The organism is Variovorax sp. RO1 (genome assembly GCF_002849325.1).
Taxonomy (GTDB): Bacteria; Pseudomonadota; Gammaproteobacteria; order Burkholderiales; family Burkholderiaceae_C; genus Variovorax.
In genome coordinates this window covers 1,847,273-1,903,647 of the sequence record NZ_PKMT01000001.1, presented here as the reverse complement: position 1 = coordinate 1,903,647, position 56,375 = coordinate 1,847,273, and the positions used below count along the sequence as shown (strand labels likewise).

The following is a 56,375-nucleotide window of genomic DNA, read 5'->3' as shown; positions in this document are numbered from 1 at the left end:
GTTTCATTCCCACGCTCACGCTGCTGGGCTATGCGCTGGGCATCCTGCTGCTGGCGCCGCTGGGCGACCGCTTCGACCGGCGCCGCATCGTGCTGATCAAGGCGACGGCACTGTGCGCCGCGCTGCTGGTGGCCGGCGCCGCACCGTCGATCGGCGTGCTGCTCGCGGCCAGCCTGGCGATCGGGCTGGCGGCCACCATGGCGCAGGACATCGTGCCCGCCGCCGCCACGCTGGCGCCCGACGCCACGCGCGGCAAGACGGTCGGCACGGTGATGACGGGGTTGCTGCTGGGCATCCTGCTGTCGCGCGTGGTGAGCGGCTTCGTGGCCGAGCACTTCGGCTGGCGCGCGATGTTCATCGCGGCCGCGGCCAGCATCGCGCTCATCGGCGCCGCGGCCTGGCGCGGGCTGCCGCGCTTCCGGCCGACCACGCACCTGGCCTACGGCGCACTGCTCGGCTCACTGGGCACGCTGTGGTCGCGCCACGGCACGCTGCGCCGTGCGGCGCTGGCCCAGGCGCTGCTGGCCGTGGGCTTCAGCGCGTTCTGGTCGACGCTGGCGGTGATGCTGCACGGCGCGCCCTTCCACCTGGGCAGCGCGGCTGCCGGCGCCTTCGGCCTGGCCGGCGCGGCGGGCGCACTGGCGGCGCCGCTGGCCGGGCGGCTCGCCGACCGGCGCGGGCCCGAACTGGTGACGCGCCTGGGCGCGGGGCTGACGGTGGTGTCGTTCGCGGCCATGGGGCTGGCCCCTCTGATGGCGCCGCATGCGCAGCTGTGGCTGCTCGCACTCGCCGCGGTTGGTTTCGACCTGGGCATGCAGGCGACGTTGATCGCGCACCAGACGATCGTCTACGGCATCGAGCCCGGCGCGCGCAGCCGGCTCAATGCGGTGCTGTTCACCGGCATGTTCATCGGCATGGCGACCGGCTCGGCGCTGGGTGCGCTGGCGCTCGCCTCCTGGGGCTGGGCCGGCGTGACGGTGCTGGCGACCGCCACGGCCGCCGCCGCGCTGGCGGTGCGGCTCTGGCCGCGCAAGGCAACGGCCACGTAGCCCCACCCACAGCGGGACCGCGCCCGCTCCCCAGTCCGGTGCACCCGGACTGGCACGCCGTTTGCATAACCTGACCACTTGCTCTGATTGATTGGTCAAATTCATGCAACCGCGCGTCGCCTGCTCCCTTTCGATGGAAACCAGCGCCCCCGTGCACCCGGCGGGGGCGCTTTTCACGTGAACGGCATGAACGGCGTGAACGGCATGAATGCGCCCGTGCTGCTGGACCACGCACGGCTGCCGCGCTGGTTGCTGCCCGCCGACTGGCCGCAGCGCCACGGCGTACCCGAACTCGCACGCATCGCCATCGAGGCCGGCCGCGTCCGCTCGGTGCAGCCCGCGACGGACACCGGCACGCCCGCGTCCGGCTGGGACCTCGCCGGCACGCTCGCCCTCCCCGCCTTCGTCGACGCGCACACGCACCTGGACAAGGCGTTCACGCTGCCGCGCATGCAAAAGGTGCAGCCCGGCCTGCTCGGCGCGATCGACGCGATGCTGGCCGACCGCGTGCGCTGGACGCCCGCCGATGTGCGCGAGCGCGCATCGCGCGGCCTGCAGTGGGCCTGGGAATGCGGCACGTCCCATGTGCGCACGCACGTCGACTGGTGGGAGCCCGACGCGCTGCCCATGGCCTGGCCCGTGATGGCCGAGCTGGCGCAGGAATGGGCCGGCCGGGTGCGGCTGGAGCAGGTCGCGCTCATCAAGCTGCCGCTGTTCGAAGACGCGGCGCAGGCCCTGCGCCTGGCGCAACAGGTGAAGGCCACCGGGCCCCACGCGCTGCTCGGCGGCTTCGTGCACTCCAGCAACTGGAGCGAGAACGCGCTGCGCAACCTGCTGGTGTCGGCCCAAGCCTGCGACCTCGACATCGACCTGCACGTGGACGAAGAACTCAACGCCTCCGCCGTCGGCCTGCAGACCACCGCGCACCTCCTGCGCGAGATCGGCTACGAAGGCCGCGTGGTCTGCGGCCACCTCTGCGCGTTGGCGGCCCAGCCCGAGGCGCAGGCCTTCGCCACGCTGGACGCCGTGGCGCGCGCGCCGATCACCGTGGTGTCGCTGCCCGCCACCAACCTGCTGCTGCAGGACGCCGTCACCGGGCGCACGCCGCGCCAGCGCGGCATCACGCTGGTCAAGGAAGCGCAGGCGCGCGGCATTCCGCTGCTGTTCGCGAGCGACAACGTGCAAGACCCGTTCTGCCGGCTCGGCAGCTTCGACCCCGTCGAGGCGCTGGGCACGGCCGCGTTGGCGGCCCAGCTCGATGAGCCCTTCGACACCTGGTCGCAGGCGCTGTGCCGTGCCGACTGGTTGCGGCGCGAACCTGCGCCCGCTCGGCCCACGCTGGTCGGCATGCCGGCCGACCTCGTGCTCTTCACCGAGGCCGACCGCTTCGGCTGGCCTTCGCGCACCGCATCGCGCGTGGTGCTGCGCGACGGTCGCGTCGCGCGCGGCGACGTGCCTGCCGCATGGCGCACCGCCGCCCCCGCCATCGCCTGACCTCACCCAACAACCCCAAGGACCTTCCATGCTCCACGGCTACATCCCGCCCCACCGCTTCCTGCCTTACCTGAGCTGGACCGAAATCGCCGCGCTGCCCGAGCGCGAAGACACCGTCATCGTGCTGCCGTGCGGCGCGATCGAGCAGCACGGCCCGCACCTGCCGTGCTCGGTCGACAGCGTCATCGCGTCCGGCGTGATGGGCAAGGCACTCGAAAAATTGCCGGCCGAGGTGCGCGCCTTTGCGCTGCCACCGATCACCTACGGCAAGTCGGAGGAGCACCTGCACTTTCCCGGCACGATGACGCTCACGGGCACGACGCTGCTGTCGACCGTGATCGAAATCGGCGAGTCGGTGTACCGCTCGGGCTTTCGCAAACTGCTGTTCGCCAACGGGCACGGCGGCCAGCCGCAGGTGCTGGAGATGGCGGCGCGCGAACTGCGCCTGCGCCATGGCGACTTCGTGATCGTGCCGCACGGCGTGTCGCGCCTGCCCAGCGCGGCGAGCCAACAGGTCAGCGAGCAGGAAAAGAAGCTCGCGATGCACGCGGGCCATTCCGAGACCGCGCTGATGCTCGCGCTGGCCCCCGACACCGTGCACATGGAACGCGCGGTGGCCAACTTTCCGCCGCCCTTCCCGATCAAGCTGCTGTCGGCCGACGGCCGCCCCGCCTGCGCCTGGACCGCGCGCGACTTCGGCCCCAGCGGCGTGATCGGCGACCCCACCAGCGCCACGCGCGAACAGGGCCTGGCGATCCTGGACACGCTCTCGGACAGCTGGGCGCAGGCGCTGACCGAGCTGTACGCGCTGCGCTGGATCGTGCGCGAAGAAGCCACCTGGGAGCGCGGCCACCAGCAGGGCTTCATTCAACAGTCGTTCGAGCCCGCCTGAGCCGCGCCCGCAGCGGTCCATCTTTTTTCAACCCGTTCTTCCACCCGCCTTCAAGAGGTTCCCACCATGCGCTCCTTCGCTCTTTCCCTGGCCGGCGCCGCCGCGCTCGCCCTGTCCGCTGCCGCACCGGCCCAGGCCCAGGACAAGTTCACGTACATGACCAACTGGTATGCGCAGGCCGAGCACGGCGGCTTCTATCAGGCGGTCGCGCAGGGCATCTACAAGAAGCATGGCTTGGACGTGACCCTCAAGATGGGCGGCCCGCAGGTCAACATCACGCAGATGATGGCCGCGGGCCAGGCCGACTGCATCATGGGATCGAGCGACATCCAGATGATGCAGGTGCGCGAAGGCGGTGTACCGGTGGTCAACGTGGCGGCCTTCTTCCAGAAAGACCCGCAGGTGCTGATCGCGCACGACGACGTCAAGAAGTTCGAAGACCTGAAGGGCAAGACGCTGCTCATCGGCGCGCAGGCCAACCGCGGCTACTGGCCCTGGCTCAAGGCCCGCTTCGGCCTGAAGGACGAACAGACGCGCCCCTACACCTTCAACATCCAGCCCTTCGTGGCCGACGCGAACACCGCGCAGCAGGGCTACCTGACCTCCGAGCCCTACGCGATCCAGAAGGCCGGCGTGAAGAGCACCGTGCTCATGTTCAGCGACCACGGCTATCCCTCGTACGCCGTCACCGTGTCGTGCATGGACAAGACGGTGAAGGAGCGCAGCAAGCAGGTCGCCGCCTTCGTGAAGGCCTCGGCCGAAGGCTGGAAGAGCTACCTGGCCGATCCGGCACCGGCCAACGCGCTGATCAAGAAAGACAACCCCAACATGACCGACGACCAGCTGGCCTATAGCGTGGCCAAGCTGAAGGAGATGGGCATGGTCACGGGCGGCGACGCGGCCAAGCTCGGCATCGGCGTGATCACCGATGCGCGCGCCAAGGCGAGCTACGACTTCCTGGTCGCCTCCAAGCTGCTCGACCCCGCCAAGGTCGACCTGGCCAAGACCTACACGACCGAGTTCGTGAAAGACGCCAAGGTCTTGCCCTGAATCTCGCCGCGCCATGAACCGCATCGAACCCCACACCCTCGCGCCGCCGGTGGCGCCCGCCGTGCCCGCGGTGGAAATCCTCTCGGCCGAGAAGACCTACCCCAACGGCACGCAGGCGCTGCTGCCGGTGGACCTGTCGATTGCCGAGGGCGAGTTCGTCACGCTGCTCGGCCCCTCGGGCTGCGGCAAGAGCACGCTGCTCAAGATGGTGGCGGGGATGCTCGAGCCCAGCGACGGCCGCTTGCTGGTGTGGCGCAAGCCCGTGAGCCAGCTGCATGACAGCACGCGAAAGATGTCGTTCGTGTTCCAGTCGGCCACGCTGATGCCCTGGGCCAGCGTGCAGACCAACGTGCGCCTTCCGCTGGACCTGGCCGGCGTGCCGCGCAAGGAAGCCGATGCGCGCGTGGCGGAGTCGCTCGCGCTGGTGGGCTTGGAAAAGTTTGCCGACGCCTTGCCGCGTGCGCTGTCGGGCGGCATGCAGATGCGCGTGTCGATTGCGCGCGGCCTTGTCACGCAGCCCGACCTGCTGCTGATGGACGAGCCCTTCGGTGCGCTCGACGAGATCACGCGCCACAAGCTCGACGCCGACCTGCTCGACCTGTGGCGCAAGAAGAAGCTCACGGTGATCTTCGTGACGCACTCGATCCACGAGGCGGTGTTCCTGTCGAGCCGCGTGGTGATGATGGCCGCGCGGCCGGGTCGCGTGGTCGAGCAGTTCCAGATCGACGAACCCTACCCACGCAAGGCCGACTTCATGGTCACGCCCGGGTTCGCGCGCTACGCGAAGCAGTTGCAGGACAGCCTGCTGCGCGCCAGCACCACCGAAGAAGAGGCCGCGCCATGAAGACAGCGACGAAACCCGCGACGCCCCTGCTGAGCCAGCCGCGCGTGCAGCGCGTGCTCTACCCCGTGCTCATCGGCGTGGTACTGGTGGCGCTGTGGCAGTGGATGGTGGTGGCGATGGAGCTGCCGCCCTACCTCGTGCCCTCGCCCTATCTCATGATGCAGACGCTGGTGACCGACTGGGCACCGCTGGGCAGCGCGCTGCTGGTCACGCTGAAGATCACGGTGCTGTCGTTCGCACTGGCCACGGTGGCGGGCGTGCTGATCTCGTTCCTGTTCGTGCAGAGCAAGCGCATCGAGACCGCGCTCTTTCCGTATGCGGTGCTGCTGCAGGTCACGCCGATCGTGGCCGTGGCGCCGCTGATCATCATCTGGGTGAAGAACCCGGTGGCGGCCATGACGGTGTGCGCGGCGCTGGTGGCGCTGTTTCCCATCATCAGCAACACCACGCTGGGCCTGCGCAGCATCGACCCCGACCTGCAGAGCTACTTCAAGCTGAACCGCGCCACGCGCTGGCAGCAGCTGGTGCGGCTGCGCATTCCGAGCGCGCTGCCGTACTTTTTTGGCGGGCTGCGCATCTCCAGCGGCCTCGCGCTGATCGGCGCGGTGGTGGCGGAGTTTGTCGCGGGCACGGGCGGCTCGGGTGCGGGGCTGGCCTACCAGATCCTGCAGGCGGGCTTCCAGCTGAACATTCCGCGCATGTTCGCGGCCCTGCTGCTCATCTCTCTTACCGGCGTCGCGCTCTTCGTGCTGATGGCCTGGCTCACCAAGGTGGCGCTGGGCTCGTGGCATGCGAGCGAACTTTCCCAGGATTGACATTGACCATGAACGCTCCCGCTTCCACCATCGAACAACTGCTGCTCGAACTCCCCGACCTCGACTGGATCACCGACGAGGGCCGCGTCACGCGCTTGTCGCAAGACTTCTCTTGGTTCAGCCCGGTGCTCACGCGCCAGCTGAAAGACAAGCGCGCCGACGTCGTGGTTCGCCCGCGCACCGAGGACGAAATCCGCGCCGTGGTCGGCGCCTGCGCACGCCGCAGCGTGCCCATCACCATCCGCGGCAGCGGCACCGGCAACTACGGCCAGACCACGCCGCTCGCGGGCGGCGTGGTACTCGACATGACCGGCCACAACGCCTGCCTGTGGGTGCAGCCCGGCGTGGCGCGCGCGCAGGCCGGCATCCGCCTGGGCGAACTCGAGAAGCAGACCAAGCCCACCGGCCAGGAGCTGCGCTGCGTGCCGTCCACCTACCGCAGCGCGACCTTGGGGGGCCTCTTCGGCGGCGGCTTCGGCGGCGTGGGCTCGATCAACTACGGGCCGTTGAGCGCGCCGGGCAACGTGATCGGCATCCGCGCGATGACCATCGAGGCCGAGCCGCAGGTGGTCGAACTGCGCGGCCCCGACGCCATGCGCATGCACCACCTGTGGGGCACCAACGGCCTTGTGCTCGAGCTGGAGATCGCGCTGGCGCCCGCCCACCCGTGGCTCGAAACGCTGGTGACCTTCGACAGCTTCGAGCACGCGCTGAACTTCGCCGACAAGCTCGCGAACGCGCCGGGCATCATCAAGCGTGGCGTGACCTTCTTCGCCGCGCCGGTCGCCGACCACCTCGCGCAGCTGGCCGCGCACCTGCCCAAGGGCTGCCACACCGTGCTGTCGCTGGTGGCCGAGTCGAACGAGCCCGCGATGATGCTGCTGGTGGAAGCGCATGGGGGCACCGTCGGTTACCGCAAGACCGCGGCCGAGGTGCAGAAGAGCAACCGCACGCTGATGGAGTTCACCTGGAACCACACGACGCTGCACGCGCTGAAGATCGACCCGACGCTGACCTACCTGCAGAGCGGCTTCATCCCCGGCAAACATGTCGAGCAGATCATCGAGATGGAAAAGCTGCTGGGCAGCGAGGTCCTGATGCACGTCGAGTTCCTGCGCAACGTGGCGGGCCTCCTGACCTGCAGCGGGCTGCAGCTGGTGCGCTTCAGCACCGAGGCGCGGCTCAACGAAATCATCGACATCCACCGCGCCCACCAGGTGCACATCAACAACCCGCACGTGAACATCGTGGAAGACGGCAAGGCCGGTGGGCCGCTGCCACCCGAAGTGATCGAGGTGAAGAAGCGCTTCGATCCGATGGGGCTGCTCAACCCGGGCAAGCTGCGGGACTGGCCGGTGCCTGTCGCGGGTTGAGGCCCATCAGCTGGCGGGACGGGCCTCGCTACCGATCAGTGCGCAGCGTCCATGCGCAACCGGTACGCCACGCCATCGCGGCCCGGGTCGGCGCCGCCGTGCAGGCCATCGGCCTGTGCCTGCACGCCGTGCACCCAGCCGATGGTGTAGTTGTACGGGTTGCGGCCAATGGCGTAGCCCTGGGCTTCCAGCGCGCGCGTGGTGGACCGCGGAATGCGGTTGCACACGTCGATGGAATTGCTGGTGGACGAGAAGCGCGGCGCCGACACGGCCGCCTGCATTTCCATGCCGTGGTCGATCACGTTGAGCAGCACCTGCAGCACGCCCATGGCGATCTGCGTGCCGCCGGGGGCGCCGAGCACCACGTCGAGTTCGCCGTCCTTGAAGGTCATGGTGGGGCATGACGAGGTGAAGCGGCTCTTGCCCGGCTGGATGCTGCCCGCGCGGCCCGGGCGCGGGTCGAACACGCCCATGCAGCCGTTGTAGAGGAAGCCCATGCCCGGGGTGATGATGCCCGAGGGCATGGCCAGCGAGTGGGTCAGGGAGACGGCGTTGCCGTCGGCGTCGACCACGCTCAGGTGCGTGGTGTCGCGCGGCACGGGCGCGCCGGGGTTCACGCGCGCCACGTTGAAGCGATGGCCCGCGCGGATCTGCCCGGCCACATCGCGGGCCATGTCCTTGGACAGCAACTGATCGAGCGGCACGTCGAAGAACTTCGGGTCGCCGATGCAGCGGTCCTTGTCGATCGTCGCCTTCTTCATGGCCTCGCACACCGTCTGCAGGTAGGCGGGGCTGTTGTGCGCCAGGCCTGCCAGATCGAAGTGCTCGAGGATGTTGAGCATCTCCAGCAGCATGGCGCCGCCGCCCGGGGGCTGGTTGGTGGTGATGGTGCGGTCGCGGTAGCGGCCCACCAGCGGCGCGTTGCGCTGCACCTGATAGCGGGCCAGGTCGTCATGCGTGATCAGCGCGCCCAGCGACTGCAGGTGCGTCACCATCTTGTGCGCCAGGTCGCCCTGGTAGAACGGGCGCGCGCCCTCTTCGGCAATCTGGCGCAGCACGGCGGCCATGCCTTCGTTGCGCAGCGGCGCACCGATGGGCTGGGGGCGGCCGTCGGGGCGGCAGTACAGCTCGCGGCTGTCTTCGCAGTACTGCAGGCGCTCCAGGTTGCCGACGCGGCCCATGGTGGGCTCATCGATCCAGAAGGCATGCATGCCGGGGCGCACGAAGTAGCCGTCCGCGGCCCAGCGGATGGCGGGCTCCACCACCTGCCGCCACGGCAGTCGGCCGTGCGCCTGGTGCATGGCCTCCAGGCCCTTGAGCGTGGCCGGCGTACCGATGGACTGGGGGCCGATGTCGTTGACGCGGCCCTTGAGGATGAAACCGAAGCCGTCCTTCGTCTCACCCTCCAGCAGGTGCGCCCACATGTCTTCCCTGACCGCCAGCGGCGCGGGCGAGTGGAAGTCGAAATACTCATGCACCTGCGCGCCGGGCAGGTACACGGCGGCGGTGCCAAAACCTGCGATGCCGCACATCAGCGGATCGACCACCGTCTGCGCCAGCGCGGTGGCCACGGCGGCATCCACCGCGTTGCCGCCTGCGCGCAGGATGTCGATGCCCGATTCGGCGGCCTCCGGCTGCGGGCAGACCACCATTGCTTCTTTTTTCATGACTTGTGCTGACGAACCCCTTGCTGCGTCGTCGACACAACAAGGGGTGAGGATGGGAAGAAAAGGGAGCGGCGCTTGCGCGGATCGCCGGCTTACTTGGCGCTGAGGTTCAGCGCCCCGAGCGTGGGACCCCAGGCCTTGGTGTCACGCGCCGCCGTTTCCATGACCAGCGCAGAAGGACCCGACATGGCAATCACGCCCATGCTCTTGAGCTTGGCCTGCACGTCGGGACTCTTGTGGAAGGCGGCAGTCGCCTTGTTGAGTTTTTCCACGATGTCGGGCGGCGTGCCGGCGCGTGCCACCACGGCACTCCAGCCCATGTTGTCGAAGCCCTTCACGCCCAGCTCGCCCAGCGTGGGCACGTCGGGCAGCTCGGGGGTGCGCTGCGGCGACAACACGGCCAGTGGATTGAGCTTGTGGTTCTTGATGTGGGGCAGCGCCGTGCCATACACCGGTGCCATCACTTCGGTCTGCCCGCCGATGGTGGCCAGGATGCCGTCGGCCTCGCCCTTGTAAGGGATGTGGGTCATCGAAATGCCCAGGGCATTGCTCACCAACTCGACAGCGAGATGGGTGGAGTTGCCCAGGCCGGCGGACGCGAAGTTCAGCTTGCCGGGCGCCGCCTTGGCTTTGTCCGTCAGGTCCTTGAGCGTCTTGATGCCCGTGGCCGGATTGGCCGACAGCACGAACGGCACCGTGGTCAGCATGGTCACGCCCACAAAATCCTTCTCGGGGTTGTAGGGCAGCGGCTTGTAGGTGAACTGGTTGAGCACCATCAGCGACACGCTGCCCAACAGCAGCGTGTAGCCATCGGCGGGCGCATTCAGCACGGTCTGTGCAGCAATGATGCCGCCCGCGCCGGGCTTGTTCTCCACCACGATGGTGGCGCCGATGGCCCTGCCAGCGTGCTCGGCCCACAGGCGCGCGATCGTGTCGCTGCTGCCGCCCGGCGCCTGCGATACGACCAGGCGCACAGGCCGGCTGGGGTAGGAGGCTTGCGCGTACACGGAGGTGGCCGTGGTGACCGTGACGGCCGCAACCGCGACACCCATCAGGATCTTGTAGACGTTCGTGATTGCTTCAGGCACAGGAATTCCTCTGAGGGTCTGATATAAAAGATGAAGTAATTTTCATGACAACGCTGCCATCCACCTAGTGAAAATGCAAAATGGAACCATGAAGGTTTACTCATGATCGAGCGTTCAGAAGGCCTCTCCTGGGCCCGGGGCATCAAGGTCCGGCATCTGGAATCCTTTCTGGTGCTGGACGAGGCGGGCACGCTGACCGAAGCGGCGGCGCGGCTGCACATGACGCAATCGGCCATGTCGCACTGGCTGGCAGAACTCGAACGCGTGGCGGGCACGCCGCTGGTGGTGCGCGGACGCAAGGTGCAGCTGACGCCCGCGGGGCATCTGCTCAAGCGGCTGGCCATCACCGTGCTGGGCGACATTGTCCGCACCGGCCGCGAGATGCATGCGGTGGCCGCGGGACGCGTGCCGCGTCTGAACGTAGGCAGCGTCTGGGCCGGCATCGCCGGCGGCCTGCCCGAAGCCGTGACCGCATTCCAGCAGCGCCATGCCGATGTGGCCGTGTCCATTCACGACGGGCTGTTCGACGATCTGCTCAAGGGCCTGGACACGCGTGCCATGGATGCCGTGATCGGCGTTCTGGATGCCAGGGCGCACCAGCCGCAGCTGGCGCATCACGTGCTCTTCGACGACCAGGTGAGCATCGTCATCGGCCAGGGCAGCAAGCACTGGAAAAGCAACCAGCCGCTGGGCTTTGCCGACGTGCTGCGCGAGCAATGGGTGATGCCGCCCCTTGGCACGCTCACCCGCATCCAGATGGATGCCTACCTCATCGAGCAACAGGCATCGTGGCTGGTGCCCAAGGCAGAAACCGCCTCGCTGGCCATGATGCAGGCCCTGCTGCACAAGGGCGACTATGTCGGCGTGTGTGCGGAATCCATGGCGGACTACATGGCCTCGCTGGGGCTGTTCCGGAAGATCGCCACTGATTCGAACATCCGCTTCGGTCCCATCACCGTGGTGTGGAACCGCGAGCACGTCTCGGCCACGCTCATGGACTTCATTGACTGCCTGAAGGCGCATGCGCGAGGCTTGCCTGCCGCACACGTGCAGGAGGCGCCCGGCGCTTAGCGGCCCGCGAAGGCAAGTGCCTCAGTTCGATTCGGAAGCCTCGTAGACCACCACTGCCGCGGCCAGGTCCTCCAAGGCGGTGCCTACGGCCTTGAAGACGGTTCGCCCATCACGATCGGCGCGTCCCTGAATCCTGCCCGCGGCCAGGTCGGCCAACTCCCCCACCACATCGTCGGCAGCGAACACGCCGCGCGACATCGGCCCGAGCAGTTCGCCACTCTTTTGCAGCGCTTCTTGCGTATCGACAAACAGACGTGCGCCCGCAAAGCAGGCATCGTCGGCTTCGCGCATCTGCGGCGTGAAGCTGCCGATCAGGTCGAGGTGGCTGCGAGGCCGCAGCCACGCGCCCTGCACCACCGGCTGCGTGGCGAGCGTGGCACAGCTCACGATGTCGACGTCGTTCACCGCCTTGGCGAGGTCGGGCGCAACGGCCGCCTCGATGTTCTGCGCGCACAGCCGCGCAGCGAGTGCCTTGGCCGCAGATTCGTCGCGGTCCCACACCACCACGCGCTCGAGGGGACGCACGGCACGGTAGGCCTCGGGAATCAGACTGCCGACACGCCCGCAGCCGACGACCAGCAGGCTGCGCGCATCGGTAGGCGCGAGGTAGGACGCGGCCAGGGCCGATGCGGCAGCGGTGCGGCGCGACGTGATCTCGTTGCCGTCGATCTGCGCCAGCGGCTCGCCCGTGCTGGCGTCGTACAGCACATAGGTCGAGAACAGCCCAGGCAGGCCGCGCCGCGCGTTGTCCGGGAAGATGGTCACCGTCTTGATGCCCAGGTAGCGGTCGTGCTGCCACGCCGGCATGACCAGCACGGTGCGGGGCGAGGCGTCCGCCCCGGCCTGGAGCGAATGCGTGTGCCGCAAAGGCACCTCGCAGCCAGCGATGAACATCTCCCGCAGGGCCGGGATCAGGCGGTCGAAGGGCAATGCACGGCGGGTGCTTTCGGTATCGATGATTTTCATGGGGTCGCGGATGGAATCAGGTGGATGAAAGTGCCGGCCGTCAGGCCTCGAGCACCACGTCTTCGAGCGGGACGGCCTGGCAGGCAAGGCACACGGCCGGGTCTTCCGGTTCGCTGCCGTGCAGATGGCGCACCTTGCCGCTCAGCAGGCGCACGGCGCAGCTCTCGCACTGGCCCACACGGCAGCCGCTGGCCATCTGCACGCCGAGCGATTCGCCAAAGGTCAGCAACGTGCCCTGCCGGGGCGTCCACGTCGCGGGGGCGTGGCCCGAGCGCGCGAAGCTGACGGTGAAGCACTGGTCGCCGTCGGTGGGTGGCGTGGTGGGCGAGCGGAACACCTCGCTGAAGATGTCGAAGCGCGGAACGCCCCGCGCCACCAGTCCGGTGGTCACCGCGTCCATCATGGCCGGCGGTCCGCACAGGTAGAAACGGGCGCGCTGCGCGATCAACGCGTCGTCCACCACGCTCGCGTCGATGAAGCGGTCCGACTGGTAGTCGATGCCCTGACGTTCCTGCGGCTGTGGTGCGTTGTAGTGGTCGACGACCTGCAACTGCGGCAGACGCGCGCGGTGCTGCGCGATGCGCTCGCGAAACGCGTGGGTCGCGCCGTTCTGGTTGGCGTAGTAGAGCCAGATGGCCGGCCTCTGCGCGCCGTCGGGCAGCGATTCAAGCAGGCTGATGAAGGGCGTGATGCCGATGCCTCCCGCGAAGAAGACCAGCGGTTGCGGCGAATGGCGCGGCAGCACGAAGCCGCCGGACGGCGCCCGCAGCGCGAGGGTGTCGCCGACCTTCAGCGCGCGATGCAGATGGCTCGACACGCGCCCCTCGTGCGGCGTGCCGTCGGCCGAGCGGCCGCGCTGGTGGCGCACGGCCACGCTGTAGCTGCGCCGGCCCGGCACCTCGGCCGCGCCTGTGAGCGAGTAGGCACGCGTGACCTGCGTGCCGTCGTCCAGATGCAATTGCATCTCGACGTGCTGACCGGGTCGGTAGTCGGGCAGTTCGCCGCCGTCGACCGCTTCGAAGTGGATGCCCAGCACACCGTCGGCCTCGGACCGCAGCGCGCTGATGCGGAAGGGGCGGTAGCCGGACCACTTGCGCTGCCGCATCTCTGTCGCCGGGTCGCGTTCGATGTCGCAGAGAAAGGAGCGATGCGGCACCGAGCCGCTCACTGGATCGCAGCTGTCAGCGGATATCAGCGCGTTGAAGTTGCTGCCCAATGCGCCTTCGATTGGCAGGCCGTCGCGGTCGAGCTCGGGGCAGCTCTGCCACCAGCCGAACTCGGCCACGATGACGTCGTCGGCCAGCTGAGGCGTGACGCGTGCGACGAAGCGGGCCTCGCCCACGCGCGTGCGGATGCGCATCCAGTCACCGTCCACGATGCCTTTGGCGGCCGCCAGCGCGGGGCTCAGTTCGGCCACCGGATCGGGCGCGCGCTTGCGCAGCGAGGCCAGGCTGCGGTGCTGGCTGTGGCAATAGAAGCCGTTCTTGGCCGAACTCAGCACATAGGGAAAGCGGCCCTGGCGCGTGGCCTTCGCATCGCGCGGCGTGTCGGCCGGTTCGACGAAGGTGGCGACCGGCGGCTGGCCGTGGCGCAGCAGGGTTTCGGAATAGAGCTCGACGCGGCGCGTCGGGGTGTCGAAGCCACGCACGCCGGTGGGCGTGGCGCGGGCGTACTTCTGCTCGCTCGCGTCGATGGCGCAGGCCATGCCTTCGGGCCGGGCGCGCAACTGGTCGACCGTGAGGCCGAGCGGCTCGAGCATGTGGTTCCATCCCGCGTCGAGGCTGCCGCCGAAGAAGCCGTCGCCCATGCCCAGTCGAACGGCCAGGTCGAACAGCACGTCGTTGTCGGATCGCGATTCACCGCGTGGCGTCACCATGCGCTGGCGCAACTGCACCCAGCCGGCGGCGCGGTCGTCGATCTCGAAGCCGATGCGCAGGCCTTCGCGCTCCCAGGGCGTATTGACCGGCAGCAGGATGTCGGCGTACCGGGCGGCGGGTGTTTCGAACAGATCGCAGTGCACGTGGAATTCGAGCTGCGACAGTGCCTGGTGCGCGAGCGCGGTGTCGGCCTGCGACACGGGCAGGTTGGTGCCGAAGGCCATCATCGCGCGCACCTTGTAGGGCTCGCCTTCGAGCATCGCGCGGTAGGTGTCGCGCGCCGTCACCCACCCGTGTGCGGGAGGGCCGATCGGGCGCTCCGCCAGGCCGAGGGCCTTGGCGCGCTGCGTGTCAGGCAGCAGGGAGAGCGCGTTGACGGCGTTGACGCGCGGGCCGACGCGAACGCGGTTCGCGCCGATGCGGTCGAAGCTGCCGCACAGCGCATACAACGTGGCGACCGCGCGCTCGGCTTGCGTCGCGTTGGTGTGCTGGCCGATGCCAGTCCAGGCGTGGTAGGCCACGCGGCGGCAGGTGCCAAAAAGCTCAGCGACCGCGCGCAACGAAGCTTGCGCAACGCCGGTGATGCGCTCGACATTCGGCGGCGTGTAGGCGGCGCAGCCCTGGGCCAGCAGTTCGAAGGCTGGCGCGCACGACAGGCGATGTGCGCCCACGTCGATCTCGACCGCACCGCGCAGGCGGAAGTGGGCGGCATCCTGGTCGTGCGCCGCCTGCTCGGTGTCATAGGGCACCGCGCAGGCGAGTGCGTCGTTCCACGCCATGAAGCGGTTGCCCTGGGCTTCGGGCCACAGGTCCTGCTCGCGCAGGAAGTGTCCGTTGTCGCCGCGCACCAGCAACGGGGCATTGGTCCACGCGCGCACGAAGCCTTCGTCGAAGCGCGCGTCCGCGATCAGCAGGTGGACCAGCCCCAGCGCCAGTGCCGCATCGGTGCCGGGCCGCACGGGCAGCCAGGTGTCGGCCTGCCGCGCGAGCGCGGTGGGGCGCGGATCGATCACCACCATCTTCGCGCCGTTCGCGCGGCCTCGGCCGATGGCATTGGCCTGTGCCAGCCAGGTGTTCGCGGGGTTGTGACCCCACAGCACGATCAGGTCGGCCTGCGCGTAGTCGGCCGCGGGCATGCCGCAACCGAAGGTGAAGGCGTGCGCGAAGTCCTTGTGCCAGTTGCAGACCTCGGTCGCATAGCAGATGTTGGGGCTGCCGAAAAGGCGCACGAAGCGCTCGATCCAGTCGATGCTGTCCGTCAATGACGTGCCGCTGGGCGTGGTCACGGCGAACACCACCGACTCGGCGCCGCTCTCGGCCTTGATGGCGCCCAGGCGCTGCGCGGTCTCGGCCAGTGCCTCGTCCCAGCCGATGCGCACCCAGCCCGGGTCCGCGTCGGTCTTGGGCCGGGTGCGGCGCATCGGGTAGCGCAGCCGGTGCGGACTGTGCACCAGTTCGGGCGCGGCCTTGCCCTTCATGCACATCGCCTGGCCGGTGGGGTGCGAGGCGTCGGGCCGTACCGACACCAGCATGCCGCCCTGCACCTCGTTGAGCGTGCCGCAGCGCGAACGGCAGAGCGTGCAGTAGCCCTGTTTGGTTTGCGTGGGCGCCGTCGTCGTCATCACTTGCATGCGAAATCTGGGCGGCTCAAGGCATCACCGGCGCGACATAGCTCAGCGTGCGCCCGAAGGCCCAGAGCATGAAGAGCACCAGCGGCGCATGCACCAGCAACTGCAGGAAGGTAAAGCCCACGATGTCGCGCGCCTTCAGCGACAGCACGCCCAGCAGCGGCAGCATCCAGAACGGGTTGATCAGGTTGGGCAGCGCCTCGGCCGCGTTGTAGACCTGCACGGCCCAGCCCAGATGCACCTTCAGGTCGTTGGCCGCCTGCATGACATAGGGCGCCTCGATGATCCACTTGCCCCCACCCGAGGGAATGAAGAAGCCCAGCACGGCGGAATACGCGCCCATCACCACGGCGAAGCTGTCGACGCTGGAAATGCTCACGAACAGGTGCGCGATGCGGTCCGACAGCGTGATGCCGCCGTCGCCTTTTGCTGCGGTCAACATGGCTGCGATGGCACCGTACAGCGGGAACTGGATGATCACGCCCGCCGTCGACGGCACCGCACGCGACACCGCGTCCAGAAAGCTGCGCGGGCGCCAGTGCAGCAGCAGCCCGATCATGAGGAACAGCAGGTTGTAGGTGTTGAGGCCCGAGATCGCGATCAGCGGGCTCTTGGCCATGAACTCCTGCGCCAGCCAGCCGAAGCCCAGCGCGCACAGGAGCAGCGTGAGCAGCGGGCTGCGCTCGAACCACTCGCCGGGGCGGCGCTCGGCGGGCTCGGAGGCAGCGGGCTTGGCTTCCGTGAGGTCCACGCCCAGGTCTTGCGCCGTGACCGCGTGCTTCGCGTCCGGCGCCGACCACAGTGCGATGGCCACCGACACGACCATCAGCACCAGCGCCATGGCGACCGACTGCCACAGGAAGATGGTCTGGCTGAACGGGATCACGCCGGTGATGTCGAGAATGCTCTTGGGCAGGCTGCTGGCGTTGGCCTGCAGCTGCGCCGCCGACGAACTGAGCCCCAACGCCCAGGTTGCGCCCATGCCGAGGTAGGCCGCCGCGCCGCCGGCGCGGTAATCCATGCGCAGGTCGAGCCGGCCGGCCAGCGCGCGCACATAGAGCGCGCTGAAGATCAGCGAAATGCCCCAGTTGAAGAGCGACAGGATCATGCTGATCGCCGCCACGTACGCGATGGCCTGGCGCCCCGACACGGGCAGTGCGGCCAGCTTTCGGATGAGTCGCGCGGCCGGCGGCGAGGTCGCCACCACGTAGCCGCCGATGGCCACCAGCGCCATCTGCATCGTGAAAACAATGAGGCTCCAGAAGCCGTCGCCGAAAGACTTGGCCACCGCCTGCGGGCTCGATCCGTTCAGCAGCGCGGCACCCGCGACCACCACCACGGCGATGGCCGCGAACACGAAGGCGTCGGGAAACCAGCGTTCGGCCCAGGCGGTGAAGCGCAGGCCCAGGCGGCTCAACAGCCCGGCATCGGCAGAGGCCTCGTGGGGTACCGGAGGATGGGCGCCGGGGCCGGCGGAAGTGTGTGATGTCGATGGCATGGGGGTCTCCTGCTGCTACTGCTTCTGGAACGGTGGGCGTCCTCGTCACACGCCTGACATGGCGTGCTGCCCGGATGTTAGGAATTGCCATCGACAATTCATAATCTCTATTTTCAATAGAGCGATATAGGATTCGTCTATGTCGATAACGATCAAGCAGCTGCAACACTTCGTGGCTGCGGCGCACACGGGCCAGGTGTCCCGCGCAGCCCAGCGCTGCTATGTGAGCCAGCCGTCGCTGACCACGTCGCTCAAGAACCTGGAGAGCACTCTGAAGGTGCAGCTCTTTACGCGGCACTCCGACGGGCTGCGGCTCACGGTGCAGGGCGAAGGCTTTCTTCGGCACGCGGAGCACATGCTGCACACGCTCGAGGCGGCGGTGGAGGAAACGCGCAACTCGGTGTCGGCGGTCGAGGGGCGGGTGCAGATCGCCATCACCGACACCGTGTCCGAATACATGCTGCCGAAGATCATCGGCGCGATGCGCAGGCAACTGCCGCTGGTCGAGTTCGAGCCCGTGGAGCGCAACCGGCTCGAGATCGAGAACGGCCTGCGCAGCGGCGAATTCGACCTGGCCGTGGTCCTGGTGTCGAACCTCTCGCGCGCGCCGGACATCCGGCGCGAGAACCTGCTGAAGTCGGAACGCCGCCTGTGGACGTCGTTCGACCATCCGCTGGTGACACAGAAGTCGGTGTCGCTGCGCGAGATCGCGCAGATGCCCTTCGTGCTGCTGGACATGGACGAGCACGTGGACACCGTGAGCCGCTACTGGAGCGCGATGAAGCTCAAGCCCAAGGTCGTGTTCCGCACCAAATCGATCGAGGCCGTGCGCAGCCTCGTTGCACAGAACGTGGGCGTGACCATCTTGTCGGACCTGGTGTTTCGCCCGTGGTCGCACGATGGCGGGCGCATCCGCCGGACGGTGGTGTCGAGCGCGGTGCCCTCGATGGACCTGGGACTGGCCTACCGGCGCGGAGCCGTTCTGTCGGAGGCCACGGCAGCCTCTGCGAGCACCTTGCGGTTGCTGGCCAAGACGCTGACGAGAGAGTCACAGCCGCGCATGGATGACGAGCCGCAGTAGCTTTCTCGCCGCGGCGGTCCGCCGCGCGCGCGCATGGGACCCAAGTCCTATGCGGCAGGAATTTCATGCGTGGAAATCGACTTGTCGAAGAGGGAGGCGATGCGGCCGCCCGCCATCGGGCATGCCAGAAAGCACCGCGCCCGTCAGTCCCACGTCCGATTCCCACCCCGCTGAAATTGCCGCCGGTACGCAGAAGGCGTCGCCCCCACGATCTGTCCGAAACGGCGCGCGAACTGCGTGGGCTCGCCGAAGCCGGTGCTCTCGCCGATCTCCGCCGCGGAGGCGCCGGTGAACACTAGCAACGTCTTGGCGCGCTCGATCCGGCGTTCGGTCACCAGCTCCAGGAAGGTCTTGCCCGTTTCGCTCTTCAGCAGGTGAGCCAGGTGCGTGGGCGACACATGGCTCACCTGCGCCGCGTCCGCCAGGTTCAGCTCCTGCGCGAGGTTGCGGCTGATGTAGCGGATGCAGCGCAGCACCGCCGGCCGGTACGACTGCAGGGCCAGCCCCTGCGCCTCGCAGTTGCGAAACTCCTCGCCGTAGCGCCGCCACACCATGCCGATCAGGTGCAGCAGATGGCTGCGAATCAGCAGGTGGCTGGCGGTGTCTTCGCCCGGCGGCCGCTGCGCTTCCTGCGCCATGCGTTCGCACAGCGCCTGCAGCTGCTGGGTCTCGGTGTCATCGAAGCGGAAATCCAGGCAATGCTGGAACCGGAACGGCGCGAGCTCGGGCGCGCGTGACAACGGCACCTCCGACAGCTCGAACACGTCGAGGTCCAGCGACGGCAGCAGGTAGTCCTTGCTGATGTTGATCACATGGAACACGCCATCGGCCGCGTTCGGGATGTAGTGCACCAGAAACGGCAGCACGAAGCTCACCGTGCCGGCGCCGATGACGCGCTGGTTGCCGCCGATGTAGTGTGTGGTCTCGCCCCGCGTGTTGACGTAGATCTGGAAGTACTCGTGCCGGTGCGGCACCGGATTCGGCAGGCAGTTGCTCTGGTCGTGAATGCCGAAATAGGCGCGCTGTGCCCGCGCCGCCATCGTGTAGTTGCTGATGGCGGCACGCGCGGCACCAGCGCGGGGCGGCGGCACGAATTCGTCGGGGAAAGGCGTGGGTGGCATGAAGGGCTGATCTCAAGATCGCAAGGATTGCATATCTTTGCGCAAGCCTGCGCGTTGAGGTGAGAAGGCCTCGTTCCTAGACTCTAGCCACTCCTTTCCAAACCATCCAGAGAGACAAACCCATGTCCCCCCAACCGACGGCCGAGCGCGCGACCAATACCCGTAGCGACGCCCTTCAAGTCCAGCCCATCTCCATCGACATCGTGGACAGCGACCAGCGCTTTCCGGTGCGCCGCGTCTACTGCGTGGGCCGCAACTACCTGGCGCACATCCGGGAGATGAAGGAAGGCGACGAGCGCGATCCGCCGTTCTTCTTCCAGAAGCCGTCCGACTCGGTGGTGACCGACGGGCGCGTGCCCTACCCCACGCTGACGAACGACTTCCAGTTCGAGTTCGAACTCGTCGTGGCCATCGGCAGCGACGCATCGAACGTGTCGCCCGAAGACGCGCTGGACCACGTCTTTGGCTACGCCGCAGGCCTGGACATGACCCGGCGTGACCGCCAGCGCGAATGCAACAAGCGCGGCCTGCCGTGGGAACAGGGCAAGTCGTTCGACCACTCGGCGCCCTGCGGCCCGATCCACCCGGTGGCGAAGGTCGGGCACATCCGTTCGGGAACGCTGAACCTTTCGGTGAACGGCGCGGTGCGGCAAGACTCGGTGCTCGAAAAGATGATCTGGAATGTCCATGAAATCGTCAGCGAGTTGTCCAAGCAATACCGCCTGCTGCCCGGCGACCTGATCTTCACCGGCACGCCCGAAGGGGTCGGCCCGGTGCAGCGCGGCGACAAGCTCACCGGCCGCATCGACGGGCTCGCGCCCCTGCAGGTCGAGATCGTCTGAGCCCGCAACCGCAGCACACGGAGACCCCATGAAACCACTCGAACGCATCTCGTACTCGTCCATCGCGGACCGCCCCGCACTGAAGCTGCCCGGCGGCAAGCGGCTGGCCGTCTGGGTCATCGTCAACGTCGAGGAATGGAACATCGACGAGACCATGCCCCGCACGGTGCTGACGCCACCGGCGGGCGGTTCACCGATGCCCGACATTCCGAACTGGGCCTGGCACGAGTACGGCAACCGCGTCGGCTTCTGGCGCATGCTCGAAGTGATCGACGCGCTCGGCATCAACGCCACGCTCGCCATCAACGGCTCGGCCATCGGCGCCTACGAGCCCATCGCCCGGGCGGCGAAGGAGCGCCAGTGGGAGTTCATCGGCCACGGTTTCGGGCAACGCAACATGCAGAAGGTGCCCGACGAGGTCGAGGACATCGCCAAGACCACCGAGGCCATTCGCGCCTACACCGGCAAGCGCCCGCGCGGCTGGCTCGGCCCGGGGCTCACCGAGACCTGGCACACGCCGGACATCCTGGCCGAGCAAGGCTACGAGTACGTGTGCGACTGGGTGCTCGACGACCAACCCGTGCGGCTGAAGACGCGCGACGGCGGCTCGATCGTGAACGTGCCCTACACGCAGGAATGCAACGACGTGGCGATGATGCTGATCCAGCACCACAAGGCCAGCGAGTACCGCGACCGCGCCATCGACCAGTTCGAACAGCTCTACGCGGACGCGAAAGATTCGGCCCGCGTCATGGCGCTGGTGGTGCACCCCTACATCATGGGCGCGCCGCACCGCCTGCGTTACTTCCGCGAGGCGCTGGCGCACATCCAGCAACACGACGACGTGGCCTTCATGACCGGCGAGCAGATCCTCGACTGGTACGGCGCCGCAAGCCCCGCAGGCACCGCGGCGTGACCCTTCGCCGGCACAGCGCCGGCGACCCCGTGCAACGAACGAACAACAAACAGATTTCTCGCTCGACGAGAAGGAGACGACACGTGCATTCCTCAACCTCGGTCATTTCCCCTGCCGCCGGTGGCGCGCGCCGCGAGGCGCCCATCACCGCGCTGGAGATCGGCATGTTCCTCGTGCTGCTCGCCTCGTACGCGCTCAACGCGATGGACCGGCAGATCTTTCCGCTCATTGCCGCGGACGTGCGCAAGGAGTTCGGCTTCAGCCTGGCAGACACCGGCCTGCTGTCGACCATCTTCACGCTGGGCATGGCGGTGGCCGGCGTCCCGACGGGCTACCTGCTGGCGCGGCTGTCGCGCAAGACGGTGTTGCAGATCGGCATTGCGATCTTCTCGCTGGGCACGCTGCTGGCGGCCTACTCGCACGGCTTCGCCGACATGATCGTCTACCGGGCCGTCACCGGCATCGGCGAGGCGATGCAGCTGACGGTGGTGATCGCCATCGCCGCGAGCTACTTCGCGCGCTACCGGGCCACCGCCGTGGGGGCCATCAACTTCTCTTTCGGCATTGGCGCGATCCTGGGGCCGCTGCTCGGCGGCCAACTGATCGGCGTCGAGCGCGACTGGCGCCTGCCGCTCATCGTGTTCGGCGTGGCGGGCTTCGCGGCCATGGCGATCATCGCGCTCACCGTGAGCAAGCGCATGACCGAGAACGTGGCGGCCACCGGCGGGCGCACCGACCAGCGCGGCGCCACCACGCTGTGGAACCGCAACACGGCCCTGCTGACCGGCATGAGTGTCATCGGCGGGCTCTGCATCTACGGCTACCTGGGCATGTACCCGACCTTCCTGCGCGAGCACCTGCACTACACGCCGTCGGACACCGGCCGCGTGATGAGCACCTTCGGCTTCGGCGTGTTCGCATCGATCTTCGGCGGCTGGCTCGGCGACCGCTTCCATCCCAAGCTCGTGCTCTCGGCGAGCTTCGTGGGCACCGGCCTGCTGGGCTTCCTGATGTTCTCGGGACCCACCGACATGGTGGTGCAGTCGGCGCTGTCCTTCGCGTGGGGCTTCGTGGTGAGCGGCGTGCTCTACGTGAACCTGGCGGGGTATCACATCAAGGCGGTGCATGCCTCGCTCACGAGCCGCGCCACGGGCGTGTTCGTCACCACGCTGTACGGCGCGGGCGCGGTCGCGGGCTTCGTCATCGGCGGCATTGCCTCGCGCTTCGGCTGGAGCACGGCCGGGCTGGTGCAGATCACGCTGCTGGCGGCGATCGGTGTGGGGCTCACGCTGCTGCTGCACACCGACCGGATGTCGCTGCCGGCGCGCAAGCCGTGATGTTGCTCGACGGGGCGCTGCTCGGCGGCGCCGCGGCCCTGGCCGGTGCGCTCAATGCCGTGGCGGGCGGCGGCAGTTTTCTGACCCTGCCGGCGCTGGCGATGGTCGGCGTGCCGCTGGTGTCGGCCAACGCCACAGGCACAGCCGCGCTGCTGCCGGGCTATCTGGCCGGTGCCTGGGCGCTGCGCAAGGAACTGTCGGGCCCGATGTCGCCTTCGCTCCTGCGGTTGGGCGTGTTGTCGGTGCTCGGCGGCGCGGCCGGTGCGGCGCTGCTGCTGTCGACCTCGAACCATGCCTTTGCCCGCATCGTGCCGTGGTTGCTGCTGGCCGCGACGCTGCTCTTCGCGATCGGACCCGGCCTGGTGCGTCGCAGGCTCGCCACGGCCGACAACAACCACACGCCACGAGGTCATTGGATCGCCGACCTGGGCATCGTCGCGGTCGCGGTCTATGGCGGCTACTTCAACGGTGGCCTCGGCATCTTGCTGCTCGCCGTGCTCGGCGCGCTGGGGCACACCGACATGGGGCGCATGAACGGCATCAAGAACTTCGTCTCCGCGATCCTGACGCTCATCGCCGTCGCGATCTACGCGGCCAGTGGCGCGATTGTCTGGACCTACGCGCTGTGGATGGCCCTCGGTGCCACGGTCGGCGGCTATGCCGGCGGCATGCTCGCACGGCGACTGAAGCCCGAGGTGGTGCGCGGCTTCGTCGTGTTGACGGGGTTGGCAATGACCGCGGCGTTTCTTCTCAAGGCGTACTGAGCGGGCTTTCGCTTCCTCTTCTTTCCATCACTTCAATCACTGGCAACCACTGGGTCTGGACATGCAAACAACCAAAAGAGACTTCACCCGTTTTGTAGGGGCGCTGATGGTCGCCGCCACCGGTGCGCCAGCGCTCGTCGGCTCGGCGTCGGTGTCGGCCCGCACGGCGCGCGCGCCCGCATCGCCCAGCATCCGCCGTGGCAGCTACCTGATCCGCAACGGCGCGGTCATCACGGTCGACCGCGCCAAGGGCGTGCTGCCGCGTGCCGACGTGTGGGTCCGCAACGGCGTGATCGAGAAGATCGGGCGGGGCCTGAGCGCACCGGCCGGCGCGGAGATCATCGATGCGACCGACATGATCGTCATGCCGGGCTTCGTCAATTCGCACTATCACATGTGGAGCGCCATCGGTCGCAGCTTCACCGCGCGCGACGGCGGCTTCTCGTACTACCCCGCCAAGAACGCGACCTCGACCCTGTACACGCCCGACGACTTCTACAACAGCGTGATGCTGGGCTGCGCCGAGCTGGCGAACGGCGGCACCACCACCGTGCACAACTGGTCGCACAACACGCGCTCCCCGGCCCATGCCGATGCCGAACTGCGTGCGCACCAGCACGCGCTGCTGCGCGCCCGCTATGCCTACGGCCACGTCGACAAGATGCCCGCCGACGAACTCAACCGCTACGACGACCTGGCCCGCGTGCGGCGCGAGTGGTTCGGCGAGCGCTCGCCGTTCGACGGGCTGGTGCACCTGGGGCTGAACCTGCGCGGCCCGCAGCAGAGCACCGACGCCGTGTTCCATGAAGAGATGAAGGCCGCCAAGGCCAGCGGCTTGCCCGTTGCGATTCACGCACCGCAGGAGGCACCGAACAACGTCGATGCCGTCGACTACGAACGGCGCGGCTACCTCGGCCCGGATTTCATGCTCGCGCACTACGTGCCCGCCAGCACGGCCGACCTGGCGGCCATGGCGCGCACGAAAACACCGCTGTCCTTTGCCACGCACTCCGAGTTGCGGCTCAGCGGCACCGGCGATGCGCGCGCCGCGCTCTTCGCGATGCGCAACGCGGGCCTGACCATCTCGCTGTCGAGCGACGCAACCTCCATCGCGCCGCCCGACATGTTCGAGGCCATGCGCTTCACCTGGAACCTGGGCGTGCCGTGGGCCGGCACACCGAGCGCCCAGTCGAAGGCGATCGGCGTGCCCGAGGCGATCGAGATGGCGACCCTCAACGGCGCCATTGCCATGGGGCTGGGCGACGTCACCGGCTCGATCACCGAAGGCAAGCGCGCCGACATCATCCTGGTGCGCACGCAGGACCTGAACATGGGCCCGGTCGGCAACGTCGAGACCGCCATCGTGCAAAGCGGCAGTGCTGCCAACGTCGACACCGTGATGGTCGACGGCCGCATCGTGAAGCGCAGCGGCAGGCTGCTGGCCTACGACACGCGCGGCATCATGCGGCGCGCGCGGCAATCGGCGGACCGGATTCGCGCTGCGGCGAGTGAGGCCCTGAAGGCCTGAAGCCTGGGGCACGCTTGCGGCAGCGGCTTTTCGGGAGACGCGCGCGGATCGACGTTGCCAACAACATCAGTCGCGATCCTCGTAGTAGCGGCGGTGCTGCTCGCGCTCCCATTGCCGGCGACGCCATTCACGGCGCTCCGCCCGGCGCTCTTCCCAGCGTTGCGCGCGGCGCTCCTCCCAGCGAGACCCAGGTTCGTCGTAGACAGGTGCAGGGACCGAGTAGGCCGGCTGTGCAGGCTGGTAATAGGTCGGAGCCGGCCGCGAGTAGACAGGCGCCGGCTCGTAATAGACCGGTGCGGGCTCACTCACGACCACGCCGGGCAGGTTCACGCCAATGGACCAGCTGGTGCCCGCGTTGGCCGATGCAACCGTCAACAAGGCGCCGGCAGCTGCGAGACCTGCGGTAACCCACTTGAGAGCGGCTCTGGGAAAAGTCATTTCAACTCCTTGGGGGCAAGAAATAGCCCCGATGCGCAACCAACGCCTGGCCGCGCGGCGCCGCGTACATCGCCACGGTGAAGAACGCTCCCAAATGTCACGTCATCGGCCATCTGCCCGGTGTGGAACCGTTTTCTCTTTTTTCCCTTTTCTATTTGATTCTTGAGCAAATCTGTATCTGTAAATTTTCAGGGTTATCACTGTAGAAACGTTTCCACATCCATCTCAAACTGCGGCCATGACCGGCGCCGCACTTCTCTCTCCTTTACCTTCCGCACGGCTGCCGTTGCGGCCACCGCCCTACGAACCCGAGGTCGCTGCGGCGATACAAAGCACCGCGTTCAAAGGCCTGTCGCCCTTGAACCTTCGGCTGGCGCTCGCGAATCACAGCAAGCTCGGTCCGGCCTTCCAGGCCATGGCGCATGTGGTGCTGTTCCAGTGCGCGCTGCCCGAGCGCGACCGCGAGATCGCGATCATCCGCACCGGCGCACTCACGCGGTCCGAGTACGAGTGGGGGATGCATGTCAGCATCTACGCGGACCCATGCGGGCTCGATGCCGCGCAGGTCCGCGAGCTCACCGAAAGCGCCGACTGGCAAGCGCTGTCGCCAGGGCGATGGACCGACAAGGAACGCTTGATCGTTCGGATGGTGGACGAGCTGCACCATCATTCCACGGTGTCCGATCAGACCTGGCAGTCCCTTTGCGCGGGCTGGCCGCAGGCGCAGGTGATCGAGCTCATCTTCGCGTCGAGCTTCTATCACATGGCTGCCTTTTTTCTGAACAGCGCAGCCGTGCCGCTGGAGCCAGGCGCGGAGCGCTTTTCTGCCCCGCTTGCACAAGCCAAGGTGCCGGCATGAAGGCCAAGGTCACCATCCGCGAAGTGGCCAAGGCCGCCGGCGTGGCCATCGGCACCGCGTCGCGCGCGCTGAACCGCACGGGGCGTGTCAGCGAACAGGCCATCGCAGCGGTCACCAAGGCGGCACGCGACCTCGGCTACACCCCCGACGCGGTGGCGCAAAGCATGCGGACCCGCTCCACGGGCGTGGTCGGGCTGCTGGTGTCGGACCTGGCCAACCCCCTGTATGCGCGGATCATCACGGCGGTCGAATCGCGGCTGCTGACAGCCGGCTATGCGCTGCTGGTGGCCAGCACCCACAACGACGAGCAGCGGGAGAAAACGCTGGTCGACCTGTTCCGGCGCCGACGCGTCGACGGGCTCATCCTCGGCCCCTGCCAGACCGAGACCCCGGAATACCTGGACCAGCTGGCGGCGGACGGCCCGGTGATTGCGCTCGACCGCGACTTCCAGGGCGACAACGCGGGCGTGCACGTCGACCATTACAACGGCGCCCTTCAAGCCACGCGCTACCTGCTGAACCTGGGCCACACGCGCATCGCGCTGCTGACGCCCGGCAGCGTGCTGCGCCCGGGCCGCGAGCGCATCGTGGGCTACAGGGATGCCTTTGCGGAGCGCGGCCTGCAGCCCGACCCCAAGTTGATCCGCGCGGAGAAGTCGGCGATGGACTTCGCCTTCAGCGAGGCCCTCTCCCTGCTGGGCTCGCCCGCGGCGCCCACGGCCTTCCTCTGCCTGGGCACCCGCATCCTGTCGGGCGTGCTGCAGGCGCTGCGCCACTCGGGCCGCCTGGCGCCCGACGACGTCAGCGTCGTCAGCATCGGCGACACCGACCTGTCGCAGCTTTTCAGTCCGGCGATCACGTCGCTGACCTGGGACCTGGAAGCGGTCGGCACCGCCGTGGCCGAATTGCTGTTGCGGCGGCTGGACAGCACGGCACCGCTCGAGCAGGAACGCATCCTGCTGACCACGCAGATGGTGCTGCGCGAATCCTGCGGCCCGGTCGCCAAGACCGCCACCGGAGCCGTTGCCGCCCGCAAGAAAACGAGAACCGCCCCATGACGCAGCGCCTCCAGAACAAGGTGGTGCTCGTGGTCGGCGCTGGCTCCGTCGGCAGCGACATCAGCAACGGCGCCGCCTGCGCCGTCACCTTCGCTCGCGAAGGCGCGAAAGTGCTCTGTGCCGACCGTTCGCCCCAAGCCGCTGCGGCGTCGGTGCAGCGCATTCATGACATCGGCGGCATCGCCGAAGCCTTCGAGGCCGATGTGCGCAGCAGCGAGCAGATCGGGCGAATGGTGGCGCATTGCGTCGCGCGCTTCGGCCGCATCGACGTGCTGCACCACAACGTCGGCATCGAGGAATTCGGCGAGCTGCTCGAGGTCACGGAAGAGTCCTGGGACCGCGTGCACGCCATCAACCTCAAGGGCCCCATGCTCACGGCGCGCGAGGTGGTGCCGCACATGATCCGCCAGGGCGGTGGTTCCATCATCAACATCTCCTCCATCGCGAGCCGCAAGTGGAGCCCGATGCAGTTCCTGTCGTACAGCACCTCGAAGGCGGCGCTGAACCACATGACACGCGTGGTGGCCCGCCAGTACGCGCAGCACCAGGTGCGCTGCAACGTGATCGTGCCGGGCCTGATCGACACCCCCCACGCCGCCGCCTTGTTCAAGAACGACGAAGAGGCGCAGGCGGGCCGCGAGATGCGCAACGCGCGCTGCCCCATGGGCCGCCAGGGCACGGCGTGGGACGTGGCGAATGCGGCGCTGTTCCTCGCCTCCGACGAATCGAGCTACGTGACGGGCCTGGAGCTGGTGGTCGACGGCGGCCTGTCCCTGTAGGCCGGTATCCCACCATCCCAAAGAAGGAGACAACACCATGCGCAAACTGTGGATTGCAGCGCTCGCGGGCCTCGCGTTCGCCGCCCATGCCGAAACGCCGGCAGACTATCCGACTCGGCCGATTCGCTTCGTCCTGATCTCGGCGGCGGGCAGCGGCGGCGATGCGCTCGGCCGGCTTCTGGCCGACAAGATGGCGCCGCTGATCAAGGGCGTCTTCGTGATGGACAACAAGCCGGGCGCCAGCGGAGCCATCGCCACCGACTTCGTCGCCCGGGCGCCGGCCGACGGCTACACGATCGGCATCGGCGGCGCGACCACGCACGTGCTGCTGCCCGCGAGCAATCCCAAGCTCTCGTACGACTCGGTCAAGGACTTCGCACCCATCGGGCAGGTCGGCACCGCCTCGATCCTGCTCATCGCGACCAACGATTTCCCGGCGAACAACGCCAAGGAGCTCATCGCGCTGGCCAAGAAGTCGCCGGGCAGCGTGCAGTACGCCAGCTGGGGCATCGCCTCGACCGGCCATTTCTGCGGAGAGCTGTTCAACCTGCGCACGCAGGCGCAGATGAGCCACATCCCCTACAAGTCGGTGGTGCAGATCCAGACCGACATGCTGGGCGGCCACGTCAAACTGGCCTACGTGGACATGGCGTCGGGCTCGCCGATGGTGAAGTCCGGCAAGGTGAAGGCGATCACCGCCTGCACCTCGCGCTCGCCCAGCCTGCCCGACGTGTCGAGCTACGACGACGAGGGCATCGATTTCGCAGGCAAGCGCATGGGCGCGCTGCGCTGGGCGCTGTACGCACCCGCCGGCACGCCCAAGCCGATCGTCGGCAAGCTCTCCGCCGCGCTCAAGCAGGTGCTCGAGATGCCAGACGTGAAGACCCGCCTGCTGGACCTGGGCATCACGGCCGCTTTCGTCGGCGGCGACGAGCTGCGCACCATGACCGCCGCGGACATCGAGGGTTGGAAGCAGATCGCCAAGGCCGCGAACATCAGCAATGAGTGACGCCGCCCTCCTCCCGCTGCTGCAGGGCCGCGTGGCCCTGATCACCGGTGCCTCGCGCCCGCGCGGCATCGGCCTGGCGACGGCACGGCTGTTCGCCCTGCACGGCGCCCGGGTGGCGCTGCTCGACCTGGACGAAGAAGAGGCACAGGCAGCGGCTCGGTCGATCGGACCGGCGCACATCGGGATCGGCTGCGACGTGCGCGATGCCGGCGCCTGCGCGTCGGCCGTGGCGCGCGCACTGCAATGGGCCGGCCGCATCGATGTGCTGGTGAACAACGCCGCCATCACGCAAAAGCGCGGCGTGCTCGAAGTGACCGCCGAGGACTTCGAGCAGGTCGTGTCCATCGCCCTGCGCGGCACGCTGCAGATGGCGCAGTGCGTGATTCCCACCATGGTCGCGCAGCGCAGCGGCTCGATCATCTGCATCTCGTCGATGTCCGCGCAGCAAGGCGGCGGCGTGTTCGGCGGCAGCCACTACTGCGCCGCCAAGGCCGGCGTGCTGGGCTTCATGCGCGCCATTGCCAAGGAGCTGGGGCCGCAGGGCGTGCGCGCCAACGCCGTCACGCCCGGCTTGATCATGACGGACTTCTCGCGCGGGGCGAACTCCGACGACAACAAGCACGCGCTGGGCAAGACATTCCCGCTGGCCCGGGTCGGCCAGCCCGAAGACATTGCGGGCGCATGCCTCTACCTGGCGTCCGACCTGTCGTCTTTCATGACGGGGGCCACGCTCGACGTCAACGGCGGCGCGTACATGCGCTGAGCGCACCACCAAGGCACCAAGGAGTCCATTCAATGAGCATGCTGTTCGGCGGCGCACGCCAGGTCGGCTATGTCGTCCACGACATCGAGAAGGCCATGGCCCACTGGTCACGCACGCTGGGCGTGGGTCCGTGGTTCTACAAGGAAGAAGTCGGCACGACCGAGTTCACCTACTACGGCAAGCCCTCGCGCCTGCCCAGGCTGTCCATTGCACTGGCCAATTCCGGCGACCTGCAGATCGAACTGATCCAGCAGCGCGACGACGCGCCGTCGCTCTATCTCGATTCGCTGCGCCGCGGCGGCGAAGGCGCCCAGCATCTGGCCTACTGGACCGACGACGGCTTCGACAAGGCCGTGCAGCACCTGCTGTCGATGGGCTACGTCGAGGGCCACAGCGGCCGCATGGGGATGCGTGGTCGCTTCGCCTACTTCGTCCATCCCGACCTGCCCAGTGGCATGTTCGAAATCTCCGAGATGGCCGGCGGCAAGGGCGAGTACTTCCGCGAGATCCGGCGCGCGGCCGAAGGATGGGACGGCAAGGACCCGATTCGCCGCATGGGCGCAAACGCCGCCGCCGCTCCCACGCCATGACGGCGATGGCTCAACCCGTTCAGCAACACGCAGGAGACCCCGTGGACACAGCAACGCTTCAAGCGGCACGAATCCAGACCGTGCGCGATCACATGGCGCTCGAATGCACGCAGGCGTGGGATGCGGTGATCGACACGTTCCAGCATCCTCGCTACGAGATGCACGGAAGCGGCGTGGTGTTCGACGGCGAGGAAGAAGTGCGCGGCTATTTCCGCAGCTCGCGCACGCCCTTTCCCGACTTGGCCAACGAGATCATCGCCATCGCCGCCGACGGGGCCACGGTGCTGGTCGAGTTCTGGCTCAGCGGCACGCACCTGGGTCCGCTGCATGCCAATGGCAAGGTGTTCGACGCGACCGGTCGAACGTTCCGCATCCGCATGGCCGCGACCTTCGAGTTCGCCCCGGGCTCCGACAAGATCGTGTGCGAGCGGCCCTACTCCGCCGCCGATGCGAAGCTGCGAGCGCTCGGGTTGACCTGAAGCAGCACGAATTTCGCAAGGTCCTCGCTACTTAAGAAGATAAGGACCAGCGATCGACAACGTGGCTTGTGAGGAACTCACCCTCATCTCGCCTTCCTTGCGCGCAGGTACCGTGGGGCTTGTCTGCTGCGCAGCGAAGCATGCATCGGCAGCGAGCGACTTGAGCGTCGGCAACTCCGGCGAAAGCGGTCTTTGAATCCCCGCCCGTCCCTGCAGTTCTTGCGAGCCCGTACTGCAGCTTCGTGAGCGTGGCCTACAACCTGGCCGCGATCCTCGAGTACCAGCTCGCGCCCAAGATGTTCCTGGGCGGCTCGATCGGACTGAACAACGCGCAGAACTACCGCCAGCTGACGGGCGGCGTGTACCTTCGCTGCGTGTTCGATGGCGCGGGCACACTGGGCGTGCCGAGCGGCACGACGCTGCCCTGAAGCCGGGCCCCGAGGGCGGGCCTTTCAGTCGTCCGTCGCCGGTTCGCGGCCCCACGGCGGCGCGCGCTCGAACTCGGCCACCCAGCACTGCATCTGATCCGCCGGCATCGGCTTCGCGATGCCGTAGCCCTGAGCCAGCGTGCAGCCCATGGCGAGCAAGGCCTCGCCGTGGTGCAGCGTCTCGACGCCTTCGGCCACGGCCGTGCGCCCGAGTGCCTTCAACAGCAGCAGGATGCCCTGCACGATCGCGCGGTCGGCCTCGCTGTCGAGCATGTCGCGAATGAACGACTGGTCGATCTTGACCGACGACACCGGCAGCTGGCGCAGGTAGGTGAGCGACGAATAGCCGGTGCCGAAATCGTCGATGGCCACCGCCACGCCGAGCGCCTGGCACGCCTCAACGAAGCGGGCCACCGTGGCGAACTGGCTGATGGCCGTGGTCTCGAGAATCTCGAGTTCCAGCGCACCGCGGCCAAGCTTCGGGTACTGCGCCAGTTGCTGCGTGAGCCGGTCGACGAAGTCGTGGCGCATCATGTGCAGCGGACTCACATTGACGCTGACCGACATGCGCAGGCCCGCCTCGAGCCAGTCGTACAGCTGCCGCAATGCCGTGGCGATGACCCACTCGCCGACCTGCTCGGCCAGCGCGTCGTCCTCCAGCAGGGGCACGAAATGGATCGGCTGCAGCAGGCCGCGCTGCGGATGGTTCCAGCGGATGAGCGCCTCCGCGCCCACCACCATGCCGCGGCGCATGTCGACCTTGGGCTGGTAGCACAGGAAGAACTCGCCCAGCGCCAGCCCCTCCTGGATGCGCTGGCGCTCGCGCACGACCTGCGCATCGGCCTGCGCCTGCGGGGCGTCGAAATAATGCACCTTGCCGTCGGCGGCACGCTTGGCGAAGAAGGCCGCATGCTGGGCATCGCGCAACGCAAGTTCGGGCGCCGGACCGGTGCTGTCCATCATCCGCGCGCCGAGGCTGGCGCCCAGGTGGGCGGTGCGGCCCCGCCATTGCCAGGGTTCGGCCAGCGCCGCCAGGATGCGCTCCAGCACCTCGTGGCATTGCGAAAATCCCAGTCCGGCGAAGACGGCCGCGAACTCGTCTCCGCCGATGCGCGCCAGCAGCGACTCGCGCGGCAGTTGGGCCTTGATGCGACGGGCCGCTTCGACCAGCGCGGCATTGCCGCCCGCCATGCCCAGGCGCTGGTTGAGTTCGCTGAAGCGATCGAGATCGATGTCGCAGACGACAGCAAGGCGCTTGCCCGCGCGCGCCCAGTCCGCGATGAGCGGAGACAGCACCTCGTCCGGAGGAAGGCGCCTCAACGCTTCGTCCGGCGACGAGATGACATGAGCGGACTCGTTCGGCACAGGCGGGTGTTCCGAAAATCAAAAGCTGCTGATGCCCGGATTCAGCCTGCGCGGGCTGACCATGGCAAGGGATTTTTCGCTGGCGGCGTCTATGAACGGGATTCTTTGGTTCTTGCTACAACCAAAGAACTCCTTGCTGGCAAGGCTCGTCAACTGCTGGGGGCCATCGACGAACATATCTCAGGGACCTGTTTACGCAGCGCTCGGTCGCATCGCCGTGCACACGCGATTGCGCCCTCCCATCTTGGCCGCGTACAAGGCCTTGTCGGCGGCCTGGATCAACCCCTTCGGTGGTCCCGAGTTCACTGCGGGGCTGAACGCATCCACACCGGCGCTCAGCGTGACGAAGCCGTCGGGGGTTCCGGCGTGCACGATTTCCAGGTCACGAACCGCGCTGCGGATTCGCTCCGCCAGGATGGCGGCATCGGCCACATCGGTATTGGGCAACAGCACGGCCAGTTCCTCCCCGCCGTACCGGGCTGCAAGATCTCCCGGACGACGAGATGCGACGCTTGCGATCGTGCGCCCGATCGTCTGCAGACACTCATCCCCGGCCGTGTGGCCGTAGATGTCGTTGTACTGCTTGAAGGAATCGACATCGATCAGTATGAGCGCCAGGGTGCTCGCGTTGCGTATGGCTCGGCTGAATTCGCTGTCGAGCGCCACGTCGAACTGCCGGCGATTTGCCAACCCCGTGAGACCGTCCTCCATGGCGAGGGTGTTCAAGGTCTTGTTGAGCGTCTCCAGCGCGTCGCGCGCCCGCCGCAGTTCGACCTCGGACTTGCTTCGCAGCTCCATCTGCTTCACCAACCGCCATCCCACGAGGCCGACGATCAACGTCAGGAGCGTGACGCCGCCCGTATGCCAGAGCGTTTCCCGCCACCAGGCGGCCAGGATCTCGTCCTTGGAGAGGGCCGCGGCAACGAACAGCGGATAGTTGGAGAGACGCCGGAAGCTGTTCAATCGCGTGACGCCGTCCTGCGCCGATTTGATTTCAGCCGTCCCGGCCGGGCCCTGGGCTACGTACGCCTGGAAGAGGCCCGTGCCCAGCATGCTTCTTCCGACCATGTCGGTGCTGTATGGCCGGCGGGTCATCATCGTTCCGTTCTCGAGGATCAGCGCAACGGCGCCGGCCTGCCCTATGTCGAGGCTGTCGTAGAACTTCAAGAAGAAGTCGATGTCGATCGTCGCAAGCGCCACGCCGGCGAAGCTGCCGTCTGCGTGATTGATGCGCCGGGAAACGGGAACGAGCAGTTTGCCGTTGGTCCGGCTCTTCACCGGAATACCGATGTGCGGTCCACGGTCCTCGTGCTCGCGATGGAAGACGAAATACTCGCGGCTCGCATTGTTCAGATTCTGCGGCGCGATCTGCCGGGAGTTCGCAACCCAGTTTCCGTCCTTGTCATAGATGTGAAGTCCGTCGAGTTGCGGGAGTTCGGTCACCTGCATGCCGAGCACTTTGCGAAGCCGAGCGACGGCTGCCGGCTCCGTGCCGTCGTGTTCGATGCGCTCGACGATGCCGACCAGCGCGGTGTCGGCCTGCTTGATGGTGTCATCCGCCTGCTGCGCCATGGCACGCGCGAGGTTCGATGCCGCAACGCTCATCTGCTGAAGCCGCTCCGCGCGCGAATTCCAGCTGTTCCAGCAGTCGAGCGCCACGAGGGCCAGGCAAACGACGGCCACGAAGGCTGTCGTTCGAAAAGTGATGGAGGGTCGGCGAAACACTGTGTCCTTCCGGAGCAACGGCGACTGATCTAAAGCGCTTGCGCGACTTTGACACATCTCCGGCCGGACCGTCACCTTTCGCCCGGTCGGCTGTGGGGCTCAAACAGCCCGCACGTCGAAGAACGCCTCGTCGGTGTCCTTGTCTCAACGACCGCTTCTCGCCGACTGGCGGCCGACGACGTCGTTTGCTCTGCCTGCCCTGCGACGGGCCTGTCAACGCAACCGGGAGGCCTCCTGGCTAGGTTTAACCCCGCATCGCGCGGAAAAGCATTGACGCAGAATCACTCTTCACCAGGCCCACGTGGCGCAGCAGCGGCGCGCGATCCAGGGGACAGTTTTCTACACATGGCCGATGGAAGGACCTGATGATGCGAACGAACTATTCCTCTGATCCAACGGCGCGCCGCCTGACCCTTTGCCTGGGCATTGCAGCCCTCGGCTTGGGTGCATTGGTGGGCTCGACCGCAAATGCACAGACGACGTGGCCCACCAAATCGGTCACCTTGCTGGTCGGCTTCCCGCCCGGCGGGCAAACCGATTTTGCGGGACGCGTACTGACGAACGGCATGCAAGGCGCGCTCGGCCAACCGGTGCTCATCGACAACAAGGCCGGTGTCAACGGCAATATCGCCTCGGTCGAGCTGATGAAGGCGCCGCCGGACGGCCACAAGCTGCTGGTTGGCAACGGCTCGATGACGATCATGCCGCATGTCTACACCAAGCTGGGCATTGTCGATCCGCAGAAGATGACGCCCATCGGCGTCATGCTGCAGTCGCCGCTGGTGCTCGTGGTACCCGCCACCTCCCCCATCAAGACCTATGCGCAGTTCGCAGAGGAAGTGAAGGCCAGGGCCAAAGCGGGCAAGGGCATTGACTACGGAACCGGTGGGCCGGGCTCGCTCATACATGTCACGATGGAGTTGCTGCGCGAACGCCTGGGCAGCCCGGCGATGAACCATGTGCCCTACAAAGGCAGCAGCCCCGCCATGGTCGACCTGATGGCTGGCCGTCTTGACGCCATGTTCGACGCGACCTCCGTCGTCGCCCCATTCGTCAAGTCGGGGCAGTTGCGCCCACTGCTGGTCACGGGGGAGAAGCGGTCCCCGATGCTGCCGAACGTACCCACGGCCACGGAAAGTGGCGTCAAGGACTTCACCATCATCTCCTTCATCGGCCTCTATGGGCCACCCGGCCTGAGCCCGGATGTCGTGAAGAAGGCCAGCAGCGCGATGAATGCGGCCCTGAAGGACCCGACTGTCGTCAAGAGCATTGTGGATCGCGGCGATGAACCAGGCGGCGGCTCACCAGAGCAACTCGGCGAGATGACGCGCGCCCAGTACAAGCTGTGGGGAGCCGTCGTGAAGGCAAACAACATCACAGCGGATTGATCACTGCATAGTGCACGCAGCTGCCGATCGCATGACCGCAGCGCGGCCAGCGACGGCGACCCGGGCTACTTGGGTGCCATGGTGGTGAGCACGGCCAAGCTCATGGCCTCCACACTCGTCTTGATCGAGGGCTCGGGCACCGGTGCGAAGAAAGGCGAGTGATTGAAGGCCAGAGGCTTGCCGCCGGGCTTGAGCGACGCCGTCACATCCTCGGGAGAAAGCACGCCCACGAAGAACATCATCGACGGAACACCGGCATTGACGAACTCGGAAAAATCCTCGCTCGCGGTGATGGGCCGCACCTGCACCACCTTCGGGTCGCCAAACGCCGTCTTGAGCGCCGCCGCCGTTCGATTGACCACCGCTTCGTCGTTGACCACTGCAGCGCCGCCCGGCACGAGCTCGACCACCGGCTCGGGCGCGCCGCCCATCATCGCAGCCGCGTTGGCTGTGCGGCGAATGCCGGCCAGCAACTTCTCACGCACTTCTGGCTGGTAGCTGCGGATGGTGCCGCGCAGCACCGCCGCGTCGGGAATGATGTTCCCCACGGTGCCGGCCTGAATGGCGCCGATGGTGATCACGCCGAACTCGGCTGGATCCTTTTCGCGGCTCACGACGGTCTGCACATCGGTGATGAAGCGTGCGGCGATCGCGATCGGGTCGATGGTCTTGTCTGGTGCCGACCCATGACCCCCACGCCCCTTGAAGGTGATCTCGAGCGAGTCCGAATTGGAGCTGATCGCGCCCACCTTGTAGCCAATGAATCCATAGGGCGACGGCGAGGTGTGCAGCGCGAACGCGAAGTCGGGTTTGGGAAAACGCTTGAACAGACCGTCGGCGAGCATCGCCTTGGCGCCCGAGACGGTTTCTTCGGCGGGCTGCGCCACGAACATCAGCGTGCCTTTCCACTGGTCTTTCATCGCGAGCAGCGTGCGGGCAGTGCCGACCCAGCTCGCCATGTGGATGTCGTGACCGCAGCTGTGAGCCACGAAGGTCTCGCGGCCGTTCGATTGCGTCTTGGCCTTGCTCGCGTACGGCAGGCCGGTTTTCTCCTCCATGGGCAGCGCATCGAGTTCGGTGCGCACCAGCACCGTCGGCCCTGCACCGTTCTTGTAGATCGCCACGACGCCCGTGCCGCCGATCTTCTCGGTGACGTCGAAACCGAGTTGGCGCATTTCACCAGCCAGCTTCGCGGCCGTGCGCACTTCCTGAAATGCGATCTCTGGATTGGCGTGCAGATCCTTGTAGAGCGCGTCGAGCGATGGGTACATGCCGTTGACGATGGGCCCGACTTGCTGATGCAGCGACTTCTGTGCACCGGCGTTCAGCGCCAGGGTCAGCAACGCAACGGCGGACAAAGCGCCGCGAGGAAATGAACAGGAAGACATGAAGAAGACGCCCCGTGAAAAGGAAAGAAGACGGACACCCGCCGCACCAGTGTGAACGGCTTCATGCAAGCTTCGAGCCCGGGATTGCCCTCCCCGGCCTTGACGTCATGAGACACGCCGCGGACAGCAAGGTCACGACGACCGTGGTCACGAACTCGCTTGCCGCGACAGACGAATCACTGGTGTACGTTGCCTACGCACGGCAGCGAACGGCGATGCTGAAGCATCTACGACACCCCTTCTGCGTGCGCAGCAATCAGTGTGTTGCATCGACCGGTTGAATCCGCCAGCGACACCCGACATCCAATGCTGGACTTGCGACCCTCATCAGGAGCGCGCACTGTTCGACCGGTCAAAGCGACTGCAGTCAACAGAAGCTTCCTGCGCGATGGACGCCGCTGGGTACTGCACCGGGAGCCGGAATCAAGCTGGGCCCAGCGACTGCGCTGATCCGTGCTGTCGCTGGTGGTGGACGAAGATTTTCTGTAACTCAGCTTACGCAAACTGCCACATGACGCCCACTGCAAGGAGCGCACTGCCGTGCAAGAAATAGATCACTGCAAGCGTGGCCCAGGACTACCATTCCATCGTTCACGTGCGGTTCGGCACGAGACTGCCGCGGACTGGTTGCTCACTCGTGCAAGGAGAGTCGCGATGGCAAGTCCAATGCATGTCAACAAGCTTCAGACGAAATCCCATGACGAACCGGATGAGGTTCGGGAGCCCGAAAAGACCCGGGTCGAAGTGGTCCGCCTCGAGGGCTACACGCTCGGACGCTTCAAGTTCGAGCCCGGGTGGCGCTGGTCGAAGTGCATCAAGCCGGTCGTGGGCACGGACAGTTGCCAGGTGGCTCACGTCGGGTACGCGGTTTCCGGTCGCATCACCGTGCAAATGAATGACGGCTCGCAGGCCGTCATTGAGGAAGGCATGTCGTACACCATTCCGCCGGGTCACGACGCATGGGTCGAAGGCAACGCTCCGTTCGTCGGCTTGGAGATGATGAGCGCAGAGGAATACGCAAAGTCCAAGAGCTGACCCGAGGTGAAAGGCCTCAGGAACAGACTTCTTCGGGATGCTCGAACGCAGGCGTGATCCGTACGGAACAACATATACATCCAGGGGTGGGTACAAAACCGCCGCCCCAGGGGATTCAGGAGGTTTGTACCCCCCTCCTGTACCCTCACTTGGCGCTGGCAGTCACCGGATTTCAGTGTGTGCCTCCGGACACGATTCGCCCGGCCCAATGAAAAAGGCCGCTAGGTATATGCTCCTAGCGGCCTCTGTCTTTACTTATGGTCGGTGTGAAAGGATTCGAACCTTCGACCCCTTGCACCCCATGCAAGTGCGCTACCAGGCTGCGCCACACACCGAAGCTCTCGATTATAGCGGGCTAAATTCAGTGTCCAACGGTCAGCAGCTCACGAATTTCAAAGAGTTCGCGGCGAAGGTGCAACAACTGCGACAGGTCGACGGTCTGCGCGGTCGCTGCGGGCCCAGGTTCGTCCTGCACGGCGGCGTCGAACTCTTCCTGTCCGATCTCGATCGCCTCCAGGCCCTCGAGCGGCACTTCACCCGCCTTGCGGCGGTCGCGCTCGCCCTGCGTGAGTTCCTGCAGTTTGTTGCGCGCACCACTGATGGTGAAGCCCTGGTCGTAGAGCAGGTCACGGATGCGGCGGATCATCAGCACTTCGTGGTGCTGGTAGTAGCGCCGGTTGCCGCGCCGCTTCATCGGACGCAGCTGCGTGAACTCCTGCTCCCAATAGCGCAGCACGTGCGGCTTCACACCGCAGAGTTCGCCGACCTCACCGATGGTGAAGTAGCGTTTGACTGGAATCGGCGGGAGCGCTTTCTCCATTATTTCCATTGAAATCAAGACTGTGCGCGGGAAACCTCATAGATTACTCTACGCGGCCGCACAGCACCAAGCACTATTCCGCGCCCAGGCTCCACTCGACTTCGGAAGTGCCGTCTTGCGGCTCGATGCTGCCCTGGATCTGCTCCTTGAGCTTCGCGCTCGCATGGAAGGTGGCCACGCGGCGCTCGCCGATCGGAATGGCTTCGCCGGTGCGCGGGTTGCGGCCGGGACGCGGCGCCTTCACGCGGATCTGAAAGTTGCCGAAGCCCGAGATCTTCACGTCCGTGCCTTCGATCAGGCTGCCGGCGACGAGCTCGAAGAACGCCTCCACCATGTCTTTCGACTCACGCTTGTTCAGGCCGATCTGCTCGAACAGCAGGTCGGCCAGGTGCGCCTTGGTGAGCGCCGGCGTTTCGAGGGCTTCGAGCGTGAATTCGGCGGCGTTCATCTTCATCCTCTCAAGCGGCCGCCCAGGGTGGCGCCCAGTTGTTCGACGATTGCACGGACTGCAGGCTCGACCTGTTCGTCCGTCAGCGTGGCGGCATCACTCTGGAAGGTCAGGCGCACGGCCATGCTCTTTTCGCCCGGTGCCAACGCACCCGGCGCAGCAACTGCGCCGTCGCGCAACGGCTGCGGACGGTAGATGTCGAACAGCGTGGCATCGCGCAGCAGGCCCGAGGCGGACGCACCCGCGCGGATGGCCTGCATCAGCGCGTCGTGCGACACCGTTTCGGCCACGACGACCGCGATGTCGCGCTCGACCGCCTGGAGCTTGGGCACCGGCTGTGCCACGGGCACGGGCCGCGCCGTGACGGCGTCGAGGTCGAGTTCGAACAGCACCGGCGCCTGGGTGAAGTCCCACTTCTGGCGCCAGCGCGGATGCAGTTCGCCGATGAAGCCGACGGCCTGGCCATCCAGCAGCACGCGGGCCGAGCGGCCGGGGTGCAACGCGGGGTGCTCGGCCGCTTCGAAGGTCGGCACGCGCGGCGCGAGCAGCGCTTCGACGTCGCCCTTGACGTCGTAGAAGTCGGCGCGCTGCGGCTTGCCGTCCCAGCGCGACGCTTCGGCATCGCCCCAGGCGAGGCCGGCCACGCGCATGGGCTGGTTCACACCGCGCACGGTGCTGTCGGTAGTGACGACGCTGTCGTCGCGCAGGAACACGCGGCCCAGCTCGAACACACGCACGCGCGGGGCCTTGCGATCGAGGTTGAACTTGAGCACCTGCAGCAGCGAACCGAGCAGCGACGAGCGCATCACGCTCATCTGGCTGGCGATGGGGTTCAGCAACTTGACCGGGTTGGCATTGCCCGCGAGGTCCTGCTCCCAGTGCGCTTCGACGAAGCTGAAGTTGATGGTTTCCTGGTAACCCAGCGCTGCGATGCTGCGACGCACCGCGAAGCGGCTGCGTTGCGCTTCGGGACGCACTCGGGCTGTGATGGGCGCGAGCGGCGCGGTGGTCGGCAGGTTGTTGAAGCCGATCAGGCGCGCCACTTCTTCGATCAGGTCTTCTTCGATCAGCAGGTCGAAGCGGTGCGGCGGCGGCGTAACGGTCAACGTGCCTTCGCCTTCGGTGATCGCGAAGCCGAGGCGATGGAGCGCGTCGGCGCATTGCGCCTGCGTCAGCGGCATGCCGATGACACGCGCGGCGCGGGCCACGCGCAGCGTGACGGGCGCGGCTTCGGGCAGGCGCAAGGTCTGGTCGTCCATCTTGCCGGCTTCACCGCCGCAGATCTCGACGATCAGCTGCGTGATGCGCTCGATGATCTGCACCGTGCGGCTCGGGTCGACACCGCGTTCGTAGCGATGACCGGCGTCGGTCGAGAAGTTGAAGCGGCGCGAACGGCCTTGCACGGCCTCGGGCCACCAGAAGGCGGCCTCGACGTAGATGTTGCGCGTGTCGTCGGACACCGAGGTGGCGTCGCCGCCCATGATGCCGGCGAGCGATTCGACTTCGCGGTCGTCGGCAATCACACCGACTTTTTCGTCGACGGTGATCGTCGTTCCGTTGAGCAGCTTGAGCTGTTCGCCCGCCTTGCCCCAGCGCACCGTGAGGCCGCCGTGGATCTTGTCGAGGTCGAAGATGTGGCTGGGCTGGCCGTACTCGAACATCACGTAGTTCGAGATGTCGACCAGCGGCGTCACGCTGCGCTGGCCGCAGCGCGCGAGGCGCTCGACCATCCAGGCCGGCGTCGCGACCTTGGTGTTCACGCCGCGCACGATGCGGCCGGAGAAACGACCGCACAGGTCGGGCGCCTCGACCTTGACGGGCAGCACATCGGAGAACGACGTGGCCACGGGCGCGATGGCCGGCGTCTTCAGCGGTGCGCCGGTGAGCGCGGCGAGTTCGCGCGCCACGCCGTACACGCTCAGGCCGTGCGCCAGGTTGGGCGTGAGCTTGAGGGTGAGCAGTGCGTCATCGAGCTTGAGCACATCGCGCACATCGGCGCCGATGGGCGCATTCGCGTCGAGTTCGAGCAGGCCACCGTGGTCTTCGCTCAGGCCGAGTTCACGCGCCGAGCACAGCATGCCCTCGCTCTCGACGCCGCGCAGCTTGCCCAGCTTGATGAGGAAGGGCTTGCCGTCTTCACCCGGCGGCAGTTCGGCGCCGACGAGGGCGCACGGCACCTTGATGCCGACGCGCGCATTGGGCGCACCGCACACGATGTTCAGCAAGGCGCCCTGCCCCACGTCGACCTGGCACACGCGCAGGCGATCGGCATTCGGGTGCTGCTCGGCTTCCTTGATTTCGCCGACCACGATGCGCGTGAAAGGCGGCGCCACCGGACGGCGCTCTTCGACCTCGAAGCCGCCCATGGTGAGCGTTTCGGCCAGTGCGGCGCTGTCGAGGGGCGGGTTGCAGAACTCGCGCAGCCAGGATTCCGGGAATTGCATCTCTTCGATCTCGATCTGTTTTTCTGGTTTGGAAAGGGCGTGTCAGTGAATCACTGGAACTGCGAGAGAAAACGCAGGTCGCCGTCGAAGAAGAGGCGCAGGTCGTTCACGCCGTAGCGCAGCATGGTGAGCCGGTCGGGGCCCATGCCGAAGGCGAAGCCGATGTAGCGCTCAGGGTCGAGGCCCATGTTGCGCACCACGTTCGGGTGCACCTGGCCCGAGCCGGCGACTTCGAGCCAGCGGCCGGCCAGCGGGCCGCTCGCGAACTGGATGTCGATCTCGGCGCTCGGCTCGGTGAACGGGAAGAAGCTCGGGCGGAAGCGCAGCACGAGGTCGTCGCGCTCGAAGAAGGTGCGGCAGAAGTCGGTGAAAACGACCTTCAGGTCCTTGAAGCTGACGTTCTCGCCGAGCCACAGGCCTTCGCACTGGTGGAACATGGGCGAGTGCGTGGCGTCGCTGTCGACGCGGTAGGTGCGGCCCGGTGCGATCACGCGGATCTCGGGCGCCTTCACGGTGCCGGTGGTGCCGGCGGCAGCAGCGGCGAACTCGGCCGCGTACTTCTTGGTGTGCTGGTGGGCGTAGCGCACCTGCATCGGGCTGGTGTGCGGACGCAGGTTGTAGGGAATGCCGTCGTCGCCCTTGAGGTCGACGTAGAAGGTGTCCTGCATCGAACGCGCCGGGTGGTTCGGCGGGTTGTTGAGCGAGGTGAAGCTATGCCAGTCGCTCTCGATCTCGGGGCCGTCGGCGACGTCGAAGCCCATGCTCGAGAAGATCTCTTCGATGCGCTCCAGCGTGCGGCTCACGGGGTGCAGTCCGCCACCGGCGCGGTGGCGGCCGGGCAGGCTCACGTCGAGCGCTTCGGCGCGCAGCTGCAGCGAGAGTTCTTCGTCGGCGAGTTGCTGGCGGCGGTCGGTCAGTGCGGCCTCGATGGCCTGCTTGCCGACGTTGATTGCGGCGCCGCGGGACTTCTTCTCTTCGACACTCAGCGCGGCCATGCCCTTCATCAGCTCGGTGATGCGGCCCGACTTGCCGAGGAACTGGGCCTTGGCGTTTTCGAGCTCTGCGGGCGTTTTCGCTTCGGCGAAGGCGGCGCGTGCGGTGTCGACCAGTGAGTCCAACTCGTTCATAGCAACAAAAATCTTCGAGGGGAAATAAAAAAGAGCTGGAGCCTTTTCAAGCGCCAGCCCTTGAGCCGTGGGCGCAAGAAGCCGTCCGGAGACGGCGACCTGCTGTGCAAAATCAAGCAGCCAGCTTGGCCTTGACCTGCTCCACGATGCCGGCAAAAGCGGCCTTGTCGTGCACGGCGATGTCCGCAAGCATCTTGCGGTCGATCTCGATACCGGCCTTGCGGATGCCATTGGCGAACTGGCTGTAGGTCAGGCCCAGTTCACGCGAGGCGGCGTTGATACGCGCAATCCACAGCTGACGGAACACGCGCTTCTTGGTACGACGGTCACGGTAGGCGTATTGCCCAGCCTTCATCACCGCCTGTTTGGCGACGCGGAAGACATTACCGCGGCGACCGCGGAAACCCTTGGCAAGTGCGAGAACTTTTTTGTGGCGGGCGCGAGCCGTTACACCACGTTTGACGCGAGGCATGTGTTTACTCCTTGTTCGTCTGAATTAAATGCCACGGCCGGGCAGCATGGCGGCGACAGAAACCATGTTGGTTTCATGCACTGCGACTGCACCACGGAGGTGACGCTTGTTCTTGGTGGTCTTCTTCGTCAAGATGTGACGCTTGAAGGCTTGACCGCGCTTGACGGTGCCACCGGGACGAACGCGGAAACGTTTTTTCGCGCTGCTCTTGGTCTTCATTTTGGGCATATGAATGCTCCTTTAGTTTGTGCTCGTGAGGCGCCGCGGATACTCCACGGACTTGTTGGCCCCGAGACACTTCTTTATCTCGCCCCCGCCTGCACTTCTTTCGAAATGCGGGCCAGGGCGAAATCCCTTCAAAACACGTCTACTGCAAACGCCTCAGGCGGTTGCCGTGGGCGCTGCTGCCGGCGCAGCATCTGCTGCCGGCTTCGGCGCCGCGCTGCCAACCTTCTTGCGGCCCGGAGCGATCATCATGATCATCTGACGGCCTTCCAGCTTCGGAAACTGCTCGACCATGATCGTATCGCCCAGTTCATCGCGAATGCGCTGCAAGAGTGCCAGACCGAGCTCCTGGTGCGTGATCTCGCGGCCGCGGAAGCGCAGCGTGATCTTGCATTTGTCGCCCTCTTCAAGAAAGCGCTTGATGTTGCGCATCTTGATGTTGTAGTCGCCATCGTCGGTACCGGGCCGGAACTTGATTTCCTTGACCTCGATGACCTTCTGCTTCGACTTCGCCTCGGCTGCCTTCTTCTGCTCGTGGTACTTGAACTTTCCGTACTCGATCAGGCGGCACACGGGCGGATTGGCCGCAGCAACGACCTCCACCAGATCCACGTCGGCCTCACCCGCAAGGCGCAAGGCTTCGGAAAGGCTCATGACACCCAATGGCTCGTTTTCCGGGCCGACCAGGCGGACTTCCGGGGCCATGATTTCCCGGTTCAGGCGGTGTTGGCGTTCCTCGCGGTGGCGGCGGTCGCGAAATGCAGTAGCGATGGTCAGAATCCTTCAAAGTTTGCTACAAAATCTGTAGCGATCGCCGCTCAGTCTTCGCGGACAGGCGGCACGAATTGGCAAAGAAACATATGGGGTGTTTCAGAGACAAATCAACGCTTGTCAGCAACGTCCTGGACGAGCCGTTGCACGAACGATTCGAGGGACATTGCACCGAGGTCTTGATTGCCCCGGGCGCGCACTGCGACGGCACTTGCTTCCTTTTCCTTGTCACCCACGACGAGGATGTAAGGGAGCTTTTGCAACGAATGCTTCCGTATTTTATACGTAATCTTTTCGTTGTGCAGATCAAGCTGAACTCTAAGCCCTTGATTTTGCAGCGTTTTCGCAACTTGCGCAGCGTAATCGGCCTGCCCTTCACTGATATTGAGCACCGCCACCTGCACCGGAGCGAGCCATGCGGGCATGGCGCCGGAGTGGTGTTCGATGAGCATGCCGATGAAGCGCTCGAGGCTGCCGACGATGGCGCGGTGCAGCATCACCGGGTGGGCGCGGCCACTCGATTCCGTGACGTACTCGCCACCCAGGCGCTCGGCCGTGTTGAAGTCGACCTGCATCGTGCCGCACTGCCACTGGCGGCCGATGGCGTCGCGCAGCGTGTACTCGATCTTCGGGCCGTAAAAGGCGCCATCGCCGGGCGAGATGATGAAGTCGACGCCCGAACGGCGCAGCGATTCCATCACCGCGTGCTCGGCCTTGTCCCACAGCTCGTCGGAACCGACGCGGTTTTCAGGCCGCGTCGCGACCTTGTAGAGGATGTCCGTGAAGCCGAAGTCGGCATACACCTTCTGCAGCTGCGCCGTGTAGGCGATGCATTCATCGAGGATCTGGTCTTCCGTGCAGAAGATGTGGCCGTCGTCCTGCGTGAAGCCGCGCACACGCATGATGCCGTGCAGCGCACCGCTGGGCTCGTTGCGATGGCACTGGCCGAACTCGCCGTAGCGCAGCGGCAGGTCGCGGTAGCTGCGCAGGTCACTCTTGAAGATCAGCACGTGGCCCGGGCAGTTCATCGGCTTCAGCGCGTACTCGCGCTTTTCCGACTCCGTCGTGAACATGTTGTCGCGGTAGTTCTGCCAGTGGCCCGTCTTCTCCCACAGGCTCTTGTCGAGAATCTGCGGGCCCTTCACTTCCCAGTAGCCCGTGTCGCGGTAGATGCCGCGCATGTACTGCTCGACCTGCTGCCAAAGCGCCCAGCCCTTCGGGTGCCAGAACACCACGCCCGGTGCCACTTCGTCGATGTGGAACAGGTCGAGTTCCTTGCCCAGCTTGCGATGGTCGCGCTTCTCGGCTTCCTCGATGCGCTGGATGTACTGGTCGAGCTGCTTCTTGTCGGCCCAGGCCGTGCCGTAGATGCGCTGCAGCTGCTCGTTCTTGGCGTCGCCGCGCCAGTAGGCGCCGGCCAGCTTCGTGAGCTTGAAGACCTTCAGGAAGCGCGTGTTCGGCACGTGCGGGCCGCGGCACATGTCGACGTATTCCTGGTGGTAGTACAGGCCCATAGCCTGCTCGTCGGGCATGTCTTCGACCAGGCGCAGCTTGTAGTCTTCGCCGCGCGACTTGAAGACCTCGATGACTTCCGCGCGCGGCGTCATCTTCTTGACCACGTCGTAGTCCTGCGCGATCAGCTCGCGCATGCGCGCCTCGATCGCGGCCATGTCTTCTGGCGTGAACGGGCGCTCGAACGAGATGTCGTAGTAGAAGCCTTCGTCGATCACGGGCCCGATCACCATCTTGGCCGTCGGGTACAGCTGCTTGACCGCATGGCCGACCAGGTGGGCCGTCGAGTGGCGGATGATCTCCAGGCCCTCGTCGTCCTTGGGCGTGATGATCTGGAGCTTGGCGTCACGGTCGATGACGTCGCTGGCATCGACGAGCTTGCCGTCGATCTTGCCGGCCACCGTCATCTTGGCAAGGCCGGGGCCGATGGACTGGGCCACTTCGGCCACCGAAACCGGGCCGGGGAACTCGCGGCGCGAGTTGTCGGGGAGCGTGATCTGGATCATGTGAAAACCTCGGGGAGAAAAACAAAAAAGCGCGGTGGATGCCGCGCTTTGCTTGGTTGGTGCGCTGGAAAAACCAGCGAGCGCGGGGCTACCGGCCCTTTCCTTCGAAGAAGAAAAAGCCGCTGAATCCTTGCGGGGTAGTTCGCGGTGTCATAACCAAGGTGCCTTTCTCGCTCTTGTTGAGTGCAGAGTCGGCGATTCTAGCCGCTGCCTGTGCGGGCCGTGGGGCCGCGCCCATTCGTCGAAACGCCCACGAAAAAGCCCGGCACGGGGCCGGGCTCGGGGGCGACAGCGCAGCGCGCCGTCACTCAGCGATCAGCGAAGGCAGCTCAGTGGAACTGCTCTTCTTCGGTCGAACCGGTCAGCGCCTTCACGCTGGACGAGCCGCCCTGGATCACGGTGGTCACGTCGTCGAAGTAGCCGGCGCCAACTTCCTGCTGGTGCGACACGAAGGTGTAGCCCTTGTCGCGTGCGGCGAACTCGGGTTCCTGCACCATGTTCACGTAGTGCTTCATGCCTTCGCCGCGGGCGTAGGCGTGGGCAAACTGGAAGGTGTTGAACCAGTTGATGTGGATGCCGGCCAGCGTGATGAACTGGTACTTGTAGCCCAGCTCCGACAGGTCTTCCTGGAACGAAGCGATCTGCTTGTCGTCCAGGTTCTTCTTCCAGTTGAACGACGGCGAGCAGTTGTACGACAGCAGCTTGCCGGGGCAGGCCGCGTGCACGGCTTGCGCGAATTCACGGGCGAAGCCGATGTCCGGCACGCCGGTTTCGCACCACACCAGGTCGGCGTACGGGGCGTAGGCGACGCCGCGGCTGATGGCTTGCTCCAGGCCGTTCTTGACGCGGTAGAAGCCTTCTTGCGTGCGCTCGCCCGTCAGGAAAGGCTTGTCGTTGGCGTCGTGGTCGGACGTGATCAGGTTCGCGGCTTCCGCGTCGGTGCGGGCCAGAACGATGGTCGACACGCCCATGACGTCGGCGGCGAAACGCGCCGAGATCAGCTTCTCGCAGGCTTCCTGCGTCGGCACGAGCACCTTGCCACCCATGTGGCCGCACTTCTTCACAGCGGCCAGTTGGTCTTCGAAGTGCACGCCGGCAGCGCCCGACGCGATCATGTTCTTCATCAGCTCGAAAGCGTTCAGCACGCCGCCGAAGCCGGCTTCAGCGTCGGCCACGACCGGCAGGAAGTAGTCGATGAACTCCTTGTCGCCCGGGTTGATGCCGCGGCCCCACTGGATTTCGTCAGCGCGCTTGAAGGTGTTGTTGATGCGACGGACCATCGTCGGCACCGAGTCGTAGGCGTACAGCGACTGGTCGGGGTACATCGTTTCCGAGGTGTTGCCGTCGGCGGCGACTTGCCAGCCCGACAGGTACACGGCTTCCAGGCCGGCCTTGGCTTGCTGCATGGCTTGACCAGCGGAGATCGCGCCGAAGGCGTTCACGTAGCCCTTCTTGGCACCGCCGTTGATCTTGGCCCAGAGCTTTTCAGCGCCGCGCTTGGCCAGCGTGTGCTCGATGGGGAGCGAACCGCGCAGGCGAACCACGTCGGCGGCGCTGTAGCCGCGCTTCACGCCCTTCCAGCGCGGGTTGGTGGCCCAGTCCTTTTCGAGGGCGGCAATTTGCTGTTCGCGGCTCAGTTGTTCGTTCAGGGTCTGGGGCATGGTCACTCCGTGAGGTTGATTGAAGGTTGGCGTTGCGGCCGTGGGGTTACTGTAATCCCATTGCAGACTCTTATGTCTTATAGAAGACATATTTTTGAACTAACAAAATCAACAACTTACAGAGATATTTCTCAATGAGAAATTATTTTTCTCATATTGAGAAAAAATATTGCGGCGCAGCAGTCCAAATTTTCGCGATGCGGAATCACTCTTTCGGTTGTGAAAACGAACGCGCTTTTGCTGCGATTGCCGCCGCGTGCGCGATCCAGTCGCCGCTGTCGATCACGCGACGGCCCGCGATGCGCGTCGGATGGATCTCGTAGACCAGGCACTCGACCGATTGCGCGCCCACCGCCACGCGCACGCTGCGCCGGATGTACTCGCCCGAATCGTCGTCGGCCACTTCCTCGAGCCGGTCGAGTTCGCGCTCGACCTCCGGCGCGATGCGATAGACCTCGCCCTTCACGCGTCCGGCGCCACCGAGCACCACGCCCGGGTACGCGCCCAGGTCGTACAGCGTGCCGGCAATGACGGCCTCGCCGACGAAGACCGGCGCTGGCCGGTAGCGCGCGATGTCGTTGCGCCCGCCGCGCCGCAGCGTGCCGTAGACAAGAACGTGGGGCATCATCGAATCCATCCGATCATCAACCAGCACCCAGTCTATTGAACCCCGCCGCTTCCACCTCCGGCCGCCTCGTGGCCTACGGCTGCCTGGCCTTGAGCATGTCGCTCGTCGGCATCTACGTCGCCCTCTCCAAGCCACTGGTGGCGGCCTTCCCGGTGCTGCTGCTGGCCTGGCTGCGCTTCGGCATCGCGGCCCTCGCGATGCCGCACTGGCTCCAGCCCACGCCCGACGAGCCGCCCATGAGCGCACGCACGCGCGGGCTCGTCTTCCTCGAGTCCTTCCTCGGCAACTTCCTGTTCTCGATCTGCATGCTGTTCGGCGTGAGCCTCACGAGCGCCGTGTCGGCGGGCGTGATCATGGCGTCGATCCCCGCCGTGGTCGCGGTGGCGAGCTGGCTCTTCCTGCGCGAACGCATCACAGCGCGCATCGGCCTGGCCGTCGGCTGCGCTGCAATCGGCATCGGCCTGCTCGCATTCACGCCGACGCATGCGCCGGCCACCACCGGCAGTGGGGTCGGCGCACCGTCGATGCCCTGGCTGGGCAACCTGCTCGTGTTCTGCGCGGTGCTCTGCGAGGCCGCCTACGCGGTGATCGGCAAGTCGCTCACCGGCAAGCTGGGGCCCAAGCGCATCGCCTCGCTCATCAACCTGTGGGGCTTCGTGCTGTCGATGCCCTTCGGCATCTGGTTCGCGCTGCAGTTCGACTTCACCGCCGTGCGCTTCGGCACCTGGGCGCTGCTCGTGGCCTACGCACTGGCCGCCAGCATCTGGACGGTGTGGCTGTGGATGACCGGACTTCGCCACGTACCAGCGGCACAAGCGGGTGTCTTCACTGTCTTGCTGCCTGTCAGCGCGGCCCTCGTGGGCGTGCTCGTGCTCGGGGAAAACCTCACTCCGCCACAGCTGCTTGCGTTCGCGACCGCCCTCGTGGGCGTGGTGCTGGCGACGTGGCCGGGGCGACGAACGTGAACAACGCCCCTTCTCCCCTCTGAAAAAACAACAGCTCCCAATGAAAAAAGCGCTTTTTCCCTTGGAAACGCGTTTTTTCTCATTTAGCATCCGCATTGCCACTGGAGACGCAAGTTTTTCATTGGTGAACGTTCAACCAAAAAAGGAAATCAACCATGGCAACTGCAAAGAAAGCTCCGGCAAAGAAAGCCGCTCCCGCAAAGAAGGCTGCGGCTCCTGCAAAGAAGGCCGCTCCGGCCAAGAAGGCTGCGGCGCCCGCAAAGAAGGCTGCTGCTCCTGCAAAGAAGGCTGCCGCTCCTGCGAAGAAGGCTGCTGCTCCGGCAAAGAAGGCTGCGCCTGCAAAGAAGGCCGCTCCCGCCAAGAAGCGCACCCCCAACGCTGCGTTCATGAAGGCCCTGACCCCCAGCCCGGCACTCGCCGCTGTGGTCGGTTCGACGCCTCTGCCGCGCACCGCTGTGGTCAGCAAGCTGTGGGACTACATCAAGAAGAACAACCTGCAAGACAAGGCCAACAAGCGCAACATCAACGCCGACGCCAAGCTGAAGGAAATCTTCGGCAAGGCCCAGGTTTCGATGTTCGAACTGGCTGCGCTGATTGGCAAGCACGTCAAGTAAGCGTTCGGGGGCCTCGTGCTCCTGAGTCAAAAAGCCCGCTTCATGCGGGCTTTTTTTTCGCCTGCGGCAAGCCGCCACCCGCCTCGAAGAAGCGCGCGGGCGTGCAGCCGAAGTGCTTGCGGAAGGCCTCGATGAAGGCGCTCACCGAGCTGTAGCCCACCGTCAGCGCCACGGCCGTCACCGACTCGCCCAGGCTCAGCAGCTCCACCCCCTTGAGCAAGCGCGCCTGCTGGCGCCACTGCGCGAAGCTCCATCCCGTCTCTGCAGCGAAGCGTCGCGTGAGCGTGCGACGGGCCATGCCGATGCGATCGGCCCAGTCGTCGATGCCGTCGGCCAACGCCGGATCGTTCGCCAGTGCGCTTGCCATCGCCACCAGCCGCGGGTCCTGCGGCATCGGCAGGTGCAGCGACTCGCGCCCACCGGCCGCCAGCTCGTCGATCAGCACACCCACCAGTCGCGCGCGGCGAAGCTCCAGCAGCGCATCGGATGCCTCCAGCGACATCAGCCGCGCCACCAGCTCCCGCACCAGCGGCGTGGCGGCAAAGACATGCGGTCCGCCCGGCAGCGCCGCCGCAGCCGATGCATCGATGTGCAGGCTCCACCCCGACGTGGCACCGAAGCTCTGCGCGGCATGGGCGCAGCGCGGTGCGATCCACCCGATCCATCCCGGCGGCTGCACCCAGCGGCCTGCGGGCGTCTCGATGACCTGCAGGCCCTCGCGCAGCGCGAACAGCTGGCCCGTCTCGTGCGCGTGGTAGCCGGTGACGCGCGGCGTTTCGTGCGCGTAGCGCCAGAGCGTCGCGGGCGATTCAACCGCCATGGCTGCTGGCCCGCGGGCGGTATCGATTGGCCCCGCACCGCAAGCCGGGCGCCACTCTGCTGCCTAGCATTGGACACATCTCCACCAAGGAACCGCCATGAAACCCCAAGACATCATTCCCGACGGACAGGACTTCACCGTCATCGACGGCCACACCGTGCGCAAGGGCTCGGTCGGCGCCTTCCTCGCGAATGCGCGCGTGCTCGAAGACGTCAACGCGCCAGCCGACGCACGCCGCATCGCCCGCGACGACCTGCTGTCGCTCGTCCCCACGCTCGACGCGCTGGGCCTGTTCGACGTCTTCGAACTGCGCTCGCCCGCGCTGCGCGACGAGGTGGCCCGCCATCGCGCGACGCTCAGCCCAGCGCCTGCTGCTTCGCCGCGCGCGTGATCGACGCCAGCGTGCCGCGCGTGGTGATCACTTCGGGGTCGAGCGGGATCTCGATCAGCGTGCCCGTGTCGGCCGCCAGCGCGCGCAGCAGCGCGGCTTCGAACTGCGCCGTCTCGGTGACGCACTCGGCCGCGTAGCCATACGCGCGCGCCAGCCCGCAGAAGTCCGGGTTGCGCAGCGCGGTGCCGCTGGTGCGTTCGGGGTACTCGCGCTCCTGGTGCATGCGGATCGTGCCGAACATGCCGTTGTTGAGCAGCACGACGATGCTCTTGCCGCCGTGCTGCGAGGCCGTCGCCAGCTCCTGCCCGTTCATCAGGAAGTCGCCGTCGCCCGCGATGGTGAAGGCCACGCGCCCGGTCGCGATGCTCGCCGCGATGCCGGCCGGCACGCCGTAGCCCATCGCGCCGCTGGTCGGCGCCAGCTGCGTCTTCGCGCCCTTGGCGAGCCCGTGGTAGCGGAAGTAGCGATGCACCCAGCTCGCGAAGTTGCCGGCGCCGTTGGTGATCGCCGCATCTGCCGGCAGGTGCTTCTGCAGCAGCGCCACCACGGCCGCCATGTCGACCGCGCCGCGCGGTGTTTCGGCCGGCATGCCGGCGAGCGCCTGCGGCTCGAGCCAGGCTTCGTAGTCCGCATGCAGCTGCTCCGCCCAGTCTTCCCACGGCAGCGAAGGCGGGGCGCTCAGCACCTCGAGGCTGCGCGCTGCGGCGCTCATGCCGGCGTTGATCGCCAGGTCCGCCTGGTAGACGCGGTTCAGTTCCTCGGCGCTCGCGTGGATGTGCACCAGCGTCTGCTTCGCCTTCGGCGCTTCGAGCAGCGTGTAGCCGCCGGTCGTCATCTCGCCCAGTCGCGGGCCGATGGCCAGGACCAGGTCGGCGTCCTTCACGTGCTGCGCGAGCTTCGGGTTGATGGCGATGCCGACGTCGCCCGCGTACAGCGGATGGTGGTTGTCGAAGGTGTCCTGGAAGCGGAAGGCGTTCGCCACCGGCAGGCGCCAGTTCTCAGCAAAGCGCTGCAGCGCCTGGGCGGCCTGCGTCGTCCAGCCACCGCCGCCAGCAATCACCAGCGGGCGCTGCGACTTCAGCAGCAACTCGCGCAGCGTGCGCAACGCGCCGGGGTCGCTCCACGGCTGGACCGCCTCCACGCGCGCCAGCGGCCGCGCGGCCGTCTCGGTGCGCAGCATGTCTTCGGGCAGCACCAGCACGACCGGGCCCGGCCGACCGTTCATGGCAGTGGAGAAAGCACGCGCGATGTACTCGGGAATGCGGTCGGCATCGTCGATGCGCTCGACGCGCTTGGCAAAACCCTTGGTGCTCGGACCGAAGAAGCTGGCGTAGTCCACTTCCTGGAAGGCCTCGCGGTCGCGGAAGTCGCTGCCGACGTCACCGACGAACAGCACCATCGGCGTCGAATCCTGGAACGCGTTGTGCACGCCGATCGACGCATTGGTCGCGCCCGGCCCGCGGGTCACGAAGCACACGCCCGGTCGCCCGGTGAGCTTGCCGTGCGCCTCGGCCATGAAGGCCGCGCCGCCCTCCTGCCGGTTCACCACGAAACGTGCGCGGTCGCCGTACGCATGAAAGCCGTCGAGCACCGCCAGGAAACTCTCGCCCGGCACACCGAAGGCGACCTGCATGCCTTGTTCGACCAGGCACTCGACGATCAGGTGGCCGGCGGGTTGTGATGTACTCATGAAGATTCGAACCTCAGTTGCAAATGTCTCCGGCAATTATGTGCGCCCGCCTTCCACGCCTTGTCTTAATTCCCCAATTGGTTAAATTCGCGTCATGAAGGCCCCCAAGGACTCTTTGCCCGAAACGCTCGAGCCGCGCTCGCGCGACGCCGACCGCTCGCAGCTGGCCATCCTCGCGTCGGCGCGCGACGAGTTCGCCGCGCGCGGCCTCGCCGGTGCGCGCATGGACAGCATCGCCGAGCGCGCAGGCCTGAACAAGCGCCTCATCTACTACTACTTCGGCAGCAAGGACGACCTGTTCCTGGCCGTGCTGGAGCGCGTGTACGCCGACATTCGCGCCGCCGAACAGCGCCTGCACCTGGACGAGATCGAGCCCGTCGAAGCCATCCGCCAGCTGGTGTCGTTCACGTGGCACTACTACCTGGAGCACCCCGAGTTCATCACGCTGCTCAACAGCGAGAACCTGCACGGCGCCTCGCACCTGAAGCGCTCCGACCGCATCCAGGAGATGAACTCGCCGCTGGTGCAGCTGCTCGCCACCGTGCTGGAGCGCGGCAAGAAAGACGACCTGTTCCGCGCAGGTGTCGACCCGGTGCAGCTGTACATCTCCATCGCGTCGCTGTGCTACTTCTACCTCTCGAACAACCACACGCTGTCGGCCATCTTCGGGCGTGACCTGCGTGCCCCCAAGGCGATGGCGCAACGCCTCTCGCACATGACCGACCTCGTGCTGGGCTACGTCCTGCACTGACCTGACCCGACCATCCGGCGCGCGCCGCGCTGCGGGCGCGCCCATCCCTCTCCCTCGCTCTCCGGGTAATCACTAGGCAGCCGCCGTTGACGCTGCGGCGCAGCCGTTCCTAAAATCGCTAATTCACTCATTGGTGAATTGACCGATCCCAGAATGCGGCCCGACCCGCGCGGAGACACACCTTGAAGCCCCTTGCCAGCACTGCACGCACCACCGTCCTTGCCTCGCTGACCTGCATCGCCGCCCTGCTGCCGGGCCTCGCTGCAGCGCAGAACGGCTACCCCACCAAGCCGATCCGCGTGATCGTTCCTTTCGCTGCCGGCAGCACGACGGACATCATTGCCCGCGCCATCGCCGACAAGATGAGCCTCAGCATGGGCCAGACGCTGGTCATCGACAACCGCGGCGGCGCCAGCGGCACCATCGGCCAGCAGGCGGTGGCCACGGCCGCGCCCGACGGCTACACGGTGATGATCCATTCGTCGTCGCACACGGTCAGCCCTTCCACCTTCGCCAAGCTGCCCTTCGACACGCTGCACGACTTCGCGGGCATCACGCCCATTTCGTCGCTGCCCAACGCGTTGGTCATCTCGCCCAGCAAGAACATCAAGACCCTGCCGCAGCTGTTGGCCGCCGCGCGCGCCAAGCCCGGCAGCATGAACTTCGCCTCGGCCGGCCAGGGCAGCGCCACGCACCTGAACGCCGAGAAGTTCAAGATGGCCGCGAAGATCGACGCGACCAACATCCCGTTCAAGGGATCGGGCGAAGCCGTCACCGAAGTGCTGTCGGGCCGCGTCGACTACTACTTCTCGCCCATCGCGCCCGTCATCGGCCAGATCAAGGACGGCCAGTTGCTCGCACTGGCCGTGGGCTCGCCCAAGCGCGCTGCCGCCCTGCCCGACGCGCCCACCACCACCGAGGCCGGCGTGCCCGGCTCCGAGTTCAACTTCTGGATCGGCATGATGGCGCCCGCCAAGACGCCGCGCGACGTCGTCAACCGCCTGCACGACGAAGTGGTCAAGGCGCTGGCCACGCCCGAGGTGAAGGAGCGCTTCCTCAAGCTGGGCGCCGACGCCTGGACGCTCAAGCCGGAGCAGTTCGATGCCTACATCAAGGACGAGATCGCCAGCAACGCACAGCTCGTGAAGGCGGCCGGCCTGTCGGTCCAGCCGTAGTCCGACACAAGAGGCTGCCGTCGTCATCGCCATGTTTCGCACGCTCCTGCTCTCCCCGGCCCTGCGCCCGTTCTTCCTGATCCTGTTGCTGCTGGTGCTGTGGGACCTGACGATCCGCCTCTTCAAGATTCCGGCCTACCTCATTCCCCCGCCGTGGGAGGTCGTGAAGCAGCTCGTGGCCGAATGGCCGCGCCTGCTCGCCGAAGCCTGGAAGACCACGCTCGCCACGCTCGGCGGCTTCGGGCTCACGATCGTCATCGGCATTCCGATCGCGATGGTCATCGCGTACTCGCGCCTCGTCGAGTCGTATGTGTACCCGCTGCTGGTGTTCTCGCAGAGCATCCCCAAGGTCGCGATTGCGCCGCTGTTCGTGGTGTGGTTCGGCTTCGGCATCCTGCCCAAGGTGATCAGCGCCTTCTTGCTGGGCTTCTTCCCGGTGGTGGTGTCGACGGTGATGGGCTTCAAGTCGGTCGAGCCCGACATGCTAGACCTGGCCCGCTCGATGGGCGCGAGCCGCTTGCAGACCTTCTTCAAGATCAGCCTGCCGCAAGCGCTGCCCGCGATCTTCAGCGGCCTGAAGGTGTCGGTCACGCTGGCTGTGGTGGGTGCAGTGGTCGGTGAATTTGTCGGTTCCAACTCGGGCATCGGCTACGTGCTGCAGGTGGCCAACGGCAACTTCGACCTGCCCTTGATGTTCGCCGCGCTCGTCGTGCTGTCGAGCATCGGCGTCATTCTTTTCGTCGCCGTCGACCTGGTCGAGCGCGTGATGATTCCGTGGCATGCCTCGCAGCGCCACGTGCAATGAGTTCCTTCGCCATACCTAGAAAACTCCCGGAGACAACGCCATGAAGAAACTGCTGCTTCCCTCGCTGCTCGCCGCAGCCGCGCTCGCCACCTTCGCCATCGCCCCCGCCCACGCGCAGGGCGACAAGCCGAAGGACAAGGTCACGCTGATGCTCAACTGGTACCTGTACAGCGAGCACGCGCCCTTCTTCCTGGGCAAGGAGAAAGGCTTCTACGCCGAGGAAGGCATCGAACTCGACATCCAGGAAGGCCGCGGCTCCGCCGTCACCGCGCAGGCGGTGGCCGCCAAGTCGGCGACCTTCGGCTACATCGACGTCACCACGATGATCAAGGCTGCTGCCAAGGG

At 66.5% G+C, this 56,375-nt stretch carries 54 protein-coding genes and 1 tRNA gene (2 of these 55 running past the window's edge); 31 read left to right on the top strand and 24 right to left on the bottom strand.

Translation table 11 applies throughout. The features are described 5' to 3' along the window. The 7 genes from CY658_RS09180 to CY658_RS09150 all read left to right on the top strand — a co-directional run. Nucleotides 1-1,049: the 3' portion of an MFS transporter gene (locus CY658_RS09180; protein ID WP_101489807.1), read on the top strand. 175 nt of this gene lie to the left of the window's left edge; the window shows 1,049 of its 1,224 coding nt (coding positions 176-1,224); its start codon lies off the left edge, out of view; its stop codon occupies nt 1,047-1,049. Between the two features lie 204 nt (nt 1,050-1,253). Then, the gene (locus CY658_RS09175) at nt 1,254-2,543 is read left to right on the top strand and encodes an amidohydrolase family protein (protein WP_101490300.1); all 1,290 of its coding nucleotides are present in this window, start codon (nt 1,254-1,256) and stop codon (nt 2,541-2,543) included. Between the two features lie 28 nt (nt 2,544-2,571). Continuing rightward, the gene (locus CY658_RS09170; protein WP_101489806.1) at nt 2,572-3,435 is read left to right on the top strand and encodes a creatininase family protein; all 864 of its coding nucleotides are present in this window, start codon (nt 2,572-2,574) and stop codon (nt 3,433-3,435) included. A 66-nt stretch (nt 3,436-3,501) separates the two neighbouring features. Next, the gene (locus CY658_RS09165; protein WP_101489805.1) at nt 3,502-4,485 is read left to right on the top strand and encodes an ABC transporter substrate-binding protein; all 984 of its coding nucleotides are present in this window, start codon (nt 3,502-3,504) and stop codon (nt 4,483-4,485) included. A gap of 13 nt (nt 4,486-4,498) precedes the next feature. Next, nucleotides 4,499-5,329, top strand: coding sequence for an ABC transporter ATP-binding protein (locus tag CY658_RS09160; protein ID WP_101489804.1), 831 nt, complete (start codon nt 4,499-4,501; stop codon nt 5,327-5,329). Beyond that, the gene (locus CY658_RS09155; RefSeq protein WP_101489803.1) at nt 5,326-6,144 is read left to right on the top strand and encodes an ABC transporter permease; all 819 of its coding nucleotides are present in this window, start codon (nt 5,326-5,328) and stop codon (nt 6,142-6,144) included. The genes CY658_RS09160 and CY658_RS09155 overlap by 4 nt, the downstream gene beginning before the upstream one ends. Before the next feature lie 8 nt (nt 6,145-6,152). Beyond that, a complete protein-coding gene (locus tag CY658_RS09150; RefSeq protein WP_101490299.1) occupies nt 6,153-7,517 on the top strand; it encodes an FAD-binding oxidoreductase in 1,365 nt (454 codons plus the stop codon). A gap of 35 nt (nt 7,518-7,552) precedes the next feature. Here CY658_RS09150 and ggt read toward each other — a convergent pair whose 3' ends face one another. Further along, nucleotides 7,553-9,184, bottom strand: coding sequence for a gamma-glutamyltransferase (ggt, locus tag CY658_RS09145; RefSeq protein ID WP_101489802.1), 1,632 nt, complete (start codon nt 9,182-9,184; stop codon nt 7,553-7,555). 92 nt (nt 9,185-9,276) lie between these two features. Continuing rightward, nucleotides 9,277-10,272, bottom strand: coding sequence for a Bug family tripartite tricarboxylate transporter substrate binding protein (locus tag CY658_RS09140; protein WP_101489801.1), 996 nt, complete (start codon nt 10,270-10,272; stop codon nt 9,277-9,279). 102 nt (nt 10,273-10,374) lie between these two features. Between CY658_RS09140 and CY658_RS09135 the strand changes: the two genes are divergently transcribed. Beyond that, nucleotides 10,375-11,343 carry a LysR family transcriptional regulator gene (locus tag CY658_RS09135; RefSeq protein ID WP_101489800.1) on the top strand — a complete coding sequence of 323 codons (969 nt, stop codon included), beginning with the start codon at nt 10,375-10,377 and terminating at the stop codon, nt 11,341-11,343. Between the two features lie 21 nt (nt 11,344-11,364). Here the strand turns inward: CY658_RS09135 and CY658_RS09130 are convergent, their stop codons facing one another. Genes CY658_RS09130 through CY658_RS09120 form a run of 3 tightly spaced genes read right to left on the bottom strand, consistent with a single transcriptional unit; the run spans nt 11,365 to nt 17,312 of the window. Further along, nucleotides 11,365-12,309: an ornithine cyclodeaminase family protein gene (locus CY658_RS09130; protein WP_101489799.1), complete on the bottom strand. Its 945-nt coding sequence runs from the start codon at nt 12,307-12,309 to the stop codon at nt 11,365-11,367. A gap of 40 nt (nt 12,310-12,349) precedes the next feature. Beyond that, complete coding sequence (locus CY658_RS09125; protein WP_101489798.1) at nt 12,350-15,817, bottom strand: molybdopterin-dependent oxidoreductase; 3,468 nt, start codon at nt 15,815-15,817, stop codon at nt 12,350-12,352. Between the two features lie 16 nt (nt 15,818-15,833). Next, complete coding sequence (locus tag CY658_RS09120) at nt 15,834-17,312, bottom strand: short-chain fatty acid transporter (RefSeq protein ID WP_257884793.1); 1,479 nt, start codon at nt 17,310-17,312, stop codon at nt 15,834-15,836. A 139-nt stretch (nt 17,313-17,451) separates the two neighbouring features. On the opposite strand from CY658_RS09120, the gene CY658_RS09115 reads away from it, so the two are divergent. Further along, complete coding sequence (locus CY658_RS09115; protein ID WP_101489797.1) at nt 17,452-18,393, top strand: LysR family transcriptional regulator; 942 nt, start codon at nt 17,452-17,454, stop codon at nt 18,391-18,393. Between the two features lie 143 nt (nt 18,394-18,536). On the opposite strand, the gene CY658_RS09110 is transcribed toward CY658_RS09115, so the two are convergent. After that, entirely contained in the window at nt 18,537-19,514 is a 978-nt protein-coding gene (locus CY658_RS09110; protein ID WP_257884792.1) for an AraC family transcriptional regulator, read from the bottom strand. A 122-nt stretch (nt 19,515-19,636) separates the two neighbouring features. On the opposite strand from CY658_RS09110, the gene CY658_RS09105 reads away from it, so the two are divergent. The 5 genes from CY658_RS09105 (at nt 19,637) to CY658_RS09085 (ending at nt 24,901) form a co-directional block, all read left to right on the top strand. Continuing rightward, a complete protein-coding gene (locus CY658_RS09105) occupies nt 19,637-20,356 on the top strand; it encodes a fumarylacetoacetate hydrolase family protein (RefSeq protein ID WP_101489796.1) in 720 nt (239 codons plus the stop codon). Nucleotides 20,357-20,384: 28 nt separating this feature from the next. Further along, entirely contained in the window at nt 20,385-21,272 is an 888-nt protein-coding gene (locus CY658_RS09100) for a polysaccharide deacetylase family protein (RefSeq protein WP_101489795.1), read from the top strand. Between the two features lie 83 nt (nt 21,273-21,355). Then, entirely contained in the window at nt 21,356-22,609 is a 1,254-nt protein-coding gene (locus CY658_RS09095; protein WP_101489794.1) for an MFS transporter, read from the top strand. A gap of 2 nt (nt 22,610-22,611) precedes the next feature. Then, a complete protein-coding gene (locus CY658_RS09090; RefSeq protein WP_180838927.1) occupies nt 22,612-23,373 on the top strand; it encodes a sulfite exporter TauE/SafE family protein in 762 nt (253 codons plus the stop codon). A 61-nt stretch (nt 23,374-23,434) separates the two neighbouring features. Then, complete coding sequence (locus tag CY658_RS09085) at nt 23,435-24,901, top strand: amidohydrolase family protein (RefSeq protein ID WP_101489792.1); 1,467 nt, start codon at nt 23,435-23,437, stop codon at nt 24,899-24,901. A gap of 66 nt (nt 24,902-24,967) precedes the next feature. Here the strand turns inward: CY658_RS09085 and CY658_RS09080 are convergent, their stop codons facing one another. Then, the gene (locus CY658_RS09080) at nt 24,968-25,339 is read right to left on the bottom strand and encodes a hypothetical protein (RefSeq protein ID WP_101489791.1); all 372 of its coding nucleotides are present in this window, start codon (nt 25,337-25,339) and stop codon (nt 24,968-24,970) included. Between the two features lie 238 nt (nt 25,340-25,577). Here CY658_RS09080 and CY658_RS09075 point away from each other — a divergent pair, with 238 nt between their 5' ends. The 8 genes from CY658_RS09075 (at nt 25,578) to CY658_RS09040 (ending at nt 31,304) form a co-directional block, all read left to right on the top strand. Beyond that, nucleotides 25,578-26,198, top strand: a complete 621-nt coding sequence (locus CY658_RS09075) for a carboxymuconolactone decarboxylase family protein (protein WP_101489790.1) — start codon at nt 25,578-25,580, stop codon at nt 26,196-26,198. After that, on the top strand, nt 26,195-27,256 hold the full coding sequence (locus tag CY658_RS09070; protein WP_101489789.1) for a LacI family DNA-binding transcriptional regulator: 1,062 nt from the start codon (nt 26,195-26,197) through the stop codon (nt 27,254-27,256). The genes CY658_RS09075 and CY658_RS09070 overlap by 4 nt, the downstream gene beginning before the upstream one ends. After that, nucleotides 27,253-28,035: an SDR family NAD(P)-dependent oxidoreductase gene (locus tag CY658_RS09065; protein ID WP_101489788.1), complete on the top strand. Its 783-nt coding sequence runs from the start codon at nt 27,253-27,255 to the stop codon at nt 28,033-28,035. The genes CY658_RS09070 and CY658_RS09065 overlap by 4 nt, the downstream gene beginning before the upstream one ends. Before the next feature lie 37 nt (nt 28,036-28,072). Then, on the top strand, nt 28,073-29,044 hold the full coding sequence (locus CY658_RS09060; RefSeq protein ID WP_101489787.1) for a Bug family tripartite tricarboxylate transporter substrate binding protein: 972 nt from the start codon (nt 28,073-28,075) through the stop codon (nt 29,042-29,044). Then, on the top strand, nt 29,037-29,807 hold the full coding sequence (locus CY658_RS09055) for an SDR family NAD(P)-dependent oxidoreductase (RefSeq protein ID WP_101489786.1): 771 nt from the start codon (nt 29,037-29,039) through the stop codon (nt 29,805-29,807). Before CY658_RS09060 ends, CY658_RS09055 begins: the two co-directional genes overlap by 8 nt. Nucleotides 29,808-29,839: 32 nt before the next feature. Next, on the top strand, nt 29,840-30,397 hold the full coding sequence (locus tag CY658_RS09050; RefSeq protein WP_101489785.1) for a VOC family protein: 558 nt from the start codon (nt 29,840-29,842) through the stop codon (nt 30,395-30,397). Between the two features lie 41 nt (nt 30,398-30,438). After that, nucleotides 30,439-30,876 (top strand): ester cyclase, encoded by a 438-nt coding sequence (locus CY658_RS09045; protein ID WP_257884791.1) that lies wholly within the window; start codon nt 30,439-30,441, stop codon nt 30,874-30,876. 248 nt (nt 30,877-31,124) lie between these two features. Further along, nucleotides 31,125-31,304, top strand: a complete 180-nt coding sequence (locus CY658_RS09040) for a cellulose synthase subunit BcsC-related outer membrane protein (protein ID WP_257884790.1) — start codon at nt 31,125-31,127, stop codon at nt 31,302-31,304. A 24-nt stretch (nt 31,305-31,328) separates the two neighbouring features. On the opposite strand, the gene CY658_RS09035 is transcribed toward CY658_RS09040, so the two are convergent. From CY658_RS09035 to CY658_RS09030, 3 genes are all read right to left on the bottom strand, one after another. Then, on the bottom strand, nt 31,329-32,624 hold the full coding sequence (locus CY658_RS09035) for a putative bifunctional diguanylate cyclase/phosphodiesterase (RefSeq protein ID WP_257884789.1): 1,296 nt from the start codon (nt 32,622-32,624) through the stop codon (nt 31,329-31,331). Between the two features lie 63 nt (nt 32,625-32,687). Beyond that, nucleotides 32,688-32,846 (bottom strand): hypothetical protein, encoded by a 159-nt coding sequence (locus tag CY658_RS32730; RefSeq protein WP_180838898.1) that lies wholly within the window; start codon nt 32,844-32,846, stop codon nt 32,688-32,690. A 15-nt stretch (nt 32,847-32,861) separates the two neighbouring features. Further along, nucleotides 32,862-34,394, bottom strand: a complete 1,533-nt coding sequence (locus CY658_RS09030) for a sensor domain-containing diguanylate cyclase (protein WP_101490296.1) — start codon at nt 34,392-34,394, stop codon at nt 32,862-32,864. Nucleotides 34,395-34,762: 368 nt separating this feature from the next. Here CY658_RS09030 and CY658_RS09025 point away from each other — a divergent pair, with 368 nt between their 5' ends. Then, entirely contained in the window at nt 34,763-35,782 is a 1,020-nt protein-coding gene (locus CY658_RS09025) for a Bug family tripartite tricarboxylate transporter substrate binding protein (RefSeq protein WP_101490295.1), read from the top strand. 65 nt (nt 35,783-35,847) lie between these two features. On the opposite strand, the gene CY658_RS09020 is transcribed toward CY658_RS09025, so the two are convergent. After that, a complete protein-coding gene (locus CY658_RS09020) occupies nt 35,848-37,170 on the bottom strand; it encodes an amidohydrolase (protein ID WP_101489782.1) in 1,323 nt (440 codons plus the stop codon). A gap of 654 nt (nt 37,171-37,824) precedes the next feature. On the opposite strand from CY658_RS09020, the gene CY658_RS09010 reads away from it, so the two are divergent. Then, nucleotides 37,825-38,205 carry a cupin domain-containing protein gene (locus CY658_RS09010; RefSeq protein ID WP_101489780.1) on the top strand — a complete coding sequence of 127 codons (381 nt, stop codon included), beginning with the start codon at nt 37,825-37,827 and terminating at the stop codon, nt 38,203-38,205. Between the two features lie 258 nt (nt 38,206-38,463). On the opposite strand, the gene CY658_RS09005 is transcribed toward CY658_RS09010, so the two are convergent. From CY658_RS09005 to CY658_RS08955, 11 genes are all read right to left on the bottom strand, one after another. Further along, nucleotides 38,464-38,540: transfer RNA gene (locus CY658_RS09005), tRNA-Pro, on the bottom strand. 26 nt (nt 38,541-38,566) lie between these two features. Continuing rightward, nucleotides 38,567-39,025, bottom strand: a complete 459-nt coding sequence (locus CY658_RS09000; RefSeq protein WP_101489779.1) for a MerR family transcriptional regulator — start codon at nt 39,023-39,025, stop codon at nt 38,567-38,569. Between the two features lie 73 nt (nt 39,026-39,098). Further along, nucleotides 39,099-39,473: an integration host factor subunit alpha gene (locus CY658_RS08995; protein WP_101490294.1), complete on the bottom strand. Its 375-nt coding sequence runs from the start codon at nt 39,471-39,473 to the stop codon at nt 39,099-39,101. Between the two features lie 2 nt (nt 39,474-39,475). Continuing rightward, complete coding sequence (gene pheT, locus CY658_RS08990) at nt 39,476-41,917, bottom strand: phenylalanine--tRNA ligase subunit beta (protein WP_101489778.1); 2,442 nt, start codon at nt 41,915-41,917, stop codon at nt 39,476-39,478. 50 nt (nt 41,918-41,967) lie between these two features. Then, nucleotides 41,968-43,044 (bottom strand): phenylalanine--tRNA ligase subunit alpha, encoded by a 1,077-nt coding sequence (pheS, locus tag CY658_RS08985; RefSeq protein ID WP_101489777.1) that lies wholly within the window; start codon nt 43,042-43,044, stop codon nt 41,968-41,970. 112 nt (nt 43,045-43,156) lie between these two features. After that, nucleotides 43,157-43,516, bottom strand: a complete 360-nt coding sequence (rplT, locus tag CY658_RS08980) for a 50S ribosomal protein L20 (RefSeq protein ID WP_007832499.1) — start codon at nt 43,514-43,516, stop codon at nt 43,157-43,159. 24 nt (nt 43,517-43,540) lie between these two features. Then, nucleotides 43,541-43,744, bottom strand: coding sequence for a 50S ribosomal protein L35 (rpmI, locus tag CY658_RS08975; RefSeq protein ID WP_007832497.1), 204 nt, complete (start codon nt 43,742-43,744; stop codon nt 43,541-43,543). A 153-nt stretch (nt 43,745-43,897) separates the two neighbouring features. Then, nucleotides 43,898-44,521 carry a translation initiation factor IF-3 gene (gene infC, locus CY658_RS08970; protein ID WP_101489776.1) on the bottom strand — a complete coding sequence of 208 codons (624 nt, stop codon included), beginning with the start codon at nt 44,519-44,521 and terminating at the stop codon, nt 43,898-43,900. Nucleotides 44,522-44,622: 101 nt separating this feature from the next. Continuing rightward, complete coding sequence (gene thrS / locus CY658_RS08965; RefSeq protein WP_101489775.1) at nt 44,623-46,530, bottom strand: threonine--tRNA ligase; 1,908 nt, start codon at nt 46,528-46,530, stop codon at nt 44,623-44,625. Nucleotides 46,531-46,859: 329 nt separating this feature from the next. Beyond that, nucleotides 46,860-48,191 (bottom strand): isocitrate lyase, encoded by a 1,332-nt coding sequence (gene aceA, locus CY658_RS08960; protein WP_101489774.1) that lies wholly within the window; start codon nt 48,189-48,191, stop codon nt 46,860-46,862. Nucleotides 48,192-48,396: 205 nt separating this feature from the next. After that, nucleotides 48,397-48,819, bottom strand: coding sequence for a gamma-glutamylcyclotransferase family protein (locus CY658_RS08955; protein ID WP_101490293.1), 423 nt, complete (start codon nt 48,817-48,819; stop codon nt 48,397-48,399). 35 nt (nt 48,820-48,854) lie between these two features. On the opposite strand from CY658_RS08955, the gene CY658_RS08950 reads away from it, so the two are divergent. Further along, nucleotides 48,855-49,784, top strand: a complete 930-nt coding sequence (locus CY658_RS08950) for a DMT family transporter (protein ID WP_101489773.1) — start codon at nt 48,855-48,857, stop codon at nt 49,782-49,784. 155 nt (nt 49,785-49,939) lie between these two features. Further along, nucleotides 49,940-50,398, top strand: a complete 459-nt coding sequence (locus CY658_RS08945) for an SWIB/MDM2 domain-containing protein (protein WP_099790873.1) — start codon at nt 49,940-49,942, stop codon at nt 50,396-50,398. A gap of 40 nt (nt 50,399-50,438) precedes the next feature. On the opposite strand, the gene CY658_RS08940 is transcribed toward CY658_RS08945, so the two are convergent. Beyond that, nucleotides 50,439-51,218 carry an AraC family transcriptional regulator gene (locus tag CY658_RS08940; RefSeq protein ID WP_101489772.1) on the bottom strand — a complete coding sequence of 260 codons (780 nt, stop codon included), beginning with the start codon at nt 51,216-51,218 and terminating at the stop codon, nt 50,439-50,441. A 97-nt stretch (nt 51,219-51,315) separates the two neighbouring features. On the opposite strand from CY658_RS08940, the gene CY658_RS08935 reads away from it, so the two are divergent. Next, the gene (locus CY658_RS08935; protein WP_101489771.1) at nt 51,316-51,609 is read left to right on the top strand and encodes a hypothetical protein; all 294 of its coding nucleotides are present in this window, start codon (nt 51,316-51,318) and stop codon (nt 51,607-51,609) included. Here the strand turns inward: CY658_RS08935 and CY658_RS08930 are convergent. Further along, complete coding sequence (locus CY658_RS08930; RefSeq protein ID WP_101489770.1) at nt 51,575-53,299, bottom strand: thiamine pyrophosphate-binding protein; 1,725 nt, start codon at nt 53,297-53,299, stop codon at nt 51,575-51,577. The genes CY658_RS08935 and CY658_RS08930 overlap by 35 nt on opposite strands. Nucleotides 53,300-53,393: 94 nt before the next feature. On the opposite strand from CY658_RS08930, the gene CY658_RS08925 reads away from it, so the two are divergent. The 4 genes from CY658_RS08925 to CY658_RS08910 form a co-directional block, all read left to right on the top strand. Beyond that, the gene (locus tag CY658_RS08925) at nt 53,394-54,050 is read left to right on the top strand and encodes a TetR/AcrR family transcriptional regulator (protein ID WP_099790881.1); all 657 of its coding nucleotides are present in this window, start codon (nt 53,394-53,396) and stop codon (nt 54,048-54,050) included. A gap of 182 nt (nt 54,051-54,232) precedes the next feature. Next, nucleotides 54,233-55,225: a tripartite tricarboxylate transporter substrate binding protein gene (locus CY658_RS08920; protein WP_101489769.1), complete on the top strand. Its 993-nt coding sequence runs from the start codon at nt 54,233-54,235 to the stop codon at nt 55,223-55,225. Nucleotides 55,226-55,256: 31 nt separating this feature from the next. Beyond that, a complete protein-coding gene (locus tag CY658_RS08915) occupies nt 55,257-56,030 on the top strand; it encodes an ABC transporter permease (RefSeq protein WP_101489768.1) in 774 nt (257 codons plus the stop codon). A gap of 40 nt (nt 56,031-56,070) precedes the next feature. Continuing rightward, nucleotides 56,071-56,375: the 5' portion of an ABC transporter substrate-binding protein gene (locus CY658_RS08910; protein WP_101489767.1), read on the top strand. Its footprint extends 703 nt past the window's final position; the window shows 305 of its 1,008 coding nt (coding positions 1-305); its start codon is at nt 56,071-56,073; its stop codon lies beyond the right edge, outside the window.

Coding starts and splice junctions, on each gene's coding strand:
- CY658_RS09175 (WP_101490300.1), top strand. CDS start 1,254: ATGAATGCGCCCGTGCTGCTGGACCACGCACGGCTGCCGCGCTGGTTG.
- CY658_RS09170 (WP_101489806.1), top strand. CDS start 2,572: ATGCTCCACGGCTACATCCCGCCCCACCGCTTCCTGCCTTACCTGAGC.
- CY658_RS09165 (WP_101489805.1), top strand. CDS start 3,502: ATGCGCTCCTTCGCTCTTTCCCTGGCCGGCGCCGCCGCGCTCGCCCTG.
- CY658_RS09160 (WP_101489804.1), top strand. CDS start 4,499: ATGAACCGCATCGAACCCCACACCCTCGCGCCGCCGGTGGCGCCCGCC.
- CY658_RS09155 (WP_101489803.1), top strand. CDS start 5,326: ATGAAGACAGCGACGAAACCCGCGACGCCCCTGCTGAGCCAGCCGCGC.
- CY658_RS09150 (WP_101490299.1), top strand. CDS start 6,153: ATGAACGCTCCCGCTTCCACCATCGAACAACTGCTGCTCGAACTCCCC.
- ggt (WP_101489802.1), bottom strand. CDS start 9,184: ATGAAAAAAGAAGCAATGGTGGTCTGCCCGCAGCCGGAGGCCGCCGAA.
- CY658_RS09135 (WP_101489800.1), top strand. CDS start 10,375: ATGATCGAGCGTTCAGAAGGCCTCTCCTGGGCCCGGGGCATCAAGGTC.
- CY658_RS09130 (WP_101489799.1), bottom strand. CDS start 12,309: ATGAAAATCATCGATACCGAAAGCACCCGCCGTGCATTGCCCTTCGAC.
- CY658_RS09125 (WP_101489798.1), bottom strand. CDS start 15,817: ATGCAAGTGATGACGACGACGGCGCCCACGCAAACCAAACAGGGCTAC.
- CY658_RS09120 (WP_257884793.1), bottom strand. CDS start 17,312: ATGCCATCGACATCACACACTTCCGCCGGCCCCGGCGCCCATCCTCCG.
- CY658_RS09115 (WP_101489797.1), top strand. CDS start 17,452: ATGTCGATAACGATCAAGCAGCTGCAACACTTCGTGGCTGCGGCGCAC.
- CY658_RS09110 (WP_257884792.1), bottom strand. CDS start 19,514: ATGCCACCCACGCCTTTCCCCGACGAATTCGTGCCGCCGCCCCGCGCT.
- CY658_RS09105 (WP_101489796.1), top strand. CDS start 19,637: ATGTCCCCCCAACCGACGGCCGAGCGCGCGACCAATACCCGTAGCGAC.
- CY658_RS09100 (WP_101489795.1), top strand. CDS start 20,385: ATGAAACCACTCGAACGCATCTCGTACTCGTCCATCGCGGACCGCCCC.
- CY658_RS09085 (WP_101489792.1), top strand. CDS start 23,435: ATGCAAACAACCAAAAGAGACTTCACCCGTTTTGTAGGGGCGCTGATG.
- CY658_RS09080 (WP_101489791.1), bottom strand. CDS start 25,339: ATGACTTTTCCCAGAGCCGCTCTCAAGTGGGTTACCGCAGGTCTCGCA.
- CY658_RS09075 (WP_101489790.1), top strand. CDS start 25,578: ATGACCGGCGCCGCACTTCTCTCTCCTTTACCTTCCGCACGGCTGCCG.
- CY658_RS09070 (WP_101489789.1), top strand. CDS start 26,195: ATGAAGGCCAAGGTCACCATCCGCGAAGTGGCCAAGGCCGCCGGCGTG.
- CY658_RS09065 (WP_101489788.1), top strand. CDS start 27,253: ATGACGCAGCGCCTCCAGAACAAGGTGGTGCTCGTGGTCGGCGCTGGC.
- CY658_RS09060 (WP_101489787.1), top strand. CDS start 28,073: ATGCGCAAACTGTGGATTGCAGCGCTCGCGGGCCTCGCGTTCGCCGCC.
- CY658_RS09055 (WP_101489786.1), top strand. CDS start 29,037: ATGAGTGACGCCGCCCTCCTCCCGCTGCTGCAGGGCCGCGTGGCCCTG.
- CY658_RS09050 (WP_101489785.1), top strand. CDS start 29,840: ATGAGCATGCTGTTCGGCGGCGCACGCCAGGTCGGCTATGTCGTCCAC.
- CY658_RS32730 (WP_180838898.1), bottom strand. CDS start 32,846: ATGTTCGTCGATGGCCCCCAGCAGTTGACGAGCCTTGCCAGCAAGGAG.
- CY658_RS09025 (WP_101490295.1), top strand. CDS start 34,763: ATGCGAACGAACTATTCCTCTGATCCAACGGCGCGCCGCCTGACCCTT.
- CY658_RS09020 (WP_101489782.1), bottom strand. CDS start 37,170: ATGTCTTCCTGTTCATTTCCTCGCGGCGCTTTGTCCGCCGTTGCGTTG.
- CY658_RS09010 (WP_101489780.1), top strand. CDS start 37,825: ATGGCAAGTCCAATGCATGTCAACAAGCTTCAGACGAAATCCCATGAC.
- CY658_RS09000 (WP_101489779.1), bottom strand. CDS start 39,025: ATGGAGAAAGCGCTCCCGCCGATTCCAGTCAAACGCTACTTCACCATC.
- CY658_RS08995 (WP_101490294.1), bottom strand. CDS start 39,473: ATGAACGCCGCCGAATTCACGCTCGAAGCCCTCGAAACGCCGGCGCTC.
- pheT (WP_101489778.1), bottom strand. CDS start 41,917: ATGCAATTCCCGGAATCCTGGCTGCGCGAGTTCTGCAACCCGCCCCTC.
- pheS (WP_101489777.1), bottom strand. CDS start 43,044: ATGAACGAGTTGGACTCACTGGTCGACACCGCACGCGCCGCCTTCGCC.
- rplT (WP_007832499.1), bottom strand. CDS start 43,516: ATGCCTCGCGTCAAACGTGGTGTAACGGCTCGCGCCCGCCACAAAAAA.
- rpmI (WP_007832497.1), bottom strand. CDS start 43,744: ATGCCCAAAATGAAGACCAAGAGCAGCGCGAAAAAACGTTTCCGCGTT.
- thrS (WP_101489775.1), bottom strand. CDS start 46,530: ATGATCCAGATCACGCTCCCCGACAACTCGCGCCGCGAGTTCCCCGGC.
- aceA (WP_101489774.1), bottom strand. CDS start 48,191: ATGCCCCAGACCCTGAACGAACAACTGAGCCGCGAACAGCAAATTGCC.
- CY658_RS08955 (WP_101490293.1), bottom strand. CDS start 48,819: ATGATGCCCCACGTTCTTGTCTACGGCACGCTGCGGCGCGGCGGGCGC.
- CY658_RS08945 (WP_099790873.1), top strand. CDS start 49,940: ATGGCAACTGCAAAGAAAGCTCCGGCAAAGAAAGCCGCTCCCGCAAAG.
- CY658_RS08940 (WP_101489772.1), bottom strand. CDS start 51,218: ATGGCGGTTGAATCGCCCGCGACGCTCTGGCGCTACGCGCACGAAACG.
- CY658_RS08935 (WP_101489771.1), top strand. CDS start 51,316: ATGAAACCCCAAGACATCATTCCCGACGGACAGGACTTCACCGTCATC.
- CY658_RS08930 (WP_101489770.1), bottom strand. CDS start 53,299: ATGAGTACATCACAACCCGCCGGCCACCTGATCGTCGAGTGCCTGGTC.
- CY658_RS08925 (WP_099790881.1), top strand. CDS start 53,394: ATGAAGGCCCCCAAGGACTCTTTGCCCGAAACGCTCGAGCCGCGCTCG.
- CY658_RS08915 (WP_101489768.1), top strand. CDS start 55,257: ATGTTTCGCACGCTCCTGCTCTCCCCGGCCCTGCGCCCGTTCTTCCTG.